Here is a 57,671-nt window from a genome sequence, read left to right as displayed (position 1 = left end):
CCGCCGAAGGTCGTCGAGGACTTCATCAAGTGACACCGCCCGGCCGGTCCCGCTGACCGGCCAGGGCGCGGTCCGCCTGCTCGCAGCGGCCTGTTCCGGCGTCCACGCCGGAACAGGGATGGTGGAGCCGGCCGGGCCCCGCCGCCCGGAAACCCCGGCGGACGGCAGGCATACCGGCCGGCGCCCTCCACCGTCCCGCTCACGCCGGACCGTCCCTTCCGTGGTCGGTACGGCCCTGCCCCCCGCACCGCGATATCCGCCCGCCGAACGGTTGAGCCCTGGACGAAGGGCTCCACGGTCCGCGCGTCTTCGCATTGCCCCTCCTCTTCTCCGGAGCCGCCCAGTGGGCGGCTCCTCCGTCTTTTCGTGGCAGGCGTCCCGGAGCCGGGACAGTCACACGGAGTCAAAATGTCGCGCTGCGAGAGTCCGTTTCCGGCTGGCGGGCCGCTTGTTTGCGCGAAAATTGGCGCCGCGCACCGGAGACGTGAACAGCAGGAGGCGGCCGAGGGGACTTACGCGGGATATTTCCCCGGTGAAGTTCCGGTGACCCCGCTATTCATGCCGGTGGCAGGCAGAAGGGTTTCCCGTCGAGAACACCGTGTGTGGATGCGATGATGATCGACGACCTTCCAGCAATTGGACAACGTGAAGTATCACCGGTGTTCCGAGTTCGTATGAAAGCGTAGGCGTGTGGTTATGTGCCTCTCGGCTGTGGTTTTACTGCCCGAGTCGCCCGGCGATTTCAGAGGGGCGGGGACAGCGCCTCGGCGAGCCGGCGATGACGCCGGCCGACCGCTTCCGGGCGGGCCGAGCCGCACAGTCCGCGAGCCGCTGCCCGCCCGGCCCGCTCCACCGGCTTCCCTCCGTGCTCACGGCTTCCCTCCGTGTTCACGACACCCCTCCAGGCCATCGCTCAACGCGTTCACCCACCTGTAGAGGAGGTGTCCACCCGACGGTCCGGTCATGCCGACCGCCCCGCCTCTGGCCAGTTGTCGCCAGTGACCACCGGTGAAGCGGTCATCTGCGGGGCGACAGGTAAGCGACGGTGGACGTCGGCTCCCCGGTGACGACACACAGAGCGGGCTCAGTCAGCCGCCGCAGCCCGAGGACCTCGCCGAGCCCCCAGGAGCCCGCTTCGGTGACCGCTTCGCGGGTCGCCCGCAAGGGCGTGACCGCCACCGCGCGAGCGGCCAGGATCTCCCGGACGTTGTTCCGGTCGGCGGGATGGCACTGGCGGCGCACGAACTCCCTGGTGCGCGCGAGATATCCGGTACCCACCTCGTCGAGCGCCGCGGGCAGCAGCTCCGCGAGCTGGGCCGCGTTGTCGGTGAGCAGCACGGCCTCATGGCGGGTGTCCGCACGCACCACCACGGCGCGGGTCCGGTCGCCCGGTCGCCTGCGCGACTGGAGATAGACGCGCAAGGGCACGCCCTGGCGGCGCCATCGCTGGTGGAGTCGGCCGACCTGCTTGCGGTCGTCGGTGATATCCAGCGACCCGGTCACCCCCAGCCGGCCGAGCTGATCCACCAGGGCACGGGCCTCGTCCTGCTCCTGCGCGTCGCCGCCCGACAGCGTCACGGCGACCTGGACGGGCGCGAGATCCGGGTGCACCAGAAGCTCACCGGCCGCGTCCATGCCCAGCATCAGGTGCATCAGTACCAGTCGGCGGGTGAGCGCCCCGGTGACATGGTGGGTGTGGTGGAAGCCGGTCCTGTCGCGGTAACCGACCCCGTAGATCTCCGAGAACCGACGGCCCTGCTGGTAGACGCTGCCGACCTGGATGGTCGTTCCCTGGGGCAGGGGCACATCCCCGCCGACGGTCACGTCCGCCACACCGGCGTTGTTCGTCCACGGAGGACGCGTCCCCCACAGCGCCGGCACATGCATCTCGGCACAGAGCCGCCGCGCCATCGCCACGGCGTCGGTGAATCCCTCCCGAGCGGTGGCGTCGTCCGCGAAACACGCCTGGAACTCGTAGACGTCGGAAGCCTCGATGGCGCGGAAGACACTGCGCCCGGAGCGGGCCGGACGGAAGTAGCGCGTGCGGCGGTAGGCGCGCACGGGCAGGTCGGCGGAGGTGCGGACCATCTGCGCCCAGTGCGTGTAGACGGCGCCCTCCCCGGTCGGGGTCAGGACCATGCGCTTGCGCTCGGCGCCCCAGTCCGCGTCGTCGCCCGCGAAGAGCAGAGCCCCGTCGAGCGGCATGATCTTCCTGCTCGGTTCCAGTACGGACGAGGGGACGAGCAGGGGATAGTCGTACTCCTCGTAACCCCGACGCTCGTACACCTGCCGCACGATGCCGTCGAAGCGACGCATCAGCCGCATGCCGTACGGCAACGTGACGGTCGCGCCCGGCAGTTCGATCGGCCCCTGGTCGATCACGTCCGCGTCGCGCAGCCATCCGGCGAACCGCCGCATGTCGAAGCGTCCGGCCGCGCCGTCGGCCGCCGTCAGGGGGATGACCGTGGCACCGTCGCGTGGCGGCTGCCAGGGCAGGGCATCGGCGCGGGGACGGGGCGGCGCGGGCGGTTCCCCCTGGTCCCAGGGGAGTATGGCCGAGAGGTCCAGCTCATCCACGGCCGCCTCCCGCCAGGTCGGCGGTGCCCAGCCGGGACGCGCGGCCCGGAAGGCCGGGAGTCGGGGTCCGAGCGCGCCGTTCCCGGCCGGCGGGGAGCCACGTCGGCGAGTCGAGGAGATGAGGCGCCCGTTCCTCGGTCGGCGGCGGGTACGGAGACAGCAAGGGGGGTGTCTGCACGGGGGTGATCCTCATAGCTCGGGGGAACTTGGGGGGAGGGCCGCGGAGGGCGCGGAGCCCCGGGTGGACGTCCGGACGGGGCGCACGGCCGCGTCGGCGTGACGGCGGGCCTGCCGGAGCCGGCTCCGCCAGGGGGTGTTCAGCCGACCGGCTCCGGCGCGGCCGGACGCGGGAGGGGGATCCGCTCCAGCAGACCCGATTCCTTGACGAAGCGGCCCCGGCGCTCGTACAGGCCCACCAGCATCTCGGCGGACCCGTCATATCTCTTGGGGAGCGGTGAGTCGGGGATGGCGGCGAGCATCGGAAGGCCGGTGGCCCGCGTCAACCGGTCCGCCAGCGAAGGAACGTAGGGCGTGCCGCCGACCTGATTGAGTACGAAGCCGACCAGCAGGGCGCGTACCGCCGGGGTGAGCAGCGAGGGCAGCCCGGCCAGTGCCGCCAGATGGCCGGAGCGACGGGGGTTGGTGATCAGTGCCACCGGCAGGCCGGCGTGGGCGGGAAGTACCTGGTTGGCGATGTCGTCGGCGGGCTCCAGCTCTCCCGCGCCGCCCGCGCCCTCGACCAGCAGCCAGCGGCGGGTGGCCAGGAGCCGCTCGTAGCCTTCGATGACGGCCTGTTCGCACACGCGCCGCAGCGGGTCCGGCAGCCGTCCCGCGTCGAGGCAGTCCTCGCCCGCGACGACAGCGGTACCGACGTGCTCGCCCCGGACGTAGAGGTCACCTTCGGACGCGCCGGGGCCGGGCAGGTCGACCACCACGGGGTTGTTCCACCAGCGCACGGGGATGTTCGCGGCGCCGCAGTTGTGCAGAACACCCCGCTGCCAGGGTTCGACCGACGAGTAGGCGGGGTCGTCCGGGGCGACGACCGCGACCGCCTTGAACGGCTCACAGGCGATGCCCTGCCGGCGCAGGGAGTCCATGACGCCGATCGACACGCCTGTCTTGCCCGCGCCCGCGGCGGACCCGAGGACGGTCAGCCCGTGCGGCGCGTGGTCGGCAAGGGATGTCGCGGTCATGCTGCTCACCGTCATTTCGTTTCCCATCGGATCATGCCCGAGGAGGTGCCCTCAGGAGAATTGACCGACCTGCCCGACAAACGTCACTTCGCCGTCACAGAGCCAACGCGAAGTACCATCGCATTAAGTTGACAATCTCGTCAAGTAACGGGTCATGCAATGACTGGTGATGATGCATCCGTTGCCTCTTTTCTTGATACACCCTGTATGAGCAGGCACTTTGTGTCGAGGAGTCGATCGTCTGACGGTGGTAAACGACAGACCAGGTCCTTGACTTAGTCAGTCACAATGTGAGTCACTATGAAGCAGATTGAGTTTTGCCTCCTGCGGCCGGCCCCGCGTCCGACCCGCGTGATCGTGCCGTGGACCAAACGCCCGGAGAAAGGACGGCCCCGGTGCCGGATCTGGACTATCGCCGCACAGCTCTGATGGTCATCACTCCCGACGCGGTGCACCGGGACCTCGGCGCCGAGATCGTGCGACGCGTCCACCTCGCCGGCTTCCGCGTCGCCGCCCACCGCCTGTGGCCCGCGGCTCCCGGGAACCTGGACGCCTTCCACCGGCGCAACGAGCCCGTGGCCCGGGACCCGGAGCTGTACCGGCTGGTCGAGGCGTTGTTCGACTTCGGTCCGCTGCTGGCATTGGCCGTTCAGGAGGGGGAGGGCCGGCCGCCTTACGACGTGCACCGCCGCCTCGCCGAGCTGAAGGGGCGAGGCGACCCGGCCTACGCCGCACCGGGCTCGATCAGGAAGGACCTGGGCTCGATCAACACGATCCTCAACATCGTCCACTCCTCGGACGACGCGGAGGACACCGCCCGCGAAGCGGCCCCCTTCCTCGAAGGGGGGCACGGCCCGCTGGAGTCCGGACTTCCCGAGCTGCACCGGTGTCTGCGCCTCCTGGGCCGGGGACGGCCTCCGGAGAGACGCATGTTCGGTGACGTACTCGCCGGGGTGCGCGCCCGGGTGCTGACGGCGCTCTGGCCCCGCCTGACAGACCGTCAGCGTGCCGCCGTCGACGAGTGGCACACCACCTCGGACATGAGCCGGCTCGCCGGCCCCGACGGCAGCCGACTGCTGGCCGCGCTGCTCCCCGCCGGGCATGGACTGGACGGAGTCGTCACTCCTCCTGAGTACGGCGGGGAAAACCCCGGCGGGCCGGCGCCGGTGGAAGTCGCCGCGCTCGCGCGCCTCGGGGTCGTCCTCGACCCGTGGGAGCACCTGGTACTCGCCACCTCCCGCTACTACCCGCCGCTTCCGGCCGGCCGGGCGGCCGGTCCCCGCGCGGACCCCGCACGGCGCCTGACCGCCGCCGGCCGGGCCGTGTCCGCCGCCGGTACGCCCCTCGAAAACCAGGAGCAGGAACGATGACAGACAGCATTCTCACCGAGCGGCAGCGCGAGGATTACCGCGCCCAAGGCTTCGTCGGCCCTCTCACGCTCATGCCGGTCGACGAGATGGAGGCGCTGCGCCCGGCCCTGACCGAGGTCCTGAACAGCCCCGGCCTCGCCCCCGCTCCGCCGGCCGAGCAGGTCGCGGGACGGCTCGCCTCGCTGGTGGCCGATCAGGGCGGCGACAGCCCCGTCCCCTACATCGAGAGCCGCCATCTCGACTCTCCCGTCGTGCACCGGCTGTGCACCCACCCGGCCCTGCTGTCGGCCGCCCGCGCCCTCTACGGCGAGGACCTGCTGCTCTGGCGTTCGACGTTCATCGCCAAGGCCGACGGAGGCCCGGAATTCCAGTGGCACCAGGACTGGGGAGGCGTCTACGCGCCGGGTGAGGAATACGGACTTGAGCCCCCGCTCCACTTCACCTTCTGGATAGCCATCAGCGATGTCACCGAGGAGAGCGGCTGTCTGCGCTTCGTGCCCGGTACCCGCGCCGTGCTGCCGGCGCGTCCTCACGGCGCCGGGCAGCGCGCCACCCTCCTGGTGGAGGACGACCAGGTGGACAGCTCCACCGCGGTCTCCATGCCTCTGCGTCCCGGGCAGTGCGCGGTCTTCACCGACCGCGCGCTGCACGCCTCGGGCGTCAATGTCTCCGGTGAGCGGCGACTCGGTCTCGCGGTCCGGCTGACGGTGCCGTCCGTGAAGGTCCGGCCGCACTTCCCCCGGCACTCCTGCGTCGTGGTCAGCGGAGAGGACCGGGCCGGCCTCAACACCCTGACCACACCGGCGCGGTGACGGCCATGACGGATCCGGAGGAGGCGAGCCCTCCCCTGGACGCCGAGCAGACGCTCCATCTCCTCGATCACCTGACGTGGTCCGGCGACGAGCCCGGGGACCGCTGGGAAAGCGCGGCGCGGCACATCGGGCAGCGCGTCACCGACCGGCCCGTGCCGACGGCCGCCGCGTGCGGGGCGGCCGCCGGGCGGCTGCTCGCCGGCCGCCCCGGCACGCGGGCGCCCGACCGGGCCGTGTTGGACCCGGCCGTGTTCGACCGGACCGCGCTCTACCGGGCCAAGTACGACGCGCTGGCCCTGCTGCACCCGGACGACTGGCTCACCTACATGAATATGGGCTACCAGGACGAGGACACCCGGGACGAGCCGGAGGCGGAGCCCGCCGCCGCCGTCGCCGGCGGCCCGGCCAGGCTCTACGGACTGCTGGCCGGCGCACTCGGGCTCGCGGACTCGGACGTGCTGGACATCGGTTGCGGCCGGGGCGGCGGGGCGGCGCTCCTGGCGGCGACACCCGGGGTCCGCTCCGTGGTCGGCGCCGACCTCTCACCGCGCAACGTGGAGTTCTGCGACCGGGTGCACCGCGCGGACTCCCTGTGCTTCGTGCGCGCGGACGCCGCTCGGCTGCCGTTCACCGACGCGGCCTTCGACGGGGTGACGATGGTGGAATCAGCGCACTGCTTCCCCCGGCTCGACGCGTGCCTGGCGCAGGCCCGCCGGGTGCTGCGTCCCGGGGGACGGCTGGCCTTCGCCGACGAGTGGCCGGCCGCCCGGATTCCGGAACTCGCGGCCCTCGTGACCCGGGCCGGCTTGCGGGTGGTCGACCAGGCCGACATCACCGAGGGCGTCCTGCGATCCCTGAGCCTGCTGCCGCCCCGGGTGACGCGGCTGCTGGCGACGCTGCCGGAGGGGCCCCGCCGACGGAGCTACGAACGCTTCTTCCGGGACCGGATCGGCGGTGACTCGGCGGGCCTGTACCGGTCGGGGCGTTACGTGTACCTGCGGCTGAGCGCCGTCCGCGACGGATGACGCCCGGGGCGGGAAGCGGTCAGGGCCGCGCCGGCGCCGTACGGGCCGGTGACCTGCCGACGGCCGGGACGCCGTCGGCAGGAGGAACGGTCACCAGTAGGTGATCACACCTTCGAGGATGCTGTCCTTCACCGAGGCGAGCTCCTCGAAGTACTCCTGGCGGTCCTGCTCCGGATCGGCACCGGCACGAGGTCCCGGTGCGACCTGCGATTCGCTCTCCGACTGGTTGTCAGTCATTTCACTCCTTCGGTCGCGAATTCTGTGACACGCCGGCCGACAACCGGCGAGCCCCGACCATATTCGCCACCATGATGCATGACAAGGATTTGTGACTAGCGTGTCAATTTCCCTGGGGCAGGATGTGCGGCCCGGTGTCCGCACGGCGGAGCCGCCCGGTTCGGCAGGCGGTGTCGTCATGGGATGGGGCCCGGCCGACGACCTCGTCCTCGGTTACGCGCACGCCCTCGGCCGCCCGGTGCGGACCTTCGTCGACCGCGCGTCCGCGCTCGACGCCCTGACCGACGCCGCCGAGCGGTACTCCTCGGTGTTCCTGCTGGCACCGGAGTCCGATCTGGACTTCGGGACCGTCGACCGCGTGATGGAGACGGGGCGCTCGTCGCGGGTGCCGATCGGCCTGCTGCCGCTGCCCGAGGACGCCGCCGAGGCGGCGTTCCTGGTGGACCGCTCCCGACGGCTGGCCGCGCCCGCTCCGAGGCACCGTCACCGCACAGCCCTGTACTGCGACTTCGCCTCCGGACCTCCGGCGGCACTGCCCGGCGCCTACGGCTCCGGGCAGGCGGACGCGTTCATGGCCCGGCTGACCGAGGGCGTCGAGGCACTCGTCCTGCACAGCCACGGCAACGGAGCGGATTTCCGGGTGGGCAACCACGTGCTGTGCTTGCGCGTCGGCCCACGGGCGCCGAAGCCCGGTCGCGACAAGGAGCACTTCCTGCCCTGCCAGGCGGGCGGCACGTGCCGGCTCGACCACAAGACCGGCTTCGTCGCCTACCACGGCGCCTCCGCCGTGCGCGCCCGGCTCGTGGTCATGCTCTCCTGTTCCGCCTATCAGCCGCACGGAGGGCTGCTCCAGGCCAGGTTCCAGTTCTCCCAGCACCTGCTGCGGGCGGACCACGCGGCCGCCGTGGTCGCCTCGATCCGCATCAACCACGGCACACCGCAGCTCGGCGTGGCCGTGACCCGGGTGCTGGAGGACGGTGCGACGGTCGGCGAGGTCGCCCTGCGGATCAACCAGCTGGCCCCCGAGGGCGCGGCTTCGTACGTCTGCCTGGGCGACCCGGACCTCGCGCTGCCGCCCCCTCCGGTGCGGACCGGCCGCCGGTCCGCCGTCCCGGCCGGCCCGCCCGTGCCCGGTGACACGCCGGCCGCCCCGGAGGAATCCGGCGGTGAGCGCGCACCCCGGGCCGCGAAGCCGGAGCGTGCTCCCGGCCGCGCCTGGCAGGCCGGGGTGGATCTGCTGTTCGCGGCGGACCTGGCGGCCGGACACGGTGCCGCCACGACGGCGAGCGCCCTGGCCACGGCCGCCGCCGGATCGCTTCGCGCCGGCGGGTCGACCCGGTTCGACCACCTGATCGCCCGCATGCTGGCCCGCACCACGGCGGTGGACCACGGTGCTCCCGGCTGGCAGTCGTTGTGCTCCCTCACCTCCCGCCGGCCCGGCGCTCCCTGTCCGCTGTGCGGCCGGACCACGGTGGAGGAGGAGCACACCGCTCTCCTCTACAGCGGATACCGCAGGCTGGTCGCCCGCTGCCCCGAGCACGCGGTGGTACGTGATCTCCCCGCGCCCCCGCCCGGCCCCCTCCCCGGGGACCTCCACTTCGACACGCTCTCCCGCACGGTCCGCTGGGACGGCACCGGGCTGCCGGGCGTCTGCGCGATCGTGCCGGGCGGCGCCCTCCCGCGGCCGGTCTGGCGGACCGCGGCGGCCGGCCGGTGCACCGTCCCCGCCACCCGGACCGACCACCTGACCTTCGTCCACGTGGCGGCCGGATCGTTCTCCGCGTTCCGCGTGGCGCCGGCCGTGAGGAGAACCGCGCATGCCTGATCACGCACCCGATCGCGCCGCGAGCCGCCTGCTGCAGGCCGTGACCGTACGCTCGGCCGTCGCCGCGGGGGACTACCCGAGCGGGCAGGGCGGACGGCTCGCCGAGATGCTGGAACACCTGGCGCGGCGCGCCGCCTACCCCGCCCGGCCCGCCCCCGGCGCGGCCGGCCCGGGGACCGTCCCCGCCGGGGAACCCGTCACCGACTCCGTCGCCGACCGGGCCCTGGCCGCCTTCCTCAGCAGGATCCTCAGCCGCCGGGGTCCGGACATCCACGACTACCTGAGCGGGGCCCTGGGATACAGCCCGGAACGCGCGACCGGTCTGCGCCACTTCTGCGGCCGGCGACTGCTCGTGCTCCAGCTCGTACCCCGGTGGACCACCGGTGGCGTGCGCGACCTCTACGTCTGCGAGCGGTGCGGTCCCGCCTGCACCGTGCCGAGCGGCGGAAGGCCCCCCGGCCGCATCGAGATCGACGCCTCGCGCGTGCGCGTCGAGTTCGCGGAGCCACTGACCTCCGACGGCTGGTACACCGCATGCCGCCAGCCCATCGGCGGGCACCCGGAAGAACCCGGGGCGCCCCGTCCCCTGCGGGCCGGCGCGACCGGGTTGTCGGTCGAGCTGCCCGCGCGGACCACGCGCGGCCTGCGCCGCTTCGCCATCGCCCTGGTGGCCGACGGTGAATGCGTCGTGGTCCAACTCCCCACGCAGGAACAGTGAACGGTGAGGTGACGTCCGTGCAAGCGCTCAAGACTCCCATTCCCAAGGACCACCGGGGCGGGACCCATCGCTCCCGTCCGCCGTCCCAGACGCTGGCCGACTACGGCGGCCGGATGAAGGAGATGGGCATCACCCGTCTCGCCAACGTGACGGGCCTGGACTGGATCGGCATCCCCGTCTACAACGCGATCCGGCCCAACTCCCGCTCCCTGTCCGTCTCCCAGGGAAAAGGCGCCGATCACGACTCGGCCGCCGTGTCGGCCCTGATGGAGTCGGTCGAGTACTGGCACGCCGAGTTCTTCGACGGCCCGCTCCGCCACGACTCGTACCAGAACCTGCGCCGGCGCCTGCCGGTGCTCGACGTCGGCCAGCTGCCGTTGCGCGGTGGCCTGGACACCGTCGGGGGCAGCCGCGAGACCCCGGCGCGGGCCCGGCTGCGGACCGATCTGCCGATGCTGTGGACCGAGGGGTACGACCTGCTGACCGACGCCCCGATGTGGCTGCCGCACGAGAACGTCCGGCTCAACAAGGTCGGCATGGACTACGCGGCGAGCACCTTCCGGGTGAGCTCCAACGGGCTGGCGTCCGGCAACAACATGATCGAAGCGATCATTCACGGCATCTGCGAACTGGTGGAACGCGACGCCCTGACGATGTGGTGGCAGGGGCTGCGCGGTCCCGATGACGTGGACGCGCGCAAGCTCGACCTGTCCACGGTCGGCGACCCGCTGTGCTCCGGACTGCTCAAGACGTTCGACGAGGCCGGGATGGAGGTGGCGGTCTGGGACGTCACCTGTGACACCGGCGTGCCCGCCTTCCAGTGCTGCGTCCTGGAGCGCGACGACAGGGTCGCCTGGAGGTCGTTCGGCGCGTGCTGGGGGTACGGGGCCCACACGTCCCCCGCCGTCGCGCTGTCCCGTGCGCTGACCGAAGCGGCCCAGAGCAGGATCACGGTCATCGCGGCCAGCCGGGACGAGAACTTCCGCACCATGTACGACGCGCAGAACGACGCGCGGACCCTGGCCAGGACCCGGAAGATCTTCTTCTCCGCACCGGGCGCGTACCGCTTCGATCCCTCCGCCGGTTTCGACCACGACACCCTGAACGAGGATCTCGCCGAGCTGCTCCGCCGGCTCAGGAAGGTGGGCGTCGAGAACGTGCTCACCGTCGACCTCACCCGGCCGGAGCTGGAGATCCCCACCGTCAAGGTGGTGGTCCCAGGGCTGGAGTACTACTCGCTCTTCATCGGATACACACCAGGGCCGCGCGCCCAGCAGCGCCTCGCCCGCGCCCAGGAGGCGTCATGACGGCCACGTACGTCTTCCTCGGGCCGAGCCTGCCCCTGGACGAGGCCCGTGAACTGCTCGACGCCCACTACCTGCCTCCCGTGAGCTGCGGCGACATCACCGACCTCGTGCTGGACCGGGAACCGCCGGCCGCCATCGGCATCGTCGACGGGCTGTTCGAGCAGGTGCCCACGGTCTGGCACAAGGAGATCCTGTTCGCGCTGAGCAAGGGTGTCCGTGTCTTCGGGGCGTCCAGCATGGGCGCGCTGCGCGCCGCCGAACTGCACACCTTCGGCATGGAAGGGGTCGGCGGCATCTTCGAGGCGTTCCGTGACGGGCGTTACACGGACGACGACGAGGTGACGATCGTGCACGCCCCGGCGGAGGACGGCTACCGCTCCCTGTCGGAGGCCATGGTGAACCTGCGTCACGGCCTGGCCGCCGCGCGGGACGCCGGGCACATCGGCGCCGTGACGCACGACCGGCTCGTGCGGGCGGCCAAGGAGACGTTCTACCCCGAGCGCTCCTGGGGCCGGGTGCTCCAGGACGGCCGGAGCCTGGGCCTGCCGGAGGCCGAGCTCGACGCACTGCGCTCCTTCACGCGCGGCACCGCGCCCGACGCCAAGCGGGACGACGCCCGCGCCCTGCTGACGCACATGCGCGGAACGCTGGAGGCCGGGCGCCCGCCGTTCACCCCGGACTTCGACTTCGAGCCCACGTTCTACTGGGAGAAGCTGCTGACCGTGGTCCGCCAGCAGCGGACCGAGCGGGAGGTGAGCCGGCTCCTGGGCGTGTCCGCGACCGCGCTGATCGACCACCTGTCGGCCGTCGATCCCGGGGCGGTGGACCGGGCGCTGGGGGAGGTACTGGTCCGCCAGGAGGCGGACCGGCTCGGCGTCCTCGTCCCGGAGGAGACGCGCGGGCGCCATGCGGCCCGTCACCGGCCTCCGCACGGGGCGCACGGGGACGGTGCGCTGACCGACCTGCTGGCGGAGCGCGACGCGCTGCGGGAGGTGCTCGCCAAGCGGCTCCAGGGGGAGCTGGCGGGTCCCGTCCTGCGCTCACTGGCGGAAACGGGCCGGCTCGACGCCGTCCGCGAGGCGCTGGCGGCCCGTCCGGTGCCGCCGTCCGGTGCCACGGTGCCCGCCGCCGGGGAGGAGATTCCCGCTGATTCCCCGCGCGTACCCGAACCCTCCGGACGACGTGAATAACCATCAGTCACGTCAGTCAATAAACGTTGACTCGTTCATCGTAATTCTCTAGTCTAGAATTCGATGCGATCCTTTGAATCGTCCAATTCCTTCTGAGGAGTAGAAATGGGCAGGACTTTCAATCCCGACGAGCACATAGCGAACGTGCTGGAGTCGGCGGAACGCGCCATGTACGACGACGCGGGCGTCCGGCTGCGGGACATCACCGGGGTCGCGGGCGCCTCCGCCCGTATCACCGGGGGACTCCCCATCGGCGTCGACCGCATCATCATGAACCCGGGCGCCGGCTTCCCCCTCCACGTCCACGAAGGCGCGCACCTGCTGTACGTCCTCAACGGCAACGGCGGCCTGCACATCGACGGGCAGGACTACGTGCTGCGCACCGGCGACTCGATCTACGTACCGGCCGAGTACCCGCACGGTGTCCAGGGACCGCTCGACGACCAGCCGCTGGAGTTCCTCGCGTTCGGCGCGCCGCATCACCCCATCGACTCACACACCCGTATGACCCTGATCCGTCAGCAGGAAGGTGCCGAGGCGGTGCTGATCCCATGAGCGCGCGCACCGGGAACGTCCCGGAACCCCTGCCCGTCCCCACCCCGGACGGCCCCGCCCATCTGCCGCTGCGCTGGGAGAACGGGGAAACCCCCTTCGTGCTCTGGCACTTCGACTTCGGCGGTGACCGGTGGGTGGCCGCCTACACCGGCGACCTGGCCGACGGCCGGCCCGTCCCCCTGCGCATCGAGTCGGCGTGCGTCTTCGGTCATGTCCTGCGCTCGGCGCAGTGCGACTGCGGATATCAGCTGGACGAAGCCATGAAGAGCTTCGCCCGCGACGGCCGCGGACTGCTGCTGTACGGCGTCGACCAGGACGCCCGCGGACTCGGCATCGCCGCCCACTTCGCCATCTACGCGATGCGCCAGCAGGAGAACCTGGACACCGACGCCGTGTACGAGCGCCTCGACGCACCCGTCGACGCCCGGTCCTACGAGCCGGTCGCGGCGATCCTGCGCCACCTCGGCGTGTCCGGCGTCCGGCTGCTCAGCAACAACCCCCGCCGGGAGGCGTTCCTGCGCGAACACGGCTTCGCCGTGGAGACGCAGGCCCTGGAAGCGCCCCTCGACGTCCACAACATGAGCACGCTGATGCTGGAGAAGGAGGACCTCGGATACCGCTGGTCCTTCGAGACCCACGCCGACTGGCTGGAACCGCTGCAGGAGACGGTGGCCGGCCGGCCCGGCCGCTCGGCCGCCTGGGCGGTCGTCCCCGGGGGCGGCACGGCCGACGGACCGCTGGCCCGCGCGCACGATGACGGCGAGGGCGAGCTGGCCCGGCGGCTGGCCGCCGCGCTCGCTCCCGCGAAAGCGGCGGAACCGGCGGAACCGGCCGCCCGGGCGGAGCCGACCGGCACGCTGGTGGTCTACCTCACCGATCTGCCGCGCGCCGACGAACTGCCGCTCTACGCGGGCCTGGGCGCGGCGGTCGTGGTGGTCCCGTTCGCGGATCTGCCGCCCGCCCTCCACGCGGCCGCCCGTGAGCTGGGCCTTCGTCTGGTGGACTGGGAGCGTCGCAACGCCTACCGGCAGGAGCGCCCGCAGTGGTGGCTGACCCACCGGGGCGCGGAGGCCGATGTCTACGTACGCGGCACACGCGTCCGGTGCGTACCGGTGCACGCGGCCACCGCCCCGGCGGCCGACCGGGTCGCCGAGCTGGAGCGCCACTGCCGGACCTGGGACCTGCCCGAGGGCACCCGGATCGACACCGGGCCTTCCTGGACGGAGTTCGACCTGTCCGCGACCGGCGTCGGCGCCGAGGATCTCGCCGCGCGGCTGTCCGCGTACGCCGCGGCGCCGTGACCGGCCCGAAGCCCCTCCCGGCACGGCCGGGCCGGTGCCGGGCGGTGTCCCGGGCCGTCGGAACGGCGAGTACCAGGGGCCCCGCGCTCTGTGTGGACACCGCCCTCGCGGCGCCGGCGTCGATGCGGCGCTTCATGACGATGAACCCGTTCCATCATGATCCGGACTGGCGCATTCCGGTGCCTGGGCAGCCCCCGCACCTCTCGGCCTGTTCCGTGGAGAGCGTCTGGCAGGCCCTCAAGCTGGTCGACGGTGCCACGGACCTGCCCATGCTGACGCGCCCGGCGGACAAACGCCCGCCGGAGGCGGAGCGGGGGGAGGGCTTCGACTACCGGGCCACGACGCTGTGCCACGCGGGCCGCCCCGCCGGGCTGGTGGACGCCCGCTACCTCATCTACCTGCCGGCCTACCTGTACGCGTTGGACCAGCTGGTCCCGGAGGAGGTGCTCGCGGAGATCGGTGAGGCGCTGGCCGCCGGGCGGGAGGTCCTCTTCTACGACTGGGACGACAACGTCGACATCGAGGACGCCGGTTCCTCCTTCAGCCACTCCGCGGTGCTGGCCGCGTGGTTCGGCGGGAGTGTCGAGCACGACTTCGTGGCGCGGCGAGCCCGGTGGTTCGACCGGCCGGGCCGGACCGCGCCCGGTGCGGATCCGCCCCTCGCCCTCGACCGCTACCGGCGATTCCACCAACCCTGAAAGGCTGTCGCGTCATGCCTGTTCCCAGAAGGCTTGCCGAGTCCCTCTACTGGCAGGAGCAGCGTCTGCGCGGTCGCGGACCGGTCCGCGAGCGCCTCGCCCAGCTCCGCTCCCACCAGGAGAGGACGCCGGCCGAGATCGCGGAACTGCAGTTCGAAAAGCTCCGTACGACGTTCCTGCACGCCTATCGCACGGTGCCGTACTACCGCCGGGTGATGGACGAGCGCGGCATCCGGGATCTGGACTCGCCCGAGGACCTGCGCAAGCTGCCGCTGCTCACCCGCGACGTACTGATCCGGGAGCAGGACCAGCTGGTCTCCGACGAAGCCGACCGGAAGACCCTGCAGACCAACTACTCCTCCGGATCGACGGGCCGGCGGGCGGAGTTCAAACAGGACCTCGACTTCCGCCAGTGGATGCGCGCCCACCAGCTGCGCACCTATGAGTGGTGCGAGGGCTGGCAGCTCGGTGATCCGTTCGTCCTGCTGTGGGGATCGGAGATCTACTGGTCGTTCAAGCAGCTGTTCGACCGAGCCGAGAACCTGCTCACCAACCGCCGTGAATTCAACACTTTCCACCTGTCACCCGAACTGATCAGCGCGGTCCTCGACCAGCTCGTCCGGTATCAGCCCAAGCTGATCAGCACCTACTCGAACGCGATGCACCTCATCGCGAAGGAGGCGGAGAGCAGGAACATACGCATCCCCGGTCTGCGCGCCGTGCAGGGCACCTCGGAGCCGCTGCCGCCGGCCCTGCGCGCCACCATCGGGCGCGTTCTCGACTGCGAGGTGTACGACAAGTACGGAATGCGCGAGACCAACATCATCGCCCACGAACAGCCGGGCGGCGGACCCATGATGATCCAGGCGGAGAACGTGTTCGTGGAGTTCCTCGACGAACAGGGAGAGCCCTGCGGCGACGGGCAGACCGGCCGGATGGTCGTGACCACGCTCAACAACCGCGCGATGCCCCTCCTGCGGTACGAGACGAGCGACCTGGCCGCGCCACTGCCCCGGGCCGCCGACGCGACCCTTCCGTATCCCGCGATGACCTCGGTCGCGGGGCGGTTGCAGGACCTCATCGTGACACCGGCGGGTGGTCACGTGGACGCGTACCTGTTCTCCTACCTGTTCATGCGCTTTCCCGAGGTGCACTGGTTCCAGGTTCTGCAGCGGCATCCGGAACGGCTGCTGGTGAAGGTCTACGCCCCCGGGGGGCTGCGCAAGGAAACCGCGCGGACCCTCGTCGAGCGCATCCACCACCACACCGGCTTCGCCTTCGCGGTCGAGTTCGAGACGCTCGACCGCATGCCGGAGTCCTCCACGGGCAAGTTCCGCCTGTGCGTCTCCGAACTCGGCAGGCCGGCACTCGAAGGAAGCACGCATGGCTGAGCGACATCGCCCGCCGTACGCCGCCACCGCGCGTCCGTACGCCGGCACCTACGGTTCGCCCGCCGGTGCCGTCCCGCGCGGGACGTCATGACAGCCGCGCTCCCACCGCCGGTGCGTGTCGTCGTGATCACCGGCGCTCCGGGGGCCGGCAAGACCGAGACCGCCCGCCGCCTGGTCCGCCGCTATCAGGTCCCCGCCGCCCTCATCGACACCGACACGGTGGCCGACGTGTATCCCTGGCGGGCCGACGAGCGGCTGTACGAGGTGCTGGGAAGCAACCTGCGCAACTGCCTCGCCACGTACCGGGAGTGGGGTGCCCGCGTGATCGTCGTCAGCGGGGTGATGCTGCCCGGCCGCTCCCTCGACCAGTTCAAGGACCTGATCGATGATCCCTCCCTGGAGTGGGTCTTCTACGGGCTGCGGGCGGGGCCCGAGGAGTTGGCGGCCCGTATCCGCGCCGACGCCAAGGTGCAGGACGCCGAGGGCCGGCTCGCATGGTCACACCTGGACGGCGAGGTGCCCTCCGTGCCCGGTATCCGCCTGATCGACACCCGCGCCAGGAAGCTGGGTGAGGTGGTGGACCTCATCGCCGCGAGTGAGTCCGCCGATCTGCCGGCCGGCACCGTCTCCGGGAACCCGGCGGGGCGGACGGGTCCCCGGACCCCGGCCCCGCTCCCGCGCCCGGAGCCGGACGTGCGCGAGGGCGTGGCATACGTCTCCCCGGACGAGGCGGCCGCCGTGTGCCGGACGGCCCTGGCCCGGATGGGCTTCCCCGAGCAGGCCGCGGCGCGGACCGCCGCGGACCTGGTCGCGGCCGAGGCCGCCGGAATGCCCTCGCACGGACTGCTGCGGGTGCCGGAGTACGCCGCCTCCATCGAGGCGGGGCACCTCGATCCGTCAGCTGTCCCCCGGACGAGCCGCACCGGCCCCGGCGCGCTCCTGGTCGACGGCCGCCGGGCTCCCGGAGCGACCGTACGGGAGCACCTCGTGCGCGCGCTCACCACGGCCGGCGCCGCGGGGCCGGCCGTGGTCGGCCTGCGGTCCTCCGGGCATCTCGGACGTCTGTCGGAGCTGGCCCGGCAGGTCACCGCGGAAGGACTGGCGCTGGTCGGCTTCGTCAACTACTCCGGAGCGGGCCGGAAAGTGGCGGCGGCGGGCGCCGCCCGGGGCACCTGGGGCACCAACCCCGTCGTCCTCGGCTGCCCGGCGCCGCCCGGTCCGCCGATCATCGCGGACATGAGCACCAGCGTCGTGGCCGAGGGCGTCGTCCGGGCCGCACTCCTGAGCGGCGCGAGCGTGCCGCCCGGCTACCTCATCGGTCCCCGGGGCGAGCCGGTGACCGATCCGCGACTCCTGTACACCGATCCGCCGCGGGCCGCCATCCTGCCCGCGGCGGGCCACAAGGGCCACGCCTGGGCGGCCTTCGCCGAGGTGCTGGCCGGCGCGGTGGCCGGCGCCGGCCATCTGGGCGATCCGCAACTTCCCGGAAACGGTGGCCTGTTCATCGCATTCCGGGTCGACGCACTCGGACGTACCGGTACCGACGTGGCGGCCTGCGTGGCTCTCATCGAGGAGCGACTGCACGCCGCCGCCGACCCGTCGGCGCACACCCGCCCGCGTCTGCCCGGCCGCGGTTCGCGTCCGGCGAGGCCCCAGGCCCTTTCCGTTCCGGCCGGCCTCTGGGACCGACTGCGCGATCCGGCCGGCCTCGCGGACTGGACCACCGTCCCCCGTACCTCCCCCGAAAGGCGCCCGTCATGACCACGGACACCCCCCACCCTCTGCTGCGGCACGACGACGCGCTCCGCCGGCGACGCTCCGGCGAGGGGCCCGCTCTCGGCATATTCCTGGTCACGGCCAACAGCATGCTCGCCGAACTGTGCGGCACCGTCCCGCTCGACTGGGTGGTGCTCGACATGGAGGCGTCGCCGATGACGAAGCACGACGCGCTCCACATGCTGCAGGCGCTGAGCGGTTCGGACTGCACCCCGATCGTGCGGGTGCCCTACCTGGACCACCACCTGATCGAGCACGCGCTCGACGTCGGGGCGGCGGGTGTCATGGTTCCGAAGGTGGACGACGCCCGCGCGGCGGCGGCCGCGGCGGCCGCCTGCCGGTTCCCGCCCGAAGGCAGCCGCGGCCTCAACCCCGTACGTGCCTCGGGCTACTTCAGCGACGTACCCGGCTACCTGGCACAGGCCAACCGGACCACCGTCTGCATGGTCCAGATCGAGTCGGCCGAAGCGGTGGCGAACGCCGCGGCCATCGCCGCCGTCGAAGGCGTCGACACCCTGTTCATGGGAATGGGCGACCTCGCCTGCTCCCTGGGGCAGCCGGGGGTCCTCACCGGACCGGCCATCGACGCGGCCCGCGCCGAGGTACTGGCCGCGGCACGGGCGCACGGCAAACAGGCCGGCATCTTCGCCTACGGACCGGATCTGGCCGAGCAGTACACCCAGGAGGGATTCGACGTGATCGCCTTCGGAAACGAGGTCAAGCTGCTCCGCGACTCCCTCATCGGCGGTGTGGCCGCGCTGCGGGCCTGCGTGCAGGAGCCGTGCCCGCCGGTTCGGACGGCGGCCGGCGACGTAGCCGAAAGGGCGGCGGCGGGACGGACCTGATCACGATGCGAGGGCGGCCCTGGGATTCATTGTCCGAGCCGCGAGTAGCATTGCTCGGGGGTTAAGTGGTTGACTCTGGGTCACATTCCGTCTATTCCTTGTCAAGGAAGGAGGGTCGCAGTGTCAGGTACAGAAACGCTCGGGTCGCGGATCCGAAGGCTGCGCCGGGCCGCGGGCTTGTCGCAGGACGGACTGGCAGGTCAGGATCTGTCTCCCAGTTACATTTCCCGGCTCGAAGCCGACAAACGGATTCCGTCCCCTGAGGTCACACGGCAGCTGGCGGAACGCCTCGGATGCGCTCCGGAGTATTTGAGCGGCGCGGTCACGAAGCCGGACACCACCTCGCTGGAGGTCGAGCTGCGCTATGCCGAAATGGCGATGCGCAGCGGAGACCCGTCGGCGTCACTGGCCGCTTTCGAGGAACTGCGGAGAAACGTGTCCGCGTCGGAGCACCGGGACCTCTGGTACGCGGCGGAGCTCGGCGCCGCCCGGTCGCTGGAGCACGGCGGGCGCCTGGAGGAGGCGGTGGTCCGCTTCGAGGCGCTGCGCCGGCACTCCTTCGAAGAGGGCCGGACCGCGCTGCACCGCCTCACCATCGTGATGTCGCTGTGCCGCTGCTACCGGGAGCTGGGGGACCTGTCGCACGCCATCGAGCTGGCGGAGAGCACTCTCACGGAGCTCCAGTCGCTGAAGCTGCCGCCCACCGTCGCGTACCTGGAGCTGCTGTCCACGCTCGTGGGCATCTACTGCGAACGGGGCGATCTGCACCGGGCGGACTACCTGGCCGCCCAAGCAATCGAGCAGGCGGGCATCATCACCGACCGCAAGGCCCTGGGCGCCGCGTACTGGAACGCCAGTATCGTCCTGCACCGCCAGGGACGCTCCGCGGAGGCGCTGACCCTGATCAGCAAGGCGGTCGCGATCTACTCCGAGGGAGAGGACGAGCGGGCCCTGGCCCGTGTCCGCAACGCTTACGCGGGGGTCCTCCTCCAGTCGGACGACCCCGACCCGGAAGCGGCGAAGAGCCTGTTGAGGCAGAGCGCGAGTGTCCTGTCGTCCGTGGGAAGCAGCGTGGACGTCGCCTATGTGGAGACGGCCTGGGCGCGCGCGGAGCTGATGGCGGGTGAGCCGCGAGAGGCCGTCGAGCACGCGCACCGGGCCCTGGACCTGCTCGGTGCCGAGCACCGCCTGGAGAGCGCACGCGCTTATCTCGTGCTGGCCGCCGCCCAGATGAGGATCGGGGACCAGAACGCGGCGCAGGCGGCCTATGAACGCGGCGCGATGATGCTGGAGGCGTCCGAGGCGGGGCGGCAGGCCGGTTTCGCCTGGTCGGAACTGGCGGAGATCCTGGAGCTGTGCGGCGAGAGCGAACGCGCCCTGTGGGCCTACCGGCAGGGCATGTTGAGCATGGGCCACCGAGGCGGTCTGCTGACCAGCGCGGACCGGACGGCCACCCGTTACTGATCCCTTCGCCCGGGCATCGGCCCGCAGGACGCCCCGGAGGCAATGTTTCCGGGGCGTCCTGTTTTCGCTTAGCAACACAAAGGGATGTCCTTGTCGACAAAGGGTCCGTCATCCGCCGCCGTGACAGTGGTCACCGAGCTGCTCGCAGATTCCTTCACCCAGGTCGCGACCGCTCCGGTCGACAGAACGAGTGCGAAAATGAGACTGAACGCCCCTGATTTAAGCAACATATTGCTCTCCCAATCACGTCAACAGGACCTCGCGAGCGACTTCGTCAGTAAGTATTGGTTCCATGACTGATCTTGTCAATGTGTGAATAGGCAAGTTGAATAATCCTCATTGCCCCTTTTGTACATCGTTTTCATCTCTTCGATGATTGAGGAGATGTCCATTCTTGCGGCGTGATGCGGCTAATGTCACAGGCAGTCAATAAAAGTCAACGTCAGTCAGTAATCTGTAGTTGGTAATCGTTGTCAATCGGAGGGTCAATGGCTACATCGAGTGCATCGGAAGGGTGCGGCGGCCTCGACGCGGCGTCCGCGGCCCTCGGGCTCCGCGGGTACCGCCGGCAGCCACCGCCCGGCCTTCTCGCCCGGACCCAGGACCGGACACCGTTCGCGTCGTTCACCGCCACCTCATGGGCCGCGCCGCTGCTGGCAGGAGTGGCCCCGGGGCAAGGCGGCGCCCACACCGTTCGCTGGTCCGTTCGCACCAGCCGTCCGTTCTCGGTGCCGGTCGCGATACCACCGTCCGCGCAACGCGTCCTCAGTGCGGTCTGGCGGGGGCGGCGTCCGTACGGCGCCGCCCTGGAAGAGGTGACCACCGCACTCGCCCGCAGCGGCCTGAAGGACAAGGACCTCCGCTATGTCGTGACAGCGAGCCCCGAGGACATCGGACGGCCGATGGCAGCGCTGAGGCAACTGGGCGTGCCGCCGGACGACTTCGCCGTGAACGGGACGCTCGCCGGGGCGCCCCGGCGTATGCGGCCGGCGCTCGGTCCCCTCCTGGCGATCGAATTCCCCGTCGGGCCGCCGTGCTCGGCCGGCTGTACCCCGGGATGCCGCTGCGGCCGGTACCTGCTCCTCGCGTACCTGCATTTCCGCACCGACGGGGACCCGGGCCGGAAACGGGCGCAGACGCCTCACCTCTTCGAGGCCGTGGTGCTGGAGAGCGCCGTACTCTGTGCCGTCCACGGCATCCGGGACCCCTACGCGCTGCCCGGCTTCGCACCGCTCACCGAATATCTGCGCACCCTCATGCCGCCGCACGAACGCGAGGGGCTCCGGGCCCAGCGGGTACGGCTCCTGGCCGACCGCGTCTTCACGTCGGCCCTTCTCCTGGGGGTCGGCGCGTCTCCGGGACCCCGCGGACCCGCGCACGTGATGCGCCGGCTGCTCCGACAGGCGGCCTGCGAACTCGAACTCACCGGTTCGCCACCCGCCGAGCTGGGCCGGCTGGTCCACCACGCCGACCGTCTGGTGCGCGTCCCGCTGGGCTTCCAGCCCCTGGCGGCGGCGGACCTGCAGACGGTCCACCGGGAGGCCGCGGCGTTCCAGCGTGTCCTCGCGGACGGCTATCCGCGCCTCGCTCTCGCCCTGCGCCGGGACGGCACTCCGGAGGAACGCGCGAGAACACTCCTGTGGCTGCGCTCGGTCCACGGGGTGCCGGTCAGCATGGCCATGTCCTGGTGCCGGGACCGCGAACTCGACGTATCGTTAACGCACTTCGCGGCCGCGGAACTGGCGGATCGCGAACGGGCCGCCCCGGCCTCGATGTCCGGGACGGCGGGCCCCCCGGCGCCGGAGGAAGCCGGCCCGCGCCTCCTCTGACCCCCGCGCCTTCTCCGACGGGCGAGCCCCTTCCTCAGCCGACCGGCTGACGAAGGGGCTCGCCCGTCGGCTGTCCGGGCGCCGCGGGACCGCCCGCCGTGTCCGGGGCGGCCGGCTCGGACGTACCGCATGCCCGGGCCGGCCCTCAGCCGGGCTGATCCAGTTTTGTCTCCGCCAGCGCGACAATGCTCCCGAGCGTGGCGAAGTTCTCGAAGGCGAGTTCCTCGTCCTCAAAAGTGATGTCCAGGACTTCCTCAAGATTCAGCGTCAGCTCCACGACGCTCAGTGAATCCAGACCGTGGTCGCCGAGCCGATCACCGTCGTCGAAGGCAGCCGCCCCACCAAGAACCTTCTCGATTTGAGTCCGTACGAGCATCGTTGTCTGATTCTTGTCCACTTGTTGCCCTTCAAGGAAACATCCGGGTCGGGTTCGCGGCCGCACGACCGTGCGTGGGTACGACGCCCCGCCGCCTCAGGATCATCACACACTTGACAAGAGTGCGTCCATACTCTTGACTCTGATATTGACTCATTCAGTCAAGGTGATTTGACGCGTTGCTACGCTCCGGCTCGGGCCGTCAGGTCGGCTCGATGAGGTTCTGCGGGTCATGGTTTGACACTATTTAGGCGATTTTAGCGGTCGCTCACGGTGATTCAGCGAGTGTGCTGATCGCCTTTTTCTGCGTGCTCAAAAACGGAAATCAAACGTCAAAAACAAGGCCGATGAGGGCTTGTGCAATCTGATTTCCGATGGTTATTGTCTGTGTCGTCAGAGGGAAACTGTCCCTCTCAGTCAAGTAAGTGAGGTGAATGTCATGGAGAACACCAGCAACTTCGAGGTCGTCGACATCGAGGCGCTCTCCGACGAGGCGCTCGCGGACATCATCGGTGGCTCCGGCCCGGTCATCCTGGGCGGCAACCCCTGCGGCTGATTATCCACCGCAGCACAACGGTGTCCGGACGGGATCTTTCCCGTCCGGACACCGGGCGCCATCGGCCGGGCGGGCGGATATACCGCCCGGCCGGTCCCATCTTCCGTGGAAATGGAAAAGGTGTGCATCGCAACGGATCCGCTGCCGGACCGAACCTTTCATACGCACAGGAACACGGTTACTGGCGGCTGGAGCGGGGAGAGCGGGAGCCGATCGCCGTCCAGGCAGTCCTGCGTCTGGACGGTCCGCTGGAAGTCCAGGCGTTCGAGGACGCCCTGCGCGCGCTCGTCGTCCGGCACGACGCACTGCGCCTCCGCATCGCGCGGGACGACCACGGACAGCCGTTCCAGCGGCTGGTACCCCCTCCCACCGACGCGGAACTGATGGCACGGACCCACATCAGGGCCCGCTCGGAGGACCAGTTCCTCGCCTACGCCTCACATGTGCGGGTCCGCTCGCTCGTCGCCGCCTGGCATTTGTCCGACCAGCCGCCCTTCCGTTTCCGGCTGCTGCGTCACTCACCCGAACTGCACATCTTCCTCGCCGACTTCTCGCAGCTCGCGATGGACGGCCGGGGCCGGTCCGTCTTCCTGCGCGAGCTGTGGGAGCTCTACGGGAGCGCCCTGCGGGGCGGTCGGCCGTCGCTGCCCGAACCGGCCGGCGATCTGCTCGGAGCCGTCCAGCGGGAGCGGACCCGGTTCGCGAAGAGGTCACGGACCGTCAGCCTCGGATACTGGACGGCGAAGTTCGAGGCACTCGGCCGGGTCCGTGCCGACCTCGCCTCCCTGGTGGTCATCCCCGGGGAGAAGGGGCACTCGCGAACGCCCTGCCATGTCCGGAACGTTCATCTGGACACCGACGCCTGGTCGGACGTCCGGAGCCGCGGCGAGGCGACCGGTTCGACGGAATTCCAGTGGCTCATGTCCCGGTTCGCCGCAGAGGTGTTCCGCAGCTCCTCCCGGCGGCACCTCGAAATCTCGGTCCCCATGGACATCAGGGCGACGGAGGACCGGTCGCTGCTGGGCAGATTCGCCGCTCCTTTCCCGCTGCTCATCCCGCGCTCCGAGGAACCCGACGACATTCTGAGGCATGTGAAGGCCGAGATCATGAAGACGATGCGTCACCGGCACATCAGCTACGCGGATATGGAGCGCGCACGTCGCCGGCACCCCGGCGCCTCCCCCTCCGAGCGCGGGGTGATCACCGTGCTGTCGAACGTGTACGGGAGCGCGTCCATGAAGGAGGCCCCCGGGGGACTCCGGATCACCCCGGGCGTGTTCCCCCGGCCGGCCGGCCTCACCAGCGACGGCATCGCCCTGGCCATCGAGGACCGCGGCCGGCAGGCCCGGCTGAGAATCAGCTTCGACCCGCGCGACCACCGCGCCGAGGACGCCGACCGCTTCACCCAGGCCCTCTCCGAAGCGGTGCGCGCCGGCGCCCGGCGGAGCACGGCCCCCCGTACGCCGGAGCGTGATCATGTCGCCTAGCGGTACCGGGCCGGCCGAGACGACAGCGACCGCTTCCGAAGGCGGCAGGGCCGGCGGCAGCGGTGCCGTGACCGCCTCCTCCACGACCACGCCATCCCGGGAGACCGGCCCCGGCCCCGGACCGAGGTTCCGGCGCCAGGCCGTGGCGGCCAAAGGCGTGTCCCGGGAATTCGGCCCTCCCGTCGAGGCAGGCCGGCTGCTGCGCCGGAAGGCGCCGGCCCCCGACACGGGCGCGGACCGCCGTCCGTCCGTCCGCCGGAGGCTGTCCGGTGGGCGTTCCCCCCGCGTCCCCGTACGACTGCAGTCGCAGACCAGCGACTGCGGAGCGGCCGCCCTGGCCATGGTGTTCGCCCTGCACGGCAAGGACATCGCGATCCGGGAGCTGCGGGACGCCACCGCGACCGGGCGCGACGGTGTCTCCGCGCGACGGCTGCTGGAGGTCGCGCGCGCCCACGGGTTTCACGGCCGGGGCATGCGCGTTCCGCTGGAGAACCTGAGCGATCTGCCCGCCGGGACGATCCTCTTCTGGAACTTCAACCACTTCGTGGTACTCGAACGTGTCAGCGGCCAGTGGGTGCACCTGGTCGATCCCCAGCACGGGCGCCGGCGGATGTCCCTCACCTCGGTCGGTGAGGCGTTCACCGGAATCGCCCTGCGGATCAGCCCGCCACTCCAGCCGGTTCCCGGCCGTGCGGCGCGAACCCGGCGCCGCCCCCGAAACCGCTCCGCGCGGGCGGAGAACCCCTGGCGCTACCTGCGGCTCTTCCTGCCCCGAGACACGGGCTGGACGCCCTTCGTGCTCTGCTCGCTCCTCCTCATGGGTTTCAATCTCGCCACCCCGCTCGCCACCCAGTACGTGGTCGAGCACGTGGCCCCCGGGCGTGCGGTCGACGGGGCCGGCTATCTGGCCGTGGGGCTGCCGGTCCTGATCGCCGCCTTCTTCACGCTGCAGCTCGTACGGTCCGTCTCGTTCCTCGCCATCCAGGCCCGGGTCGACGAGTCGGTGACCCTCGGCATTCTCGACAGACTCTTCTCGCTGCCCTACGACTTCTTCGCCAGCCGCAGCCCCGGTGACCTCCAGCAGCGGGTGCGGACCAGTTCCACCATCCGCCAGGTGCTGTCCGTCACCGCGTTCACCAGCCTCTTCGACGGCGTGCTGATCCTGGTCTACATGACGCTGCTGGTCCTCGCCGATCCGCTGCTCGCCCTCCTGGTCATCGGCGTCGCACTGACACAGATCGTGGTCCTCGTGCTGTTCTGGCGCCGGCAGGAGTACGCCAGCACCGACGCCCTGGAGGCGCAGGCACACGCCGAGGCCGAACTCGTCGAGCTGCTCGCGGGCATGCCGACCCTGAAGTCGGCGGGCGTGGAAAGCGTCGTGGGCCGGCGCTGGAGCCACGCGCTGGCCGACGAGCTGAACACCCGCCTGCGCAGCAGGCGGCTGCTGGCGCTGTCCTCCGGCCTCAGCGCCGCGCTGCAGGTCGGCGCGCCCCTGCTGATCCTCGGCGCGGGATCGCTGAGGGTCTCGCAGGACGCGCTGTCGCAGGGCAAGGTACTGGCGTTCAGCGTGCTCGCCATGGGACTGCTCGTACCGCTCGCCAACCTGGTCCAGGTGTGTCTCCAGGTCTCCGGCCTCGGCGCGGCGCTGTCACGGCTGAGCGACATCATGGAGAACCCGCAGGAACGCCGCAGCACCGACGTCGTGCTGGGAGTCGCGGGTGAACTCCGCGTGGAGGACGTGTCGTTCGCCTACCAGTCCGGTCATCAGGTGCTGGAGGACGTGTCGTTCACCGTCCCCCGGGGCAGTTTCACCACACTGCTCGGGGGGTCCGGTTCCGGCAAGTCGTCCTGCGCCCTGCTGCTGGCCGGGCTGCACACGCCCTCGTCGGGACGCGTGATGGTCGACGGCCACGACCTCGCCGGCGCGGACACCACGGCCTACCGGCGCTCCATCTCCTTCGTCACCCAGGACGCCCGCCTGTTCGGCGGCACGATCCGGGAGAACATCGCGTGGGGCGGCACCGAGGTCTCCCGCGCCGACGTCGAGGAAGCGGCCTCGGCCGCGGGGATCCACGACGACGTCATGGCGATGCCCATGAGGTACGACACCTTGCTGACGGCGGGCGGCGGAGGGCTCTCCGGAGGCCAGCGGCAGCGGGTGGTCCTGGCCAGGGCCCTGGTGCGCAAGCCCGCGCTGCTGATCCTGGACGAAGCCACCAGCGCGCTCGACCCCGTACTGGAGCGGCAGATCTTCCAGCGCCTCGTCTCCCTGGGCTGCACGCTCGTCGTCGTCGCCCACCGGCTCACCGCCGTGCGCGACGCCGATCAGGTGGTGGTCCTCGACCGCGGCCGGATCGTCCAGACCGGGCGGCACCACGAACTCCTCGCGGCCGGCGGCCTCTACCGGGAGCTGGTGGGCACATGACCGACGGGTACCGGAGCACCCAGGAAAGAACTCCGCGCGAAAGGGCCGAACACCGCTCACCGTTCGCCGGGACGCGCGTTCTCACCGCTGGGCACGGCCCGGCCGACGACGGAGACCGGATGAGCGACGCGGAGCCGCGCACCGACCGGAGCCACGACGCGCCCGCGAAGGCCCCGGACGCCGGATCGGGCCCGCCCGCCGACGTGGTCTCGCTGCTGGACCGGGCCGTACGCCGGTACGGCTCGCGGCCCGCCGTACGCGACGCGAGCGGCCGGTGGAACTGGAGCGAGCTGTCCGACGCCGGTCACCGCGTCGCACGCGCGCTGACCGGCCACGGACTGGTCCCGGGGGCGAGGGTGCTGATGGTGCTGCCCGCCGGCCGCGCCTTCGTCGCGGTGCTTTTCGGAGCGCTGCGTGCCGGTGCCACGGTGGTCCCCGCGAGCGGTTCCGCCAGCGGGTTCGAGGTGGACTGGCTGCTCACCGACGCGCGACCCGCGCTCGTGGTGACCGACCGCGAGGAGATCCGCGGGGCGGCTGCGGCCGCCGGTGTCCCCGTCGTGACCCCCTCGGCGCTGCTGGACGCCGCCCCCGTGCCGTCGAGTACGGCCGGGCCCGGTGCGGGGCGCCCTGATCCCTCCGGCGCCGGAGCGCCGGTCCCGCGCGAAACCGCGATCCTCCTCTACACCTCCGGTTCCACCGGGCGCCCCAAGGGCATCATCTGCCCGCACCGGGCCGTCGTGTTCGCGGTGCGTTCCATCGCGGCGAGGCTGCGGTACCGGTCCGGGGACATCGTGTGGAGCAGGCTGCCGCTCTCCTTCGACTACGGCCTCTACCAGATCTTCCTGTGCGCCTTCGCGGGCGCGGAACTCGTCCTGCCGGCCGCGGAGACGTCCGCTCAGGAACTGGCGCTGATCAGGGAATCCGGAGCCACGGTCCTGCCGGTGGTGCCCACCCTGGCCGGCCTGCTGGCACGACTGGCGGCCCGGGACCGGCGCCCCACCGGCGTACGCCTGATCACCAACACCGGGGCGGCACTGGTGGGCGGCGACGCGCGGCGCCTGCGGTCGGCCTTCCCCGACGCCTCACTCGTCTGCATGTACGGCATGAGTGAGTGCAAGCGGATCACCGTCGCCCGCCCGGACGAAGACCTGGCGCACCCGGAGACGGTCGGACGGGCGCTGCCCGGCACCCGGCTCTTCGTGGTGGACGGCGACGGCGTCCCGCTCCCGCCCGGGGAGGTGGGCGAGATCGTTTCCGCCGGCCCCCACGTCATGTCCGGCTACCGGAACGCACCGGAGGAGAGCGCCCGGAGGTTCCGGTCCGCGCCGGACGGCGACGGGCCCGCCCTGTTCACCGGTGATCACGGACGTCTGGACGAGGCGGGACGCCTGTACTTCACCGGCCGCGCCGACGACATCTTCAAGCGCCGTGGCTGGCGTCTGAGCACCCAGGAGCTGGAGACCGCGATGCTGGACATACCCGGAGTGGAGGCCGCCGTGGCCACCCCGCCCGACGAGGACGGGGTGCTCACCGTATGGGCGGTCACCCGCCACTCGGAGCGCGATGTACTGCGCGCGCTGGCCGACCGGCTGGCGCCCGCCAAGGTCCCGGACCGCTGCCTCGTTCGGGACACGCTGCCGCGTACCCCGAACGGCAAGATCGACAAGGCCGCCCTGCGCGCCTCGGTCCGGGTGTCGTGATGGGTTCCCCGACAACCGGCACGCGGTCCAGGCGGAACCGCACACCCGAGCCGGCGGTGGACGACCACGGGCACCTGCGGGAGCTGGCCCGGCGATTCGGCACCCCCGCCTACGTGTACGACCTCGCCGCGCTGCGGACCGCCGCCACGGCCCTGGCCGACGACCTGCCCGCCGGAACCGAGCGGCTGTACTCCCTCAAGGCCAATCCGCACCCCGCGGTGGTCCGGGAGCTCGCCGCCCACGGACTGGGAGCGGAGGTCAGCTCGACGGGCGAACTCGACATCGCCCTGGCCGCGGGCCACCCGGCCGAACGGATCCTGTACACGGGCCCGGGCAAGACCCGGACCGAGACCCGCGCGGCGCTGGAGGCCGGGGTGGTGATGTTCTCCGTGGAATCCCTCGGGGACCGGGACCGTCTCGCCCGTGCCTGCGCCGAGACCGGTACGGACGCGGAGTACCTGGTCAGACTCAACGGCCCGCGCGGCAGTCAGCGGGGATCCCTGCGGATGACGGGACGTCCGACGGCCTTCGGCACGGATGTGACGGCCGAGGACGATCTGGCGCGCATGCTGGCGCCGTCCGGCCGGACCCGCCCGATCGGCACCCACACCTTCTCGGCCAGCAACGTGAACGACCCCGACGCCCTGGCACTCGAACTGGAGCAGGCGGTGGCCACCACCGCGCGGGTGGTGGCACAGACGGGCTTCACCCCGGAACTGCTCGATCTCGGCGGCGGGTTCTCCGCGCCCTCGGGCCGACCCGGCGGCCTCGTCCGCCATCCGCTGCTGGCCGCCGCGCTGTCCACGGCGCTCGACGACCACTTCGCCGGATGGCGGCGCGGCAGGCCCCGGGTCGTCGTCGAGTCGGGCCGGTACCTGACGGCGACCGCCGGCACCCTCCTGACCACGGTCGTCGACGTCAAGGAATCGGGTGGCCGGACCTTCGCCGTACTGGACGCCGGCGTCAACGCGCTCGGAGGGATGTCGGGACTGGGCCGTCTGATGACGCCCGGCGCCCGGCCGTACCCGGTCGGACCGGGCGATCGCGCGACAGGCACGGACGAGTCCGGCCCCGGCACGCCACGGAGCGCCGGACCGGTGAGCCTCGTCGGCCCGCTCTGCACACCGCTCGACGTGCTGAACGGAGCTGCCGCGATGGAGGCACCTCGGCCCGGTCAGCTCCTCGCCGTGCCGAATGTCGGCGCCTACGGCCTGACGGCGAGCCTGCTCGGCTTCCTCAGCCGGCCCGCCCCCGTCGAGATCGTCGTGGACGGTGAACGCCTCGTGTCCGCGAGGCGGTTGGTACTGCAGCCGATGGAGGTCGAGGCGCATGCCTGACACATCTTCCGTGCCGAAGGCACGCGTGCCCGACGCGCGGAGCGCTCCCCGGGACGAGCACGCGGCCGACGGCCTCCGCGACCTGGTCGAAACACTCGCCCGGCACGCGGCCGAGGTCGACCGCGAGGCCCGGTTCCCGGTGGAGAGCATGGGCGCGCTGCGGCGCGCCGGCTATCTCGGCTATCTCGTGCCGACGGAGTACGGGGGCATGGGAGGCGATCTCGCCGGATTCGTGGACACCGCCCAACAGCTCGCCGGGGGCTGCCTGTCGACGGCGATGATCTGGGCGATGCACTGCCAGCAGGTCGACGTGCTGGTCCGGCACGCGAGCCCCTGCCTGCGGGCCGAGATCCTGCCCCGGGTCGCCGGGGGCGAGGTGTACCTCGCCTCGGTGACGACCGGCTCCGTCGGCGGAGGCCAGCTGCTGACGGCCTCCGAGCCGCTGCTCGGCGTATCCCCGGAGCAGGGCCCGGACGCCGACGACTTCCTCGTCCTGCGCAGAACGGCCCCGGTGGTGACGGGCGGAGCACACGCCGGGGGTTTCCTCGTCACCATGCGCTCCGGCGAGGACGCGGCCGAGCACGCCGTCTCCCTGGTCTACGCCGACCGCGCGGAGCTGCGGGTGGAGCACACGGGCGAGTGGAATCCGCTGGGCATGCGGGCGACCGACAGCGCCCCCCTGTACCTCCAGGGCACGGTACGGCGCGATCACCTCATCGGTCAGCCGGGCCGGTTCCGGGAGATCGCGGCGGACAGCATGGTCCCGGTCGGCCACCTGGCGTGGAGCGCCTGCTGGCTGGGGACCGCGCGCAAAGCCTTCTCGGACCTGATCCGGCACCTGGGCAAGGACCCCCGCACCGACCTGTCCTCGCCCCTGGTCCGCGAACGCATCGCCCGGATCAGGCTGGACCTGGAACTGGTCAGCGCCTATCTCGGCAGAACGCGCGAGGAGGTCGACACCGTACGCGCGGCCGGCCGGACGATGGACGGGGCGGCGCTCCGTATCCATCTCAACACCCTCAAGCTCGCCGCCTCGGAGCTGACGTTCTCCGCCGTGGACCGCATGGTGCAGCTGGCCGGGCTGTCCCTGGGCTACAGCGCCGACTCGGCTCTGCCCCTGGAGCGCGCCTTCCGGGACCTGCGGTCGGCGTCACTGAACTACTCCAACGACCGGCTGTGGACCGCCAACGGGGCGCTGGCACTGATGGACCGCGGGGTCACTCTGCTGTGAGCCGCGCCCCGGTTCCGCCCTTCCCGCATCCCCCACACCGTTCTTCCAGGAGGAACCCATGATCACCGCACCCGACCGGGTCCCCCGCAGCGCGCCGGGCAGCACGACGGGGCCGCTCGCGCCCGGAGTGGACCCGGACGTCTGGACCGTCCTGGTGATGGTCGCCGAACTGCAGGGACCGGACGGCGAACCCGACGCGCGGGTGGCCCTGCTCTCCCGCGAGGACTTCGATCACGGACGGCTCGTCGAACAGGCCATGCGGCACAGACTGATCGCCGCGCTGGCCGATTTCCTCGTCCGGCACGGACTGTTGCCGGTCATCCCGGCCCGGCTGCGGTACTGCCTCGTCATGTACCTCCGCACGAACCGCCACCGCACCGAGGTCTACACCGCGGAGGCGGCCCGGGTGTCCCGGGAGCTGGCATCGGCGGGGGTGACAGCCGCCTGGACCAAGGGAGTCATCGCTCAGGAGCTCCTCTACGGCGGCTCCGCCGTACGCATGTTCAATGACATCGACCTGATGATCGCTCCGCAGGACCGGTCCGCGGTCCAGGAGCTGCTGCCGGCCATCGGCTATGTCCCGGACTGCGTCTGGGACGAGGAGAGCGCCCGCCTGGTACCCCGCTCACGGACCGATCTGCGCATCTACCAGCTGTCACCCGACCACCTGCCCCATTTCAACCGGATCGGGCCCGATCCGGTGATGCCGTACACGGTGATCGATGTCGCGAACAGCCTGACATGGCACGGAAGCCCGTGGCAGGTGCCGATGGACACGGTGATGTCCCGGACCCGGACGGTCGAACGCCGCGACGGCGAAAGCGTGCCCGCGCTGTCGGCCGGCGACTCCTTCCTCTTCACCTGCCTGCATCTGTTCCGCGAGGGCTGGCTGGATCGCTTCGCACGCGCCAAGGGGCTGAGCCTGTCGCAGTTCGGCGATGTCCTCAGGGAATGGACCCGGCTCACGCGGGACGAACGGCGGGCCCTCGCCGGGGAGATCGCGGCCCTGGGCCTCGCCGAGCCGGTCGCCTGGGTCAGCGGTCACACCGACGCTGTCTTCGGCAGCGACATCACGGCGGGCCTGGGCCTCGGCGAGTACGCGAACGAGGCATGGCTGGCCGGAGCGATGGGCGCCAACGGCAAGCCACTGCGGTGGTCGGGCGACATGCGGGCATGGCTCACCGGTCGCGGTACGGAGCGGCCCATGCCGCAGGACGACAGCGCGGATCACCCCACCGCCGGGTGAAGCGGTCCGGAGCTGGTCCGGGCTGGTCCGGGGCCGGGGCGGGTGACGCGGCGGGTCCCGCCGGTACGTCGGGCGGACGGGCCGGGAGACCTGACCGCGACCGTGGCACGCGTCGCCGCCCCCCGGCCCGCCCCCGCGTACGGGCTCACGCGCCGGGCCGCACGGCCGTCGCGCACACGCGGCCCCGGCGCTCCGCCCGCACGCGGGATGCGCGGCGGGCGAAGACGTGTTTCCGTGAGGGGGAGAGCGACCGGGCCGGCGAACCGGGCAAACGGGACGCCCGGGCATCCGTGCGGGAAACCCTGGCAGGAGGACCGCCTCATGTACGAGAACCGCCCCATGAGCAGCCACGTCACCGGGACCGGTGCGCGCGGCGCTGCCCGGAGCCGAGCGGAGCGCGCATGACAGGCCGAGCCGGAGTGACCGGAGAACCGGGACAGCACCTCACCCCGCAGGAGCGTGCCGAACGAGGCAGGGCGGCCCGCGCGACGACGCCGCGCTCCGCGCACGCCGCCTTCGAACCGGCCCCCGACCGGCCGGATCCGCTGGCCCTCATCGAAGAGCAGTCGGCGACCCGGGTGAGTGAACTCGTCCCCATCCGCTACAGCCGCATGCGGGAATCGCCGTTCCGTTTCTACCGGGGCGCGGCGGCCATCATGGCGGCGGACCTGGCCGCCACCCCGAATTCGGGCCTCACCGCCCAGCTCTGCGGGGACGCGCACCTGCTGAACTTCCGGCTGCTGGCCTCGCCCGAACGCCATCTGATGTTCGACATCAACGACTTCGACGAGACCCACCCCGGCCCCTGGGAGTGGGACGTCAAGCGGCTGGCCACGAGTCTGGTCATCGCCGGCCGGGCCAACGGCTACACGACCAAGGAGCGCGCGGACATCGTGCGGGCCACGGTCAGGTCGTACCGCGAACGCATGCGGACGCTGGCGGGCATGGGGAACCTGGAGGTCTGGTACGCCCACGAGGACGTCGAGGAGCTCCGGGCCATGGAGCCCAACAGAATGGACAAGGCCCGCCGCAAGCGCCTCACCCGCGCGCTGGCCAAGGCCCGCTCCCGCGACAACATCAAGGCGTTCGAGAAGCTGACGTACTTCGCCGACGGTGAGTACCGGATCGCCCCCGACCCGCCCCTGATCACCCCGCTCGCCGATCTGCTGCCGGACCTGGAGCGCGATCAGCTCGAAGGTGCGATCCGCGAACTGGTCTCGGGCTACGCCGACTCACTCGCATCGGACCGGCGCGGGCTGCTCGCCCAGTACCGGCTGGCCGACGTGGCCCGCAAGGTGGTCGGGGTCGGCAGCGTCGGCACCCGGTGCTGGATCATCCTGCTGCTCGGCCGGGACGGCAACGACCCGCTCCTGCTCCAGGCGAAAGAAGCCGACGTGTCGGTCCTCGCCCGGTACACCGGCGGCAGCGAGTACAAGAACCAGGGACGGCGGGTCGTCGCCGGACAGCGTCTGATGCAGGCCACCAGCGACATCTTCCTCGGCTGGAAGCGCACCACCGGCATCGACGGGCAGCAGCGGGACTTCTACGTACGCCAGTTGCACGACTGGAAGGGCATCGTCGAACCCGAGGGAATGGTCCCGGACAGCCTGCGCAGGTTCGGCGTGCTGTGCGGCGCCACCCTGGCCCGGGCCCACGCCCGGTCCGGCGACCGCATCGCCATCGCCGGCTATCTCGGCGCCGGGGACCCGTTCGACCGGGCGCTGCCGGTCTTCGGCGAGTCCTACGCCGACCAGAACGAACGCGACCACGCGGCGCTCGTCGAAGCGGTGCGGGCCGGCCGGATGCCGAGCGCCTGAGCGGGAAAGGCAGCAAGAGGGCAGGAAAAAGGCAGAAAAAGCAGAAAGGCGGGGCGGGCCGGCACTCGGCCGCCCCGCCCGGCGTGCGGACGGGGCGGCCGAGTGCCGGCAGGCTGAAAAGGGCGCCTGCTCGGTGGGGTGCGGCTCGGCGAGTGTCAGCGGGTGACCATCAGCCGCTTGACGGCGTAATTGGTGCCGTACGTGTCCACTGCGCACTCGTTCCGGTCATCCGTCCTCCCGCTGGACGACCGAGCCTACGGGGCCGACGCGCCGCCGCGTCCCCCGGCCGGGGCCCGCCGGGAGACGCGTACGGGCGTGTGCGCTGTCGGCCGCCCATGCGCCGCGTTGTCGAAATCACCCGAGTACGTCCAGTACGAGGGTGATTCTCCGCTTTGCGATCGCACGCACCGGATGCCGCGTGACCCGCCTTTCGGGCGGACGGGGCTACTTCCCCGACACGGCTTAATTCTCCGTGAGACCCGACACGGCTTAGTTCTCCGTGAGGAACCGCTGGGCCAGGGCGTCGCCCCGGCTCACCGCGTCCGCGTGGCTCTCGATCGGACTCGCCTGAGAATTCTTGAACAGGATGTAGGTGACGCCCGATTCGGCGCCTCCGTACTCCGGGTCGGGGTCGATTCCGAGCCCCGCGGCCGCGCTGTACGAGGCCTCGCCGATGATCTCGTCCGGTCCGGTGTCGCCGACGACCGCGTACTCGACCTGGTTGTTGTAGACGATCGCCACCACACCCCCGCCCTTGATGCCGGCCGAGGCGTAGTTCCAGATGCCGCTGGAGCTGGGCACCACGACATAGGGGAGAGCGGCCGAGTTCAGCGGCTGTCCGTTGGACTGGTGGAAGGCGGTGTCGTCCTGGAACCACGGGTCCGTGTCCCAGCCGCACTGCGGGGTGACCTGTCCGTCGCAGTCGATGTCCATGTCGGCCTTCCAGAAGACGGCGCCGTTCGCGTCGCAGACCGGTACGGTCGCGGAGGTCTCCTCGTCGGTGCGGTACTTGCCGTTCGAGATCTGCGAACAGCCCGTCACCTTGGCGAGCAGGGCGGAGGCGCTCACCGAGCCCTCCTGGGCGCCGCGCGGTGCGACGGTGGTCCGGTGGGGACTCGCGCCGGCGGGGAGGGCGGCGATGAGGGGGACGACCACGCCGGCGAGGAGCGCGGCGAAGGGGCGACGACGCATGGGGGGATCCTCTGTTAGGAAAGCTTCCTTACGTGGACATGACAAAACTGCCCGTGGTGTCACCCTTCGTCAACCCCTCATGCGCGCCGAGCTTCCGCAGGCGTCGCCGTTGAGATATGGCGACAGTGACATCCCGGAAGCGGCGACCGCCTTCCGGCCCATCCGGCCGACCGTGGACGGGCGTACCCGGTCGGTGGGTCAACGGCTTGGGCGCCCGGGGAAGCGGGACCGGGGAACCGGGGTACCGCACCGCGAAGGCCCGTCATGACCAGGGCGTATAGTGCAAATGCCCATCGTGGCCCCGCTCCGGCGGGCCCCTGGTGTCCCGGGTCCACCGCCGTGCCCGTACCGTCGCCCCGCACGCCGACGGCCCGGGCGGAACGCTCTCGTACGACGGCTCTCCGGCCGCGTCGGCGGCCGGGCCGCGCGTGGGCGCGGCGGCGCGGGCCGGCCCGGGGAAGTCCGGACGGCCCGCTGAGAGAGGAGCACCATGCTCGAGGCAGCGGGCCTCACCACGACCGAGGAAAGCGTCTACCGCTTCCTGGTGATGACATCCAACGCGACGGCGCACGAGATCGCGGAACACTCCGGTCTGACGCCGGGGGAGGCCGAGAGGGTACTCGCGGCACTCACCGCCAAGGGGCTCGCCAGTGCCACCGACCGGGTGCCGCCCACCTTTGCCGCCACCCCTCCGGACGTGGCCCTGCTGCCCCGCCTGCAGCGCAAGTCCGACGCGCTCGACCAGGCCCGTAGCGCCGTCACCGACCTGCTGGAGACCTACCGCAGCACCAGGCGCCGTACGGATCCCGACCAGCTCATCGAAGTGATCACCGGCGCCGAGGCACTGCGCCAGCACCTGCGGCAGATCCAGGACAGCGCCCGGCACGAGATGCTCTGGTTCTGCAAAGCGCAGTACGTGGCGATGCCCTCGGGAAGCAACCGCGCCGAGTACGACGCCCTCGCCCGGGGCGTGCGCTACCGCGTCCTGTACGAGCAGGCGTTCTTCGACGACTCCGGCGCCGTCGACAACGTCGTGGAGGGCGTGCGCGCGGGCGAGATGGCGCGGGCCGTACCGCACCTTCCGCTGCGCCTCGCCGTCGCCGACCGAGCCATCGGCATCTGCCCGCTGGTCCCCGGCGGCCCCGCCGGCAGCTTCGAGGAGCCCACCGCCGCGCTGGTTCGCGGCAGCAACCTGCTGGAGGCACTGGTGGCGCTGTTCGAGCGGTACTGGGAGGACGCCGTACCGCTGAACGTCAGCGCGTCGGGCACGGTCACCGGTACGGACGGCTCCGCCCGCGGCCATGTCCTCTCCGCGACGGACCGCCGGCTCCTGTCCCTTCTCGTCGCGGGCGTCGCCGACAAGGCCATAGCCAGTCAGATGGGGCTGAGCAGACGCACCGTACAGCGCCGCATCCAGGCCATGATGGCGCTCGCCGGCGCGACCACCCGGATGCAACTGGCCTGGCAGGCAGCGCGTCGCGGCTGGATGTAGGGGCTGGATGCAGGGCGGCGCGGCGATCGCAGGACAGGACAGGCTTCGCGCCGGGTTCACCCACCGGACTCCCCGGGGTCCTCTGGCCGCCTCCTCAGGTATGCAGCGTTGCGGCCGCACGTGCGCCGCTTTTCAAACGCGCAGCTCAGCAAGGCTTTTGGAAGGATCTCACGTCATGTGGGAAGTAGTTTCAGGTAAGTTGTCCCGCTCATCACCGCCCCTCGGAGGACGCCGCCGCCTGGTGGCGGGGGCGCTGGCCCTGGGCGCGCTCCTCGGGAGTCTGGTGCCCACCGCGGCGGCGGCTCAGGGAAGCACGATCGACGCGTTCGACGCCGTCGACCAGTTCATCGGTACGCAGCTCGACACCACCCAGAACAAGGGCAACAGCGCCTACGGCAACACCTGGCCCGGCGCGACCGTGCCGTTCGGCATGGTGCAGCCCAGCCCCACCACCTACCGGACGAGCGACGGCGACCAGAAGGGCGGGTACGAGTACACCGCCGACAAGCTCCGCGGCTTCGGCATGACCCGGCTCTCCGGCACCGGCTGCGAGGGCCGCTTCAGCGCCTTCGACTTCCCGGTCCTGCCGTACACCGGTGAACTGCCCGGCTACGCCCTGCCCAAGAGCCCGGCCGGCGCCATCACCGACTACTACCTCCCCTTCGACCACAAGGCCGAGAAGGCCGAGCCCGGCTACTACTCCGTCAAGCCGGCGAACGGTGTCAGGACCGAGCTGACCGCCACGACCCGTACGGCCGTCAGCCGCTACGACTTCCCCGCCCGGACCAACTCCACGCTGATCTTCGACGTCGCGGGCTCCAACAACCGCGTCTACGGCAGCGAGGTCCGCGTCGAGGGCAACACGGTCAGCGGCTGGGTCGACAGCGCCACCGTGTGCGAGGTCGGCGGCCGCTACCGCGCCTACTTCTCCGCCACCTTCGACCAGCCCATCCGGAAGTTCGGCACCTGGACGGGCGACACCGTCACCGCCGGCTCCGGCACCGCCCAGGCCGGCGAGGCCAAGCACGGCGCCGGCGCCTACCTGGTCTTCGACCAGGGCGCCAAGGTCACCGCGAAGACCGGCATGAGCTACGTCAGCATCGCCAACGCCGCCCGGAACGCCGCCACCGAGGTCGGCAAGCACGACTTCGACAAGGTACGGGACGGCGCCGCGCGCACCTGGCGCAAGGCCCTGAACACCGTCCAGGCCGACGGCGGCACCAAGGCCGAGCGCGTGAAGTTCTTTACCGCGCTCTACCACTCGATGCTGAACCCCAACGTCTTCGACGACGTCAACGGCGAGTACACCGGCTACGACGGCAAGGTCCGCAAGGTCGCCCCCGGCCGGCACTTCTACGTCACCTACGCCGGCTGGGACACCTACCGCAGCCAGTCGCAGCTCGTCGCGCTGCTCTTCCCGAAGGTCGGCGACGACATCAACCAGTCCATCGTGGACATGGTGACGCAGACCGGCACCTGGGCGAACTGGCCGCACCTCAACCAGGCCACCCAGAAGATGAGCGGCGACTCCCTGCAGTCGGTGCTCTCCTCGATCGACGCGTTCGGCAGCACCGACTACGACCGTGAGGCGGCCCTCGCCTCCATGGTCTCCACCCAGTCGCTGCCCGCGAAGGGCTCGCTGCGCGCCAACGGCTACCAGTTCGCCGGAGCCGGCTTCATCGAGAACCGCAAGGGCAACGTCGCCACGTCGACGACCCTCGAATACTCCATCGACGACTTCGGTATCGCCCAGCTCGCCCAGCGCCTCGGCGACAAGAAGTCGTACCAGCAGTTCATGACCCGCGCGCAGAACTGGCAGAACGTCTTCGACGACCAGACCCGCCAGATCCGTCCCCGCGAGCGGAACGGCTTCGACCGGAACTTCAACCTCGCCGAGCGCGGCGACCAGTTCGACCAGGCCACCGGCATCCAGTACGGCTGGCTCGTCCCGCAGAACGTCGGCACCCTGATCGAGAAGCGCGGCGGCACCGACGCCGCCATGAAGGACCTCGACGCGCACACCCAGAAGCTCGACGAGGGTGTGTACAACGTCGGCGGCGCCTACCTGAGCAACCAGCCCAGCTTCTCCATGCCGTACGTGTACAACTGGCTCGGCCGGCCCGACAAGACCGCCGACGTGCTCCGCCGCGCGGTCGGCGAGATGTACGGCACCACCCCGACCGGCCTGCCCGGCAACGACGACCTCGGCTCGCTCAGCTCCTGGTACGTCTGGGCCAACCTCGGTATCTACCCGTCGGTCTACGGCACCGCGAACCTCGTCATCGGCACGCCGATGTTCGAGCACATCAAGGTCAAGAGCGCCGGCGGCGACCGCGTCATCACCATCAAGGCGGACGGCGTCGCCGGCAAGAAGAAGTACGTCAAGAGCCTCAAGGTCGACCGCAAGGAGACCACCCGCTCCTGGGTCGGCGAGGACTTCGCCCGCAAGGGCGGCACGCTCGATTTCACCATGGCCGCCAAGCCCGGCACCTGGGGCACCGGCGCCGGCGACGTACCGCCGTCGTACACCGACGGAGGCGACAGCCGTAACAACACCGGCACCACCCCCGCCGGACAGGGCAACCTCGGCTCCCTCGACCTGAGCGACAACTCGCTCTCCCGCGAGCAGCTCGCGCAGGCGGGCGCCGCTCCCGGCGCGCGTCTGCCGCTCGGCGACACCGGCGTCGAGTTCCGCTGGCCGGCCACCGAGCCGGGACAGCCCGACAACTGGATCCCGCACGGCCAGCGCATCGAGATGGACGGCGTCAGGGCGACCGGCATCTCCTTCCTCGGCCTCGCCACCAACGGTCCGTCCCAGGGCACGGCGACCGTCGAGTACGCCGACGGGACCAGCCAGGAGGTGGCCGTCCAGCTCACCGACTGGACCCCCGGCACCACCTACCAGTTCGGCAACACACCGCTGGTGACCACGGGCGGCCGCAACAACGCGAACGGCACCTCCGACGCCACCCAGGCGAAGGTGTTCGCGACCGCGCCCCAGGCCCTCGACCCGGCCAAGCGGGTCGCGGCCGTCGTGCTGCCGCAGGGCAGCGACCGCGGCATCATGCACGTCTTCGATGTCGCACTCACCACCAAGGCCGCCCCGCAGGCGCCCGCCAACGGCCGCTGACCCGGCCGGTCACACCCGCCTGACCTGCTCATTCGTACGAAGGACGGCCGTTGCCGTTCAGATGTCCGCCATCGGACGGCCATAGCGGCTCAGCAGACTGCTTGCTGACGAAGCGTCCAGCAACGGAGTGCACCATGAGTACGGCAGGCAACCAGAAGAAGGTCGACAGACGAGCGCTGCTCACCGCGGCGCTCGCCGTGCCGGCCGCGGGCGCGGCGGCGACGGTGCTCGGCGCCGCGCCCGCGCAGGCGGCGACCGCGACGGCGGCCGGGGGCAAGTTCAACACCGACACCCCCCGGTTCGCCGTGGCCGTCCTCCCGGACACCCAGTACCTCTTCGACGCCGACAGCTCCGACCCCGAGCCGCTGCGCGAGACGTTCCGCTACCTCGTATCCGAACGGGGCTCGGCCAACATCGCGTTCATGACGCACCTGGGCGACGTCACGGAGCACGGCACCAAGGACGAGATCAACCTGGCCGCCGACACGTTCACGACCCTCGACGGCAAGGTGCCGTACAGCGTCCTCGCCGGCAACCACGACATCAACGGCGGGGACGACCAGCGCGGCGACTCCGCGTATCTCAAGGCGTTCGGCCCGCAGCGCTACCAGCCCATGCCGACCTTTGGCGGCTCCTCCCCGGACGGCTACAACAGCTATCACGTGCTGTACGCCGGCGGCCGCGAGTGGCTGATCCTCGCCCTCGACTGGCGGATCTCCGACAAGGGCGTGAAGTGGGCGCAGTCCGTGCTCAAGAAGCACAAGAAGCTGCCCGCCATCCTCACCACCCATGACATCGCCTGGGCCGAGGACGACGGAGTCGCGCAGCTGTCGGACAACGGCCGGCGGATCTGGGACCAGCTCATCCGCTCCAACGACCAGATCTTCCTCACCATGGGCGGACACTACTGGCCCCCCGGCCGCACGGTCCTCAAGAACGACGCGGGCCACGACGTCCACGTCCACATCACCAACTACCAGGACCGCTACTACGGCGGCGCCGGCATGATCCGCCTCTACAACTTCGACCTCGCCCGCGATGTCATCGACGTCGAGACCTTCTCGCCGTGGTTCCTCGCCCGCGACCCGAAGAAGCGGACACCGCTGGAGGCCGAGACCATCGAACTGACCGGCGACGTCGACCGGTTCAGCCTGGATATCGACTTCGACGAGCGGTTCGCCGGCTTCGCCCCGGTCAAGGAGCAGGACCCGCGCCCGGCCGGCGCCGTCATGCCGCGCGGCACCCTCGCGTACTGGCGCTTCGACTCCTCCGGCCTGCCCGACGCGCCGAAGGCCGGCAAGCCCGTCAAGGACGGGAAGGTCGCCCGCGACCTGACCGGCAACGGCAACGACCTGACGGTCAGCCGCCTGCACAGCAGCGCCGCCGAGGCCCTCACCTGGTCGAAGGACCACCACGCGGGCCAGCCGGCCCACGCGAGCCTGCTCTTCGACGGCGGGAAGTCCCCCGACCGCGGCGCGGTCCTCACCACCGGCCCCAAGGCTCCGCTCAACAACGAGAAGTTCACCTCGGGCTACACCATCGAGACCTTCGTCAAGCTTCCGGAGCCCTTCGAGGGCAACCACGACTGGATGGGCATCCTCAGCTGGGAGGGACGCAACGGCGACGCCGGCAAGACCACCGGCTGGTCGCAGGACGACCCCAGCTGCAGCCTCAACCTCTCCCCGGAGCGGTTCCTGCAGTTCATCGCCTACCCGTACATCGACGACACCGACCCCACGTCGTGGAGCCACGCCGTCCCGGTCGGCCGCTGGATGCACATCGCCCTCGTCAACGACGGTGAGCACACGGTGATGTACGTCGACGGCTCGAAGATCGCCCGTAACCCCACGCGGAGGTCGAACGGCATCGCCACCGTCGGCAAGCCCTTCGTCATCGGCGGTACCCAGTCCGCCGAGAAGTTCGGACAGGGCTTCTACGGCTGGATCGGTGACACCCGCATCGTGAACCGCGCCCTGAAGCCGAAGGACTTCCTGACGCCGTTCGCCTGACCGGGACCGGGACCGGCCCCGGTCAGGCCGGGCCCCATCAGGACCGGCCGGGGGCGGGGCCCCGCTGGCAGCGAGGACACCAGTACGTGGGACGCGCACGGCCGACCTGGCCGTGCGTCTCCTCCGCGACCTGGACGACCGCCCCGCAGACCGGACAGGGGCGGCCGGCCCGGCCGTACACATAGAGGCGATCGCGGGAGCGCGCCCGGACCGCGGCGCTCGTCGTCGTGCGTTCGGGCCGCTCCCGGTTGGCCTCCAGCAGACGCTTCGCCGCGCCGACCAGGCGCTCGGGCGACCGAACACCGCTCACCGGCGTCCACGGTGTGGCCCGGGCGAGGAAACAGAGCTCCGTCATGAAGACGTTGCCGACGCCGGCGAGATTGCGCTGATCGAGCAGAGCCGAGCCCAGCGGCCGGTCCGGATCGCGGGTGAGCCGGCGTACCGCCTCGTCCGGATCCCAGTCCGGCCCCAGCAGGTCGGGACCCAGATGCCCCACCACCGCCTCCTCCCCGGCGGTGCGCAGCAGCTCCAGAACGGGAAGCCGGTAGCCGACGGCGCTGCGCTCGCCGGTCTCCAGGACGGCCCGGATCTGATGGCCGGGCCCGCCGCGCCACCGCTCACCGGCCGCGTACACCTTCCACGCCCCGTCCATGCGCAGATGGGAATGCAGGGTCAGCCCGCCCTCGACCCGCATGAGCAGGTGCTTGCCGCGCGGCGCGACATCGAGGACGGTACGGCCGCTCAGATCCGTCGTGGCGAGCTTCGGGACGCGCAGGTCCGACCGTACGAGCGCATGTCCGGCCAGGGCCACGCGCAGGCGCCGGGCGGCTTGCCAGACGGTGTCTCCTTCGGGCATACCCCCATGATGCGGCCCGAGACCTGCGGCCCGCGGTCCGGCCACCGGCGTCTTGCTGAAAGCCTGTGCCGGAGAGACCGCCCTGAAGGCAACCCCGAAGGCCCGTCCCCGAAGAAGGAACCATGCGCATCGCACTGAGTCAGATCACCGCCGGCCCCGACCCGGGCCGCAACCTCGCCACCGTACGGGAACAGGCCCTGCGCGCCGCCGAGGCGGGCGCCCGTCTCGTCGTGCTGCCCGAGGCCACGATGGCCCGGTTCGGTACCCCGCTCGGCCCGCTCGCCGAGCCGCTGGACGGCCCCTGGGCCACCGAGGTCCGGCGTATCGCCAGGGAAGCGGATCTCGTCGTGGTGGCCGGCATGTTCACCCCGGCGCAGGACGGACGCGTGGCCAACACGCTTCTGGCGACCGGCCCGGGGGTCGAGGCGTCCTACGACAAGATCCATCTCTACGACGCCTTCGGTTTCGCCGAATCCGACACGGTCGCACCCGGGGCACAGGTGGTCACCATGGAGGTCGACGGCATCCGTGTCGGCCTCGCCACCTGCTACGACGTCCGCTTCCCCGAACTCTTCCGCGCGCACGCGGACGCCGGTGCCGTCCTGTCGCTGCTGCCCGCGTCGTGGGGCGCGGGACCGGGCAAACGCGACCAGTGGGACCTGCTCATCCGGGCGAGGGCGCTCGACGCCACCGTATGGCTGGCCGCCGTCGATCAAGCCGCTCCGGCGACCGACGGCACCCGCCCCACGACGGCGCCCACCGGGATCGGCCACAGCGCCGTCGTCGGTCCCGACGGAACCGTGCGCGAGCGACTGGGGCCGGAACCAGGCCTGCTGACGGCCGACATCGACATCGAGGAGGTCGCCTCGGTACGACGGAAGGTGTCCGTGCTGGCCAACAGGAAACTGGGGCGTCCATGAGCAAGCCGGAGCGGGAATTCCACCTGCCGTCCGGTCCGTGGGAGGTGCCCGCCGGATCAGCCCCGGGGATCAGGGAACGCACGATCGCGGCGGACGCGGACGGCAGCCACCGCACCGCGATCGTCCGGTGGGCACCCGGCACCGACACCTCGTCGTCCGGCGTCGCCGTGCACGATTTCTGGGAGGAGGTCTATCTCCTCGACGGCGGCCTGCGGGACCTGACGCTGGGGGAGACCTTCGCGAAGGGCTGCTACGCCTCCCGTCCGCCGGGAATGCCGCACGGCCCGTGGAGGTCGGAGGAGGGCGTCACGATGCTCGTCTTCACCTATCCCCGGAGCCCGGACCACTGAGGCGCCCGGTCCGCTCAGCGCGGGCATCAGCGGCACGGCGGTGGGCCGGCCCATCGAGGACCGGCCCACCGTTGATCGTTTCCGGCCTTCCGGCTACTTCCTCTTGAGAGTGAAGTCGCTGGTGACCGTCTCCTTCTTCTTGATCTTCACCGTGGCCACGGTCGGCTGGTAGCCGTCCTTGGCCGCGATGACGGTCAGCGGGTTGTTACGGGCATCGAGCCACAGCGCGTAGGTGCCGTCCGGGCCGGTCGTGAGCGTGTAGCTGGTGGCCCAGCTGTCGATCTGGACGGTGACCCCGCCGAGCGGGGCGGTGCCACCGGAGGCGGTGACCCCCAGCACGGTGCCGGTGATCTTGCCCCAGGTCTTCGGCGGTGCCACGTGCAGCGTCACCGGGACCCGGGGGATGAGGTACGGCGTGTCGGTGGTGAACGACAGCCCCGCGTTGTAGTCGCCCGGCTGCGTCACCTCCGGCACCGTGGCGTCCAGGGTGACGGTCACCGTGGCGGTCTTGCCGGGCTGAACCGTGAGCTCCTCCGCGCTCTCACTCAGCCAGGTCACATCGGCTCCGCCCGCCTGGTCGTAGCCGGGCAGGGTTTCCACGGTGGTGACAGGACTGCCCGGGCCGACGGCCCCGCCGACCTTGAAGAGGCCGACACCGCCACCGGCGCGGTAGACACCGGTGTTGGCGTTGGGCAGCGCGGACCAGGCACCCGACTTCGGGTCGAAGGCGACGCCCTGGTTGGTGACGCTGTCCCCGCTGACACCGCCGGAGGCCAGCAGCAGTCCGTTGGCCGAGGCGTACGCCGAGCCCCACGCGGAGAACGGCATGTCGGCGATCGGCGACCAGCTGTCGGCCGCGGGGTCGTAGACGTAGGCGTGCTTGACGTCGCCGCCGCTGTCGCTGGTACCGCCACCGCAGTAGATCTTGGTGTCGATGCCCGCGCACGAGCTCCAGGAGATCGTCTCCGGGTAGGAGGCCACCCGGGTCCAGCTGTTGCCGGCCGGGTCGTAGACGCTGACGTCCCTGGTACCGCAGGACCGCGCCTCGCAGCCGCCGATGGTGTACAGCTTCCCGTCCAGCACGGCGCTGCCGGCGCCCGCGTAAGGCCTGGGCGAGTTGGCGCCGGTGGTCCAGGTGTCGCTCTCGGGGTCGTAGATCTCCAGCTTGGGATCGATCCCGCCGCTGGCTCCCCAGCCGCCGACGGCGTAGATCTTGCCGTCGATGAGGCCGTGGGACGCGGCCTCCCTGGTGTCCGCGGCGCCGGCCAGCTTGGTCCACGTCCCGAGGGCCGGGTCGAGGACGTACAGGTCCTTGATGTCGTCCGAGCCGTTGTATCCGAAGGCCGAGTAGACCTTGCCGTTGTACGTCTCGACGGCGTTGTCCATCAACCGGATCGGGAGATCGGCGACCGGCTGCCAGGCGTCGCCGGGTGCTCCGGCGGCGGGTGCGGCGCGGTCACCGGACGGCGCGTGCGCCTTGCTGGACAGCGGCGAGAAGTCGCCCTTGACCCGCTTCAGCGCGGCACCTCCGGTGGATTCGATACTGAATCCGCCGGACTGCTCACCCAGTTTGACGGTGGCGGGTGCCCCGCCGGTGTTCTTGATCTTGAGGTTCTGCGTGGTCTTCCCGCCCCAGGCGACCGAGGCGTCGACCGACGGGGCGGACAGCGTGAGCTGACCGGCCTTGAGGGCGTAATCAGCGGCGACGGCGCTGTCGGCCAGCACCTTCACGTTCTTGCTGAGCCCGGTGTAACGGGACTTGGCCGCGGCGAAGTCGTGCTTGCCGAGCGGGGAGAACAGGGTGTAGAAGCCGTCCTCCAGGTTGGGGTCCTCGGGGGTGGCGACCGTCACCGCGCTCTGCGACGGGGTGTCCGCGCCGGTCACGGTCGCGCCCGCCACTCCGGCGGACGTGTTGGCGTCCGTCACGGTCCCGGAGACCAGGCCGCCGGGGGTCGGCGTGAAGTCACGCTGGCCCACGAAAACGTTGTCGATCGACCAGATCCAGCCGAACGATCCGGTGAAGCGGAAGCGCAGCCGCACCGACGCCTTGCCGGCGTACTCGGTGAGCGGGATCTCGACCTTGGAGGCGATGCTGGCCGTGGTGGACCAGGCCTTGGTCCAGGTCGCGCCGCCGTCGGTCGACGCGTCGACCTCCGCCGTCTGCCCCGAGAAGCCCCGGTATTCGGTGCCGAAGGAGACTTCGGGAACGGTGATGTCGGTGAAGTCGTACGCGCGGCTGATCAGGCTGGAGTCCTGCACCGCGCCGGACCCGAAGTGGTCGCTGTCGACGATGGCGAAGGCACCTTCACCGCCCGTGGTGTTGCCACGGAAGCCCGGGTCGTTGAACTGCCACCCTCCGTACGTGCCCTTGGCGTTCTCGACACTCCAGCCCTCGGGCGCCTTCTCGGTGGAGTCGAACGGCTCGGTGGTACCGGTGACGCTCAGGGCGTAACCAGGCGCGCTCGCGGCCCAGATGTCGGCCGGCACCGGGAGGTTCACGGTCTGCGCCGCGGTCTTCACGGTGATCTTCTTGGTGAGCGACTCGTAGCCCGGAAGGGAGCTGTCGACGTGCAGGGTGTAGTCGTGTCCCTGCGGCAGCGTCAGGTCGTACGCGCCTGTCAGCGGGTCCGTCCACACCGGGCCACCGGGGACTCCGTCCACGGTGATCTTGGCGTAGAGCGGCCAGCCGTGACCGGAGCCGTCGGTGACCTTGCCGGAGACCGTCTGGCTGGGCACCGAGGTCAGGGCGAAGTCCTTGGTGAGGCTGTCGCCCTCGGCGACGACCACACCGGTGATGCCGCCGCCGGCGTAGCCGAAGGCGTCGATGCCGATGTCGTACGTGCCGACCGGCAGCGTCAGGGTGTAGGCGCCCTTGGCGTCGGTACGGGTGGTGCTGTCGCCGGCGGTGACGGTCGCCCCGGAGAGCGCCTTCCCGGTGGCCTTGTCGGTGACCTTGCCGGTGAGTTCGCCGTGCGGGCCGGTGCGGAACGCCGCCAGGCCGTTGGGCGTGCCCAGTCCGGTCGGACCGTCATAACCGGCCCCGGCGGTGCAGAGGTAGGCCGGGCTGCAGGTGCCGTTGCTGCCGGTGGTCACGTCGTTGATACCGGCGCCCGAGGTGGCGTAGGGGTACGAGTTGGGGTAGGTCCCCGCGACCGGGGTGCCGGCCGAGGCGTACACGCCGGCGATGATCGGCGAAGCGGCGCTGGTGCCGCCGTAGACCGACCAGCCGCCGCCACCGTACGTCACGTAGACCGCCACGCCGGTGGACGGGTCGGAGACCGCGGAGACGTCGGAGACGGTGCGCATGGCGCAGCCGGTGTCCTTCTGGAAGGCCGGCTTGGGCTCGTAGAGCGAGCAACCGGAGCCGGGGCCACCGCCGTTGCTGTTCCAGACCGATTCCGACCAGCCGCGAGCGGTGCCGGAGTCCTTGAACAGCGCGGTGCCGCCGACCGAGGTCACGTACGGGGAGGCCGCGGGGTACGCCACCCCGTAGGCGCCGTCACCCGAAGAGGCGACGACGGCGACACCCGGGTGGTTGTAATAGGAGTCCCACGAGGCCTCGGCGGGGTCCTCACCACTGCCCGGGGAGCTGTTGTAGTCGGTGCCGTACGAGTTGGAGACGTACTTGGCACCGAGGGCCACCGCGGTCTGGACGGACGACCCCAGGTCCTCGAAGCTGTTGCTGTCCGCCTCGACGAGCAGGATGTTCGCGTTCGGCGCTGCGGCGGAGACCATGTCCAGGTCGAGCGATATCTCGCCGGCCCAGCCCTCGTCGGGGACCGGGTAGTCGGTGCCGCCGCGCTGGTCGACCTTGGTGAAGCAGCCGTTCGCGGTCGTACAGGCCGGCAGGCCGTACTGAGCACGGTAGACGGCCAGGTCGGCCTCGGCGGTGGGGTCGTCATAGGCGTCGACGATGGCGATGGTCTGCCCGGCGCCGCCGTTGGCGGGGAGGTTGTAGGCACTCTGCAGGTCGCCGGCGCCGAAGCCGTCGGGGTTGACCGCGTTGGCCTTCAGTCCCTTGGCGACCTTGAAGGACTTGACGTCCGTGCGGCGCAGCGCGAAACAGCTGGCCTCACCCTTCTTGGGGGCCGCGCACGACCTCTCCAGAGGAACGTGCGCGCTCTTCGTGGACGTGGGTGCCGCCGAGGTAACGGCGGGCGTCACGGCCTGGGCCGGCAACTGGGTGCCGAGCACCGTCAGAGCGGTGGCGCTCAGCAGCGCCAGACCGGCGGAGATTCTCCGCCGCAGAGGTGAGCCGGATCTTTCCCATGTGCGCAAGGCTGGACTCCCATGCGGTTTTACACGGGTCGACGTGGATGTTTTCCGGTCGACAGTGAACGTCTGTTCGCGAATTCACCGGAATTCAATCTGCGGTCTCGGCCCAACACTTGTCCATAGGGCGTGCGTTACATGTTTGTGTCGCCGGTCCTCATTGGCTGAAATGTTGCATAAGCCCAGCTCATCGAGGCGCAAGACCAATTCTATAGCTAGATTTTAGCAATTCATGAACGAGTCGGCAGGCGGGTAAAATAAACATGACGCGTCATTTCGTGAGAGCGCTGCACGACGAATGGCATGGCAAAGATGAGCCACCGTGCGAGAAAAGGAAGATATCGCTCAGGTAGTAAGAATTACCCGATGCGCGAACCGTCGGCGGCGCCGGCTGGAGGCGAGTGACTGCCGCGGGACATGCGAAGCCCTTCGACGGACCTGACGGTGAAGTGTGAAGTGCGTGATCACCCTGGCAGGCATGTGTCGCCGTGTACATGATCCCCAGGGTGCGGGTGTGCGCAGGTGCGCAGATGAGAGCCCGGCGGCATATTCCTGCGAAGCGGCACTCGTCAACTGAGGCGCGCGGGGAGCCTGCGGGCCGGCGTGGCCGGCGTCGCCAGGACGTGGCGGGCGGTCGGAAGCCGTCCCCGGCCGACAGCGCTCCGCGGCGGCCGTGCGTCTGCCGGCCGTCTCCGCGGACATCACGCCGGCGGCGAATCCCGCTGTGCCGCGAGCGGGTTCGGACCGCGCGTCCGAATCCGTCGCGCGGTCCCTTGGCGGAGGGGACACATGCCGGCGCCGCCGCCCGTCGGTACGGGCGGCGGCGCCGGCGTTCCTCCTGGCGCTGAGGCCGTCAGCGGTCGCAGTAGGGCACGTACGACAGGTTCTCGACGTACCGGGCCGCGACATAGCCGGGCCGCGGCCCCGCGAGCAGGTACCAGAGGTCGTTGCCGTCCACGTCCTGGCCCCTGACCTTGCAGAACAGGGAGATGATCTCTCCCGGCCGGAAACCGCCCAGGAGGCGTGAGTTGGAGGTCGGCTCCTCCCGGATGTTCAGCGTGAGCCGCGAGACGACCCGGCCCTTGGGGAAGGCGGCAGACGTAGGTGCCTGCGGGGCCGGTACGGGACTTGCCACGACGGCGGAGACAGAGGCGGAGGCCGGCGTGACGGCCAGGGCTCCGGAACCGGCGATCACGCATACGGCGAGCGCTGCGGCGGTTCGACGCTTGATACGCAGTTTGTACACAGTTCCCTCTTTCCCTTATGGGTGTTACCTCCTTATGACACGTCAGATGTCGCCATAGCTAGAAAGAAACGGATTCATCACTCGGATGAGGAGGTCACATCGCCCCGAACGGCAGCGTCTTGGCCTCAAGGAGTGTCGCCGGTGTCCTGAAGCCGATGCCGTCCGACCGATCGCGGGCCGACGAAGTTCAGGCGGGAACGGGAGCCCCCGTCACGGGGAGCCCGTCACGGGAGCCCCCGTCACGGGGGGCGAGGCCGACCGCGCGGAAAATCACACGTGCTCCGCCGACCTATGGTTCCCGCATGACAACCGCGCTCCGACTGGAGAAGATCACCGCCGACAACATCGACCTCGCGATCGGCCTGAAAGTCCGGCCCGACCAGGAGCGCTTGGTCGCGCCGGTCGTGAAGTCCCTCGCTGAGGCGTACGTCCACCCCGGGACGGCCTGGCCGCGCATCATCCTCGACGGCGACCGGCCTGTCGGCTTCGTCATGGCCTTCTTCGACATCGACTTCGCCGGCGACGGCAAGCGCCCCGACCTCCGCTCGGGCCTCTGGCGCCTCAACATCGCGGCCGGCGAACAGGGACGAGGGCACGGCCGCTTCGCGGTCGAGTCCGTAGCCGCTGAGATCCGCCGCCGGGGCGGCACCCGCCTCACCACCAGCTGGGTCCCGGGCGAGGGCGGCCCCGAGGCCTTCTACCTGGGACTCGGATTCAGGCCGACGGGGGAGACGAGCGGGGGTCAGACAGTGGGGGAGCTGGAGCTGGAGCTGGAGCTGGAGCTGGAGCTGGAGCTGAACCAGCCGCCGGCCCGCGGGACGGACCTGCCTGGCGGAACGGCGTCCTGACCACAGCCGATCACCTGGCCGCGCACCGAAGAGAAGTCAGGAGGCCCTGCACGAGGACACGTTCGTGACCCCTCAGTCGAGGCAGAACTCGTTGCCCTCGATGTCCCGCATGACGATGCACGAGTCGTTGTCGTCATGCAGCAGCAGCAGCAGCAGCACGCGTACCGCGCCGAGCGGGACCAGGCGTGCGCACTCGGCTTCGAGTGCGGCAAGGCGCTCCTCACCCTTGAGCCCGGTGCCGACCCGTACGTCAAGGTGCAGTCGGTTCTTGGCGACCTTGGCTTCGGGAACGCGCTGGAAGAACAGTCGCGGGCCTACACCCGAGGGATCAACGCAGGCGAACGCTGAGCCCCGCCGCTCAGGCGGCAGCGAGCGGTCGAAATCGTCCCACGTAGCGAACCCCTCCGGTGGCGGGGGCACGACATACCCCAGCACATCGCACCAGAAACGAGCGACGCGCTCAGGTTCTGCGCGGTCGAACGTGACTTGGAACTGCTTGACCGACGCCATCGGTCCACCATAATCGCCGAACGCTCCGGTGATCGAGCGGAGCAGCGGTCTCGACGGCACTGTGTCGAGACGTCCGAGCTGATCAGGTGGCGTGGTGCCAGGACGGATGCCGTCAGTCCGACCGGACCACCCGATCCTCATGCTTTCACCCGCACTTTCGGAGAAGTGGTGGCGAGGCTGGTCGGCGGCAACCAAGCTGATCACCGTGGCAAAGATACGTAGGGCTGGCAGACAGCGCAGGCAGCATCATGTAGGTGGCCCCGAGAGAAGCGCGGTGGTGGTCGCGCTTCTCTCTACCGGAATCGCCGCTTACAGCAGCCTGTCCAGGCTGCTACCCGAGCTGTCACCCGCTGCTTGGGTGGGGATCGGGACGGGCTTCGCCGTAGCCGTTGCCGCTTTCGTGCTCGCCGTGCTGCGGCTGCAAAGGCGCGAGGCCCAAGAGATCGAGGCTGGTCGCGAGCGTGTACGGTCTGCTGAACGAAACTTTGAAGCCGCCCTGCGTACTGAGCGGTCGGCCGGGTCGTCGCCTATCATCGCTGCCGAAAGCATCAGCGTTCGAGTGCCTCAACAATCCGGCGCTGAAGACGATGAGGACGAAGGGCTTCCGCCTCCTCCCGCAGGATTCGGTGAACGGCTGTGGGGTAACCCCTCGCCATCCGATGACCCGGCCGGTGAAGCGGACGCCAGAACGCCGACGGTTCCCCCGCGGTTGACGTTGCCTGAGCTATGGACCGTGACCCACACGAGGCTCGACCTCTACCACGACATCGCCACCGGCCAGGCCCGCCGATCCTTCAGGAACGCGCAAGCGGCCATGATCACCGGCTTCTTGCTGTTGATCGTGTTCGTGGCGGTGGCGCTGCAGGCGAGCACCACCGCAGGAAGCGTGGTAGCGGGCGGACTGGGAGCCGTCTCGGCAGCACTGTCCGGGTTCGTCGCCCGCACCTTCGTGAAGTCACAAGAGACAGCTGCGGCTCACCTGCGTGCCTACTTCGATCAACCGCTTGAGTTTTCCCGCTACCTCGCAGCTGAGCGTCTGATCGCGGATTCCGCACTCACAGACGAGCAGCGGGCTGAGGCACTGACCGCACTGGTACAGGCGATGGTCACACCCCCGGCACCCATCGCCCCCGGGCAGTTGCCCGGGATGCCGGGAGAAGCCAGCCGGCAATAGACGGAGCCACCAGCGATCTGACGGCGTCGAAGCCAAGCCTCGGCAGCGAATGCTCGCGTCCATCAAGGTTCGTTGACACACATCAAGGTTCGGTGGCACAGGACAGCAGGCCCCGTCTCCCTTCGAAGGCTGGGCGGAGAGGCTTCCTCTCGCGGAAGGTTGAGCGCGTGCAGCCGCGGCCTGCGCCCTGGCCGCCCACGCGGTGTTCGTGGACGTCACGGGTCGGGGGCACTGGCAGGTCGGCCGCCGCGGCCGGTCACGGGAGAGCACTGAGCCCTACCGCCCGAACCGGCTCCGGTAGTCCCGGACCCCCTGCCCCCGCCCGCACCGTTTCCTCACTCGACCTTCGATGCGACAGGTCAAAGCCGCGCGAGATCACGGGCGTCGCGTATATGCGACGACAGGGGCATACGACCGGGAAAAGGTCGTGTCGTTGTACGCGAGAGCACTTCGCTGTGCGCGGACCGGGCGCGGGTCGCGGCGGTTCAGTGATCATGTCCCTGATCGGCGGGTGGCCGGCCGGCGGCCTGCACCACGGAGCGGGCCTGGCCGCGCAGCCAGGTGTGCGCGCGGTCGCCGTCGTAGCGCTGGTGCCATGCCAGGTAGATCGGGATGGCGGGCATGTCGAGGGGGAGCGGCAGCATGCGCAGGCCGAGGTCGCCGAACAGGGGCCGGCTGACGAGTTCGGGGACGGCTACCACCAGGTCACTGGCGCGGACGAGTTGCAGGGCGGTGGCGCCGGTGGGCGCTGCGGCGACCACGCGGCGTCGCAGGCCGTGGGCTTCCAGCGCGTCGTCGATGGGGTCGCTCATGCGCCCGCGGCGCGAGACGGTGATGTGCTCGGCTGCCGCGTACCGGTCGAGGGTGAGCGATCCGTCGGTCAGCGGATGACCGGAGCGGACCACGACGACCAGACGGCCGTGGCCGACCTTCTCGTGGCGGATCTCGGGCAGCGAAGGCTCGGCGGAGCCGGCCTCGAGGTCGGCCTCGTCGCGCCGCAGGTCGTGGGTGTCGGTGCTCGACTCGGCCATGAAGCGCAGCCGGATCCCGGGGGCCTGGGAGCGGACGGCTGTGAGCAGGGCGGGGCCGCACGCGTTCATGAGGGCGTCGTGCCACTTCAGGGTGAAGGTGCGCTCCAGGGTGGCCAGATCGACGTCCCGGTCGGGTGAGAGTACGTCCTGGGCCTGGTGCACGAGGCCGTGTACCCGTTCGCGGATGGCGACGGCGTGGGGCGTCGGCGTCATCGTCCGGCCGGTACGCACCAGAATCTGGTCGCCGGTCGTGTGCCGGATACGGCTCAGGGTCCGGCTCATGGCGGGTGCGGACACGTGGAGCCGGGCTGCGGCGCCGGCCACGCTGCCCTCCTCCAGCAACGCGTCGAGAGCGGTCAGCAGGTTCAGATCCAGTTGCATGCAGGTAATGCTAGGCGTAACAAGCTTGCACTTGTCGATAGCTGCACGGCGACCTACCTTCGAATGCGGGTGGTGAAGCGACCACCCGAGGTCGCTATTCGAAGGAGTGCCCCATGTCCAACCAGCACCCGGACAGCTCCGCCGCCCTGCCCACGGCGCTCCCCGGCGACGATGTGCTTCTCTCCCGGGCCACCGCCGCTGTCCACGCGGCAGGGGAACTCCTGCGCGAGCGGTTCTCCCCCGATGCCCGCCCCGGTGACCTCGATCGGCTCGTCACCGAGATCCACGCCAACGACGACGCTGTGCTCAGGGTCCTCAAGGCGCCCCTGCTCGCAGCCCGACCGGGCTCCGGATGGGTGGAGGACGAGCTGGAAAGCGGAGAGCTGCCGCCGGGCGAGTGGTGGATCGTCGATCCCGTCGAGGGCAACATCAACCACATCCACGGCATGAACGAGTGGGCGGTGACCGCCACCCTCGTGCGGGACAACGTGCCCGTGCTGACCGTCGTCCACCTCCCGCTCACCGGCGACACCTACACCGCGCTGCTCGGCCGGGGCGCCCATCTGAACGGGAAGCGGCTCCACCCGTCGGCGAAGGCAGTGCTGGCGGCAGCCCTCGTGGGCACCGGTCAGGCCAAGCCGGGCGAGGACGAGGCGACCTACCACCGCATCGGCGCATCCGTCACCGCGATGCTGATCAACGCACTTGTCGTACGGGTTTCCGTACCGGCCACCTTGCAGCTCATCCATGTCGCCGCCGGGCGGATGGACGCCTTCTGGCAGTTCTCCGACGTGCGCTCGGGCCTGCTGGCCGGCGCGCTGCTGGTCACGGAGTCCGGCGGCACGGTGACCGACTCCCACGGGAAACCGTGGAGCCTCACGAGCCAGGACTTCCTGGCCGCCGCGCCCGCGATCCATGCCGAAGCCGTCAGTGTCCTGTCCGTCCTGCCCACCCCGCTGCCCACCCCGCTGCCCACCCCGCTGCCCACCCCGCTGCCCACCCCGCTGCCCACCCTGCACTGACCCCCACCCCGCTGCCCACCGTGCACCGACCCCGTGTATCCGGCCGAGCGCACGTCGTCCGCCCGGCCGTCCGACATCCGCGGACCAACATCCGCCGAATCCCCCTCGGGAGAACCCCATGAAGATCGCCGTACTCGGCTCCACCGGTTTGACCGGCCGCCTGCTGGTCACCCAGGCCCTCGCCCGGGGCCATGAGGTCACCGCCTTGGCCCGCGATACGGACCGGCTCTCCGACCTCGCGACCGACGCCCTGCGGGCGGTCCGGGCGGACGTATCCGAGCCGTCCACCGTCCTGGCCGCCGTCGAGGGCGCCGATGTCGTCGTCAGTGGCCTGGGCATCACCAAGAAACAGGACCCGCGTGTCCTCATCGACGGAGCCCGCCTGCTGGCCTCGGCGGCCCCCCGGGTGGTCTGGCTCAGCTCGCTGGGAATGGGCGCGACCGAGGGCGCTCTGGGGCGGGTGAACGGTGCGCTGCTCAAGCGCATCCTGCGCCACGAGTGGGACGCGAAGGGCGTCGCCGGCCAAGCGATCCGCGACGCGGCGGGCACCGTCGTGTACGCCGGTCCTCTGACCAACCGGCCTTACCCGGGCGGCGGACGCCTCGTTCCCGCCGAGGAGTTCAAGCCGCGACTGATTCCGCCCGCGGCGCCCCGGGCCGGCATCGCCGCCCTCATGCTCGACGAAGCGGAAAAGCCCGGCTTCGCCGCTGCCGCCGCCATCGCGCTGTTCGACCGGCGCCCATAGGCGCGCGTCACTCCCGCCCGACGGGGGATACGCCCACCTCGCGCCGGCGGGGGAGGCAGGCCAACGGAATCGCCGCCCCGGCCCCGGCATCGGCGAGTGGAGCGACGTCCTGCTGCCCGCCACCACGGCCAGGGCGAGCAGGACCGTGCCTGGGCCCAACGGGAAGTGCGGTGCCGTCCTGGCCAGCTCCACCACACCGGAGGTCCGACGTGCCGGCGGGTTTGGGTGTCCGTCCGGTCGTCGGGGGTGGTGGTCACAGCCGGTCGTAGATGGGTGCCAGTTGCCGTAGTACGTCGGTCGCGGTGTCCAGGGCGGCGGCGTCGTGGTGTGCGAGTGCGGTGTCCAGTGCCTGGGTCAGGGCGGCCTGACGTTCGTGGTGGCGGTCCCGGCCCGAGTCGGTGAGGGTGACGATGACTGATCTCTTGTCGCCCGTGGGGCGTTCGCGGGTGACGTAGCCGGCTGCGGCGAGGCCGTTGACCAGTTGAGTGGCGGCGGCGCCGGTGGTCTCGGTGGCGGCGGCCAGTTGGCCGATCGGCAGTGGGCCGCTCTCGGCCAGGACGCGCAGTGCTCGTGCGTGGGTGAGGGAGAGGGCGCCGGGGGTGCGGGTGGCGCGTCCGCGTAGTCGGGAGTCGGCGGCGCTGAGGCTGTAGGCGGCGCGAGCGAGCTGGTCGAGGGCTTGGTCGCGGGTGGGGCTGGGCCGGTGCTCGGGCATGAGGCGGTCTCCGTGGCGGGTCGATGGGTGGGTTGACAAACACTCTAGCCTAAGTACTTAATGAATAAGTACTTAGGTATTGCGGATGGATGCCAGGTACCCCATCAAGAGAGGACATCTACCATGACCGCACGTTCGACCGGCCAGAGCTGGGCCCTGGACATCGCCCTCGCCCAGGGCGGCTTCGATGCCCTGCACCCCCAGGCCAAGGGCACCCTGGAACAGTTCGGACATGACCACACCGACTTCGACAAGGTCTTCGACCTGGTCAAGAGCGGGGCCATGCTCGTCAAGGCCTGGGCCACCGTGGCGGGACAGGCCGAGGAACGCGCCGCCCACCATGAGCGGGGCGGCTTCGCACAGACCGCCGCCGACCTCTATCTCCGCGCCGCGGTGATGTGGGGCCGCGCCCAGTACTCCGTCTTCGACACCGCCGACCCGCGCAAGCTCGCCTTCCGCGAGCACGCCAACCACTGCGTGGAGCGCCTGGGCGCACTGCGGGACAACCGGGTCCGCCGGGTGGTCCTCGACTTCGAGGGCAGCCAGATCTTCGGCCTGCTGCACCTGCCGGCCGGTGAGGTGCAGGGCGCCCCCGCGGTGATCCTCGGCCCGGGGATGGACATGATCAAAGAGGACTACATCTACGCGGCCGAGCGCTACTACACCTCGCGCGGCATCGTCGCACTCTCCATCGAGGGCCCGGGCCAGGGGGAGACCCGGGCCAACGGCCTCACCGTCGATCTCACCAACTACGAGCGGGCGATCAGCCGCTACATCGATCACCTGGCCTCGCTCCCGGAGGTCGACCCGGCCCGGATCGGCATGTTCGGCATCTCGATGAGCGGCTACTGGGGCTCCCGTGCCGCCGCCACCGACCGCCGGATTGCCGCGCTGGCCGCCTTCGAGGCGGTCACCGGTGACTTCCGGACGATCTTCGAGAGGGCCCAGCCGACCTTCAAGAACAACTACATGTTCATGGCCGGCTACACCGACGAGGACGCCTTCGACCGCGAGCTGGTCGCCCGTATGCCGCTCGGTGACCTCGTCCGGGAGATCACCTGCCCGGTCCTTCACGGCATCGGCGAGTTCGACGAGCTCACCCAGCTGGAGCAGGCCCTGGCCAGCTACGAGCGCATCCGCGCACCCAAGGAGATGCGGGTGTACGAGAACGAGTTCCATCCGCTGGGAGGCGTGGCCGCCGAGATCTTCCGGTTCGGCGCCGAGTGGATCGAGCGCGCCCTGAACGGCGAACTCGCCGAACCCGGCCGCGATGTACGTCACTACGTGCACCGCGACGGCCGCATCACCGACGGCACCGCCGACCCCACCTGGTGGCTCGGCACCGTCCCTGCCCAGATCACCGACGCCCGTCAGGCGTGACACCGACCGAGCACCGAACGTCGGGGGGGGGGGGGGGGGGGCCCCCCCCCCCCCCCCCCCCCCGCCACCCCCCCCCCCCCCCCCCCCCCCCCCCCCCCCAAAAAAAAAAAAAAA

At 70.7% G+C, this 57,671-nt stretch carries 44 protein-coding genes (1 of these 44 only partly in view); 33 read left to right on the top strand and 11 right to left on the bottom strand.

The features are described 5' to 3' along the window. A protein-coding gene (locus tag ACIBAE_RS25495) for a LuxR C-terminal-related transcriptional regulator (protein WP_399289691.1) crosses the window boundary here: on the top strand, positions 1-33 show its 3' end. 600 nt of this gene lie to the left of the window's left edge; only the last 33 of its 633 coding nucleotides appear in the window; its start codon lies off the left edge, out of view; it ends in the stop codon at positions 31-33. Between the two features lie 984 nt (positions 34-1,017). Here the strand turns inward: ACIBAE_RS25495 and ACIBAE_RS25490 are convergent. Next, positions 1,018-2,577, bottom strand: a complete 1,560-nt coding sequence (locus tag ACIBAE_RS25490; protein WP_399289675.1) for a hypothetical protein — start codon at positions 2,575-2,577, stop codon at positions 1,018-1,020. Positions 2,578-2,894: 317 nt separating this feature from the next. Beyond that, a complete protein-coding gene (locus tag ACIBAE_RS25485; protein ID WP_399289673.1) occupies positions 2,895-3,770 on the bottom strand; it encodes a hypothetical protein in 876 nt (291 codons plus the stop codon). A 395-nt stretch (positions 3,771-4,165) separates the two neighbouring features. On the opposite strand from ACIBAE_RS25485, the gene ACIBAE_RS25480 reads away from it, so the two are divergent. From ACIBAE_RS25480 to ACIBAE_RS25470, 3 genes are read left to right on the top strand one after another with little or no spacing between them, the layout of a single operon-like run. Continuing rightward, entirely contained in the window at positions 4,166-5,140 is a 975-nt protein-coding gene (locus ACIBAE_RS25480) for a nucleoside-diphosphate kinase (RefSeq protein WP_399289671.1), read from the top strand. Beyond that, on the top strand, positions 5,137-5,952 hold the full coding sequence (locus ACIBAE_RS25475; protein ID WP_399289669.1) for a phytanoyl-CoA dioxygenase family protein: 816 nt from the start codon (positions 5,137-5,139) through the stop codon (positions 5,950-5,952). Before ACIBAE_RS25480 ends, ACIBAE_RS25475 begins: the two co-directional genes overlap by 4 nt. A gap of 5 nt (positions 5,953-5,957) precedes the next feature. Continuing rightward, on the top strand, positions 5,958-6,977 hold the full coding sequence (locus ACIBAE_RS25470; protein ID WP_399289667.1) for a class I SAM-dependent methyltransferase: 1,020 nt from the start codon (positions 5,958-5,960) through the stop codon (positions 6,975-6,977). Positions 6,978-7,067: 90 nt separating this feature from the next. Here the strand turns inward: ACIBAE_RS25470 and ACIBAE_RS25465 are convergent, their stop codons facing one another. Further along, entirely contained in the window at positions 7,068-7,214 is a 147-nt protein-coding gene (locus ACIBAE_RS25465) for a hypothetical protein (RefSeq protein ID WP_399289665.1), read from the bottom strand. Between the two features lie 100 nt (positions 7,215-7,314). Between ACIBAE_RS25465 and ACIBAE_RS25460 the strand changes: the two genes are divergently transcribed. The 12 genes from ACIBAE_RS25460 (at position 7,315) to ACIBAE_RS25405 (ending at position 22,113) form a co-directional block, all read left to right on the top strand. Beyond that, positions 7,315-9,039 (top strand): hypothetical protein, encoded by a 1,725-nt coding sequence (locus ACIBAE_RS25460; RefSeq protein WP_399289663.1) that lies wholly within the window; start codon positions 7,315-7,317, stop codon positions 9,037-9,039. Then, a complete protein-coding gene (locus ACIBAE_RS25455) occupies positions 9,032-9,757 on the top strand; it encodes a hypothetical protein (protein ID WP_399289661.1) in 726 nt (241 codons plus the stop codon). Before ACIBAE_RS25460 ends, ACIBAE_RS25455 begins: the two co-directional genes overlap by 8 nt. Positions 9,758-9,774: 17 nt before the next feature. Next, on the top strand, positions 9,775-11,064 hold the full coding sequence (locus tag ACIBAE_RS25450; RefSeq protein WP_399289659.1) for a YcaO-like family protein: 1,290 nt from the start codon (positions 9,775-9,777) through the stop codon (positions 11,062-11,064). Further along, positions 11,061-12,254 (top strand): TfuA-like protein, encoded by a 1,194-nt coding sequence (locus tag ACIBAE_RS25445; RefSeq protein ID WP_399289657.1) that lies wholly within the window; start codon positions 11,061-11,063, stop codon positions 12,252-12,254. The genes ACIBAE_RS25450 and ACIBAE_RS25445 overlap by 4 nt, the downstream gene beginning before the upstream one ends. A 105-nt stretch (positions 12,255-12,359) precedes the next feature. Continuing rightward, a complete protein-coding gene (locus ACIBAE_RS25440; RefSeq protein ID WP_399289655.1) occupies positions 12,360-12,809 on the top strand; it encodes a cupin domain-containing protein in 450 nt (149 codons plus the stop codon). Next, positions 12,806-14,110 carry a hypothetical protein gene (locus tag ACIBAE_RS25435; protein ID WP_399289653.1) on the top strand — a complete coding sequence of 435 codons (1,305 nt, stop codon included), beginning with the start codon at positions 12,806-12,808 and terminating at the stop codon, positions 14,108-14,110. Before ACIBAE_RS25440 ends, ACIBAE_RS25435 begins: the two co-directional genes overlap by 4 nt. 134 nt (positions 14,111-14,244) lie before the next feature. Beyond that, complete coding sequence (locus ACIBAE_RS25430; protein ID WP_399289651.1) at positions 14,245-14,808, top strand: DUF6939 family protein; 564 nt, start codon at positions 14,245-14,247, stop codon at positions 14,806-14,808. 14 nt (positions 14,809-14,822) lie between these two features. After that, positions 14,823-16,199 (top strand): phenylacetate--CoA ligase family protein, encoded by a 1,377-nt coding sequence (locus tag ACIBAE_RS25425; RefSeq protein ID WP_399289649.1) that lies wholly within the window; start codon positions 14,823-14,825, stop codon positions 16,197-16,199. Between the two features lie 87 nt (positions 16,200-16,286). Continuing rightward, the gene (locus ACIBAE_RS25420; protein ID WP_399289647.1) at positions 16,287-17,960 is read left to right on the top strand and encodes an Ldh family oxidoreductase; all 1,674 of its coding nucleotides are present in this window, start codon (positions 16,287-16,289) and stop codon (positions 17,958-17,960) included. Next, entirely contained in the window at positions 17,957-18,820 is an 864-nt protein-coding gene (locus tag ACIBAE_RS25415; RefSeq protein ID WP_399289645.1) for an HpcH/HpaI aldolase/citrate lyase family protein, read from the top strand. The genes ACIBAE_RS25420 and ACIBAE_RS25415 overlap by 4 nt, the downstream gene beginning before the upstream one ends. A 120-nt stretch (positions 18,821-18,940) precedes the next feature. Beyond that, a complete protein-coding gene (locus tag ACIBAE_RS25410; RefSeq protein WP_399289643.1) occupies positions 18,941-20,284 on the top strand; it encodes a helix-turn-helix domain-containing protein in 1,344 nt (447 codons plus the stop codon). Between the two features lie 488 nt (positions 20,285-20,772). After that, the gene (locus ACIBAE_RS25405; RefSeq protein ID WP_399289641.1) at positions 20,773-22,113 is read left to right on the top strand and encodes an alanine--tRNA ligase-related protein; all 1,341 of its coding nucleotides are present in this window, start codon (positions 20,773-20,775) and stop codon (positions 22,111-22,113) included. A 145-nt stretch (positions 22,114-22,258) separates the two neighbouring features. On the opposite strand, the gene ACIBAE_RS25400 is transcribed toward ACIBAE_RS25405, so the two are convergent. After that, positions 22,259-22,510, bottom strand: coding sequence for an acyl carrier protein (locus ACIBAE_RS25400; RefSeq protein WP_399289639.1), 252 nt, complete (start codon positions 22,508-22,510; stop codon positions 22,259-22,261). Positions 22,511-23,167: 657 nt separating this feature from the next. On the opposite strand from ACIBAE_RS25400, the gene ACIBAE_RS25395 reads away from it, so the two are divergent. From ACIBAE_RS25395 to ACIBAE_RS25365, 7 genes are all read left to right on the top strand, one after another. Next, positions 23,168-24,532, top strand: coding sequence for a condensation domain-containing protein (locus ACIBAE_RS25395; RefSeq protein WP_399289637.1), 1,365 nt, complete (start codon positions 23,168-23,170; stop codon positions 24,530-24,532). Continuing rightward, entirely contained in the window at positions 24,522-26,957 is a 2,436-nt protein-coding gene (locus tag ACIBAE_RS25390; RefSeq protein ID WP_399289635.1) for a peptidase domain-containing ABC transporter, read from the top strand. Before ACIBAE_RS25395 ends, ACIBAE_RS25390 begins: the two co-directional genes overlap by 11 nt. 119 nt (positions 26,958-27,076) lie before the next feature. Next, the gene (locus ACIBAE_RS25385; RefSeq protein WP_399289633.1) at positions 27,077-28,657 is read left to right on the top strand and encodes a class I adenylate-forming enzyme family protein; all 1,581 of its coding nucleotides are present in this window, start codon (positions 27,077-27,079) and stop codon (positions 28,655-28,657) included. After that, positions 28,657-29,994 (top strand): type III PLP-dependent enzyme, encoded by a 1,338-nt coding sequence (locus ACIBAE_RS25380; RefSeq protein ID WP_399289631.1) that lies wholly within the window; start codon positions 28,657-28,659, stop codon positions 29,992-29,994. Before ACIBAE_RS25385 ends, ACIBAE_RS25380 begins: the two co-directional genes overlap by 1 nt. Next, positions 29,987-31,225, top strand: coding sequence for an acyl-CoA dehydrogenase family protein (locus ACIBAE_RS25375; RefSeq protein ID WP_399289629.1), 1,239 nt, complete (start codon positions 29,987-29,989; stop codon positions 31,223-31,225). Before ACIBAE_RS25380 ends, ACIBAE_RS25375 begins: the two co-directional genes overlap by 8 nt. 58 nt (positions 31,226-31,283) lie before the next feature. Beyond that, positions 31,284-32,471 carry a nucleotidyltransferase family protein gene (locus ACIBAE_RS25370; RefSeq protein ID WP_399289627.1) on the top strand — a complete coding sequence of 396 codons (1,188 nt, stop codon included), beginning with the start codon at positions 31,284-31,286 and terminating at the stop codon, positions 32,469-32,471. A 401-nt stretch (positions 32,472-32,872) separates the two neighbouring features. Beyond that, positions 32,873-34,288: a DUF2252 domain-containing protein gene (locus tag ACIBAE_RS25365; RefSeq protein ID WP_399289625.1), complete on the top strand. Its 1,416-nt coding sequence runs from the start codon at positions 32,873-32,875 to the stop codon at positions 34,286-34,288. Positions 34,289-34,777: 489 nt separating this feature from the next. Here the strand turns inward: ACIBAE_RS25365 and ACIBAE_RS25360 are convergent, their stop codons facing one another. Continuing rightward, positions 34,778-35,479: a glycoside hydrolase family 75 protein gene (locus ACIBAE_RS25360; protein ID WP_399289623.1), complete on the bottom strand. Its 702-nt coding sequence runs from the start codon at positions 35,477-35,479 to the stop codon at positions 34,778-34,780. A gap of 490 nt (positions 35,480-35,969) precedes the next feature. Between ACIBAE_RS25360 and ACIBAE_RS25355 the strand changes: the two genes are divergently transcribed. The 3 genes from ACIBAE_RS25355 (at position 35,970) to ACIBAE_RS25345 (ending at position 42,110) form a co-directional block, all read left to right on the top strand. Then, the gene (locus tag ACIBAE_RS25355) at positions 35,970-36,971 is read left to right on the top strand and encodes a helix-turn-helix domain-containing protein (RefSeq protein WP_399289621.1); all 1,002 of its coding nucleotides are present in this window, start codon (positions 35,970-35,972) and stop codon (positions 36,969-36,971) included. Positions 36,972-37,146: 175 nt separating this feature from the next. Continuing rightward, entirely contained in the window at positions 37,147-40,101 is a 2,955-nt protein-coding gene (locus ACIBAE_RS25350; protein ID WP_399289619.1) for a GH92 family glycosyl hydrolase, read from the top strand. Positions 40,102-40,235: 134 nt separating this feature from the next. Continuing rightward, positions 40,236-42,110 (top strand): LamG-like jellyroll fold domain-containing protein, encoded by a 1,875-nt coding sequence (locus ACIBAE_RS25345; RefSeq protein ID WP_399289617.1) that lies wholly within the window; start codon positions 40,236-40,238, stop codon positions 42,108-42,110. A gap of 37 nt (positions 42,111-42,147) precedes the next feature. Here the strand turns inward: ACIBAE_RS25345 and ACIBAE_RS25340 are convergent, their stop codons facing one another. Beyond that, on the bottom strand, positions 42,148-42,966 hold the full coding sequence (locus ACIBAE_RS25340) for a DNA-formamidopyrimidine glycosylase family protein (RefSeq protein WP_399289615.1): 819 nt from the start codon (positions 42,964-42,966) through the stop codon (positions 42,148-42,150). Positions 42,967-43,088: 122 nt separating this feature from the next. On the opposite strand from ACIBAE_RS25340, the gene ACIBAE_RS25335 reads away from it, so the two are divergent. Together ACIBAE_RS25335 and ACIBAE_RS25330 are read left to right on the top strand one after the other, a co-directional pair. Further along, complete coding sequence (locus tag ACIBAE_RS25335; RefSeq protein ID WP_399289613.1) at positions 43,089-43,886, top strand: carbon-nitrogen hydrolase family protein; 798 nt, start codon at positions 43,089-43,091, stop codon at positions 43,884-43,886. Then, a complete protein-coding gene (locus tag ACIBAE_RS25330; RefSeq protein ID WP_399289611.1) occupies positions 43,883-44,236 on the top strand; it encodes a cupin domain-containing protein in 354 nt (117 codons plus the stop codon). Before ACIBAE_RS25335 ends, ACIBAE_RS25330 begins: the two co-directional genes overlap by 4 nt. Positions 44,237-44,329: 93 nt before the next feature. On the opposite strand, the gene ACIBAE_RS25325 is transcribed toward ACIBAE_RS25330, so the two are convergent. After that, positions 44,330-48,514 (bottom strand): carboxypeptidase regulatory-like domain-containing protein, encoded by a 4,185-nt coding sequence (locus ACIBAE_RS25325; protein WP_399289609.1) that lies wholly within the window; start codon positions 48,512-48,514, stop codon positions 44,330-44,332. A gap of 847 nt (positions 48,515-49,361) precedes the next feature. Continuing rightward, entirely contained in the window at positions 49,362-49,754 is a 393-nt protein-coding gene (locus ACIBAE_RS25320) for an SH3 domain-containing protein (RefSeq protein WP_399289607.1), read from the bottom strand. Between the two features lie 302 nt (positions 49,755-50,056). On the opposite strand from ACIBAE_RS25320, the gene ACIBAE_RS25315 reads away from it, so the two are divergent. Then, on the top strand, positions 50,057-50,602 hold the full coding sequence (locus tag ACIBAE_RS25315; RefSeq protein WP_399289605.1) for a GNAT family N-acetyltransferase: 546 nt from the start codon (positions 50,057-50,059) through the stop codon (positions 50,600-50,602). Between the two features lie 72 nt (positions 50,603-50,674). On the opposite strand, the gene ACIBAE_RS25310 is transcribed toward ACIBAE_RS25315, so the two are convergent. Beyond that, complete coding sequence (locus ACIBAE_RS25310; RefSeq protein ID WP_399289689.1) at positions 50,675-51,112, bottom strand: VOC family protein; 438 nt, start codon at positions 51,110-51,112, stop codon at positions 50,675-50,677. Between the two features lie 274 nt (positions 51,113-51,386). Here ACIBAE_RS25310 and ACIBAE_RS25305 point away from each other — a divergent pair, with 274 nt between their 5' ends. Continuing rightward, positions 51,387-52,286, top strand: coding sequence for a hypothetical protein (locus ACIBAE_RS25305; RefSeq protein WP_399289603.1), 900 nt, complete (start codon positions 51,387-51,389; stop codon positions 52,284-52,286). Between the two features lie 485 nt (positions 52,287-52,771). Here ACIBAE_RS25305 and ACIBAE_RS25300 read toward each other — a convergent pair whose 3' ends face one another. Further along, entirely contained in the window at positions 52,772-53,698 is a 927-nt protein-coding gene (locus tag ACIBAE_RS25300; RefSeq protein WP_399289601.1) for a LysR family transcriptional regulator, read from the bottom strand. Between the two features lie 113 nt (positions 53,699-53,811). Here ACIBAE_RS25300 and ACIBAE_RS25295 point away from each other — a divergent pair, with 113 nt between their 5' ends. Both ACIBAE_RS25295 and ACIBAE_RS25290 read left to right on the top strand, forming a co-directional pair. Next, positions 53,812-54,720 carry an inositol monophosphatase family protein gene (locus ACIBAE_RS25295; protein WP_399289599.1) on the top strand — a complete coding sequence of 303 codons (909 nt, stop codon included), beginning with the start codon at positions 53,812-53,814 and terminating at the stop codon, positions 54,718-54,720. A gap of 118 nt (positions 54,721-54,838) precedes the next feature. After that, complete coding sequence (locus ACIBAE_RS25290; protein WP_399289597.1) at positions 54,839-55,465, top strand: NAD(P)-dependent oxidoreductase; 627 nt, start codon at positions 54,839-54,841, stop codon at positions 55,463-55,465. Positions 55,466-55,718: 253 nt separating this feature from the next. Here ACIBAE_RS25290 and ACIBAE_RS25285 read toward each other — a convergent pair whose 3' ends face one another. Then, positions 55,719-56,177, bottom strand: a complete 459-nt coding sequence (locus tag ACIBAE_RS25285) for a MarR family winged helix-turn-helix transcriptional regulator (RefSeq protein WP_399289595.1) — start codon at positions 56,175-56,177, stop codon at positions 55,719-55,721. A gap of 123 nt (positions 56,178-56,300) precedes the next feature. Between ACIBAE_RS25285 and ACIBAE_RS25280 the strand changes: the two genes are divergently transcribed. Next, entirely contained in the window at positions 56,301-57,557 is a 1,257-nt protein-coding gene (locus tag ACIBAE_RS25280; protein WP_399289593.1) for an alpha/beta hydrolase, read from the top strand. The last annotated feature ends 114 nt before the right edge of the window (positions 57,558-57,671 follow it).

This window comes from Streptomyces sp. NPDC051569 (assembly GCF_044454085.1).
Classification (GTDB): Bacteria; Actinomycetota; Actinomycetes; order Streptomycetales; family Streptomycetaceae; genus Streptomyces.
This window is presented reverse-complemented; position numbering and strand designations above follow the sequence as displayed.

Bases quoted from the DNA above. Each gene is read 5' to 3' on its own strand.
- ACIBAE_RS25430 (WP_399289651.1), top strand. From the start codon at position 14,245: ATGACGATGAACCCGTTCCATCATGATCCGGACTGGCGCATTCCGGTG.
- ACIBAE_RS25435 (WP_399289653.1), top strand. From the start codon at position 12,806: ATGAGCGCGCGCACCGGGAACGTCCCGGAACCCCTGCCCGTCCCCACC.
- ACIBAE_RS25280 (WP_399289593.1), top strand. From the start codon at position 56,301: ATGACCGCACGTTCGACCGGCCAGAGCTGGGCCCTGGACATCGCCCTC.
- ACIBAE_RS25380 (WP_399289631.1), top strand. From the start codon at position 28,657: ATGGGTTCCCCGACAACCGGCACGCGGTCCAGGCGGAACCGCACACCC.
- ACIBAE_RS25345 (WP_399289617.1), top strand. From the start codon at position 40,236: ATGAGTACGGCAGGCAACCAGAAGAAGGTCGACAGACGAGCGCTGCTC.
- ACIBAE_RS25470 (WP_399289667.1), top strand. From the start codon at position 5,958: ATGACGGATCCGGAGGAGGCGAGCCCTCCCCTGGACGCCGAGCAGACG.
- ACIBAE_RS25425 (WP_399289649.1), top strand. From the start codon at position 14,823: ATGCCTGTTCCCAGAAGGCTTGCCGAGTCCCTCTACTGGCAGGAGCAG.
- ACIBAE_RS25385 (WP_399289633.1), top strand. From the start codon at position 27,077: ATGAGCGACGCGGAGCCGCGCACCGACCGGAGCCACGACGCGCCCGCG.
- ACIBAE_RS25295 (WP_399289599.1), top strand. From the start codon at position 53,812: ATGTCCAACCAGCACCCGGACAGCTCCGCCGCCCTGCCCACGGCGCTC.
- ACIBAE_RS25465 (WP_399289665.1), bottom strand. From the start codon at position 7,214: ATGACTGACAACCAGTCGGAGAGCGAATCGCAGGTCGCACCGGGACCT.
- ACIBAE_RS25350 (WP_399289619.1), top strand. From the start codon at position 37,147: ATGTGGGAAGTAGTTTCAGGTAAGTTGTCCCGCTCATCACCGCCCCTC.
- ACIBAE_RS25355 (WP_399289621.1), top strand. From the start codon at position 35,970: ATGCTCGAGGCAGCGGGCCTCACCACGACCGAGGAAAGCGTCTACCGC.
- ACIBAE_RS25375 (WP_399289629.1), top strand. From the start codon at position 29,987: ATGCCTGACACATCTTCCGTGCCGAAGGCACGCGTGCCCGACGCGCGG.
- ACIBAE_RS25360 (WP_399289623.1), bottom strand. From the start codon at position 35,479: ATGCGTCGTCGCCCCTTCGCCGCGCTCCTCGCCGGCGTGGTCGTCCCC.
- ACIBAE_RS25315 (WP_399289605.1), top strand. From the start codon at position 50,057: ATGACAACCGCGCTCCGACTGGAGAAGATCACCGCCGACAACATCGAC.
- ACIBAE_RS25365 (WP_399289625.1), top strand. From the start codon at position 32,873: ATGACAGGCCGAGCCGGAGTGACCGGAGAACCGGGACAGCACCTCACC.
- ACIBAE_RS25340 (WP_399289615.1), bottom strand. From the start codon at position 42,966: ATGCCCGAAGGAGACACCGTCTGGCAAGCCGCCCGGCGCCTGCGCGTG.
- ACIBAE_RS25335 (WP_399289613.1), top strand. From the start codon at position 43,089: ATGCGCATCGCACTGAGTCAGATCACCGCCGGCCCCGACCCGGGCCGC.
- ACIBAE_RS25485 (WP_399289673.1), bottom strand. From the start codon at position 3,770: ATGACCGCGACATCCCTTGCCGACCACGCGCCGCACGGGCTGACCGTC.
- ACIBAE_RS25440 (WP_399289655.1), top strand. From the start codon at position 12,360: ATGGGCAGGACTTTCAATCCCGACGAGCACATAGCGAACGTGCTGGAG.
- ACIBAE_RS25370 (WP_399289627.1), top strand. From the start codon at position 31,284: ATGATCACCGCACCCGACCGGGTCCCCCGCAGCGCGCCGGGCAGCACG.
- ACIBAE_RS25290 (WP_399289597.1), top strand. From the start codon at position 54,839: ATGAAGATCGCCGTACTCGGCTCCACCGGTTTGACCGGCCGCCTGCTG.
- ACIBAE_RS25390 (WP_399289635.1), top strand. From the start codon at position 24,522: ATGTCGCCTAGCGGTACCGGGCCGGCCGAGACGACAGCGACCGCTTCC.
- ACIBAE_RS25420 (WP_399289647.1), top strand. From the start codon at position 16,287: ATGACAGCCGCGCTCCCACCGCCGGTGCGTGTCGTCGTGATCACCGGC.
- ACIBAE_RS25285 (WP_399289595.1), bottom strand. From the start codon at position 56,177: ATGCCCGAGCACCGGCCCAGCCCCACCCGCGACCAAGCCCTCGACCAG.
- ACIBAE_RS25445 (WP_399289657.1), top strand. From the start codon at position 11,061: ATGACGGCCACGTACGTCTTCCTCGGGCCGAGCCTGCCCCTGGACGAG.
- ACIBAE_RS25415 (WP_399289645.1), top strand. From the start codon at position 17,957: ATGACCACGGACACCCCCCACCCTCTGCTGCGGCACGACGACGCGCTC.
- ACIBAE_RS25405 (WP_399289641.1), top strand. From the start codon at position 20,773: ATGGCTACATCGAGTGCATCGGAAGGGTGCGGCGGCCTCGACGCGGCG.
- ACIBAE_RS25475 (WP_399289669.1), top strand. From the start codon at position 5,137: ATGACAGACAGCATTCTCACCGAGCGGCAGCGCGAGGATTACCGCGCC.
- ACIBAE_RS25310 (WP_399289689.1), bottom strand. From the start codon at position 51,112: ATGGCGTCGGTCAAGCAGTTCCAAGTCACGTTCGACCGCGCAGAACCT.
- ACIBAE_RS25455 (WP_399289661.1), top strand. From the start codon at position 9,032: ATGCCTGATCACGCACCCGATCGCGCCGCGAGCCGCCTGCTGCAGGCC.
- ACIBAE_RS25330 (WP_399289611.1), top strand. From the start codon at position 43,883: ATGAGCAAGCCGGAGCGGGAATTCCACCTGCCGTCCGGTCCGTGGGAG.
- ACIBAE_RS25300 (WP_399289601.1), bottom strand. From the start codon at position 53,698: ATGCAACTGGATCTGAACCTGCTGACCGCTCTCGACGCGTTGCTGGAG.